We start from the raw sequence: 57,671 nt of genomic DNA, 5'->3' as shown, positions 1-57,671 counted from the left end.
GCTTTTTAGTGCGATTAAACAAGCTCAGGATTTAAAACACTTAAGCTGTTTTGTTGACAGTAATGGATATTTACCTCAAATGGGTTGGCAAAAAATAGTCAACGTAATGGATGGGGCAATGATTGATCTTAAAGCATGGGATAATCAAGTACATGAAGCATTAACTAGCAAGGGAAATTTAAGAGTTAAAAAATCAATTGAATATCTTGCAAAAATGAATAAATTATATGAAGTCAGATTTCTAATTATTCCTAAGCATACCGATTTACAACAAAACGCTGAACATTTAGCTAATTTTTTAAAGCAATTTGATGCAAATATAAAAATTAGAATCAATGCATTTCATAATCATGGTGTGAGAGGTGAAGCCAAAACATGGCAGAGCGCATCAAAACAACATATCGAAAATTTTGCTATGGAATTAAAACAATTTGGCCTGAAAAATATTGTTTTGCCAACTGTTTATTTATCATAATAGCGTTTTTTAATGAGTGTGTGCTTAATAAACCATTAACAGGCTTATTATAAAATTCCAAAATAATGTCTTAAATTTTTACCTCATGAGATTTTTGAAATAAAAATGAGCAGTTTGAAAACCTGCTCATTTGATTAACATCAAAATCAAATATTAAGATAAATCATTAATATCTGTTTAGATTTTAAAAAAATAGCTAATTGTATATCAACGTTAATATTTAACACATAAGGTATATGCTACATCTGGTTCAACAATAATATTACCTTCTACCATCCCCACACTGTAATATCTATAATTACCTAATACATCTTTTACCGATGATGGTTCACTGGTAAAATAGAAATCATAATTGATTAAACTTCTTAAATTTGGCGCACCAGACATCATATCTCGCCCAATATAATCAAGTGGGGAATAAAAGTAGGCTTTACCCCATTCTGGCAATAATCCTTCACCGATTGCTCTTCTATATCCATTATTTTTTACATAATAGTTATCATTAGTTGTTGGAACGGTAGCAAAACTAGAATTAGATAACTCAGCTCGTATAGGTAATCTATCATTATTATTTTGACAATATGTATTTGCGCTTTGCCAATTGCCCACCAAGTTATTTGTAAAATATAACCAATGTTTTATAGAGAAAGTGTAATAAAACTGTGCTAACGTTCGATTATTGGTAACTAATATTACAAATTTATCATCTTGAACTGGTACATTTTCGGTAAATTTAAATTCACTTTTAGAATCAGCGCTTGAATCACGAGAAGCACTAATTAGTGAATTATTCGGATTTTTAACCAAGGTATAACTATAATCTGAAATTGGATTTACCGGCACAATTCTAAAACGTGCATCCGGGAAACCATATGTTGGGAAGTAATTGCCGTTTTGATCTTTAGCGGAGGCCTTAAAACCTTTATGCATAGTAAATTGGTCTACGTTATAAGGAACATCAAGATCTATCGTATCAGCACCATAAGGAGCATAGTTATCCCCTTCATCCCATCCATTGTGCATAATCAGAGCCAATACACCAGGCCTAATATAACAGATACCATCATCAGCACTGACTTGAAATGTTTTAGAGACTTCTCTTGGTTCTGACTGATCAGGAGCACCGTACTGGGTTTTAGCAACAAATTGAATCGTTACTTTTACTGATGATTTTGCATTAGCCGTCGATGAATTACACACATCACTACCAAGTTGGGAAGTAGAATCAGAAGGAATTATGTTATTGTTTGAGTCCCGCCATTCAGTATTAATAGACTGAATGATAAAACTGCCGGTAGTAGCCACTTTGTCACCATCTACATCATTTATATCACTATCATTCAAACTTGAAGTATCTACCCCAAATGAATAAATACTTGGTGAAGTGTTGTAAGCAACAGAAATCTTATTATCAGTACCAGGCAAAACAATCACAGGATCAATACCATCAATATTTAATTTAAATTGAATTCCATTTAAGATTTTTGTATCAGCAGATTCTAGAATTTCAGGCGGATTACCGTGAATATATTGCGTAGTGGTTGCAGCAAATGATAATGCGGCTAGAGATGTATGGCAAAAAAGGCAAAAAAAAGAAATAGCTGTAATATTAAATATTAATTGCATCAAATAAAATTTTGGGGAAACAAACATTTTACTATTCATGCTAATTCCTCTACTCATAAACTTTCCTGCAAATTAGAATAAAGTTATTGATTTAAAGTTTTAATAAACTACAGAATTATCAAATGATTGATAAAAATTGTTACCTATTACAATTTCAAATTTTAAAAACGCGTATAAGCAATAAAAACCATTAGAAAGTTATTAAATTGCATCCATGTAACGGTATATTTTTATTTAATATCTAGAGCAAAAACGACTATGTCGCTATCAAAAAAGTGTAATATTCAAATGTTGTTAATAAACTAATTTAAGAATATCAAAATAAGAAATGCTATTAAAAAGATCAGCGCAAAGTAGTTTAACTTTTCTAACAGGCTGATTAAATAAGATAATTAATTGTATATGTTAAAAATAATCTACACAATTGTGCATAGTATATAATAATATATACAATATGGAATAGCTAAATATCAATTTATTGATATTTAATGGTTCTCAAATGAATATTTATTAAAATAATAATTCTAAATAAAGTGATTTAGCTCCTGATTTGATTTTTAATCACTGGATTTATCATCAATAATTTTATTAAAATATTTTGAAATTAGCGTTAAATAAAAAAGGAGGCATTAACCTCCCTTTAAAATATTACTGCATTTATTTTCCTTTTTTAAAAGCTGCAGCAAAAGCATTACCCATTGCACTATTTGTAATAGGCGCTGACTGTCCACTTTTAGAAGTGCCGGTTGATTTATTCGTTCGAGCTTTGGCCCCTTCTACTTTTGGCGTTGTTGGATCATCAAGTCGCATCGATAAAGCAATACGTTTGCGGGCAATATCCACTTCAATCACTTTAACTTTAACAATATCACCAGCTTTAACTACCGTTCGTGGATCTTCAACAAATTTATCAGATAATGCAGATATATGAACTAAACCATCTTGATGTACACCAATATCAACAAAAGCACCAAAATTGGTAACATTGGTTACCGCACCCTCCATAATCATGCCTATTTTTAAATCTTCCATTGTTTCGATGTCATCAGCAAACTGGGCAGTTTTAAATTCAGGCCTTGGATCACGTCCGGGTTTATCAAGTTCTTTAATAATATCAGTGACAGTTGGAACACCAAAATGGTCATCAACGTAATCAACCGCTTTTAATGATTTCAGGTAATTAGTATCACCTAAAATTTCTTTTAAAGATTTATGATTTTTCTCTAAAATTCGTTCGACAACCGGATAGGCTTCAGGGTGAACAGCCGATGCATCAAGTGGATTTTTACCCTCCATTATGCGCAAAAAACCAGCACATTGTTCAAACGCTTTAGGGCCTAAACGACTAACTTTTAACAACTGTTTGCGATCGGTAAATTGACCATTTTCATTACGCCAATCTACAATATTTTGGGCAATAACTTTATTCAATCCTGCAATACGGGCAAGTAACATCATTGATGCAGTGTTTAAATTTACCCCTACCGCATTTACTCCATCTTCAACCACCGCATCAAGTTTTTTAGCTAATTGGGTCTGACTAACATCATGCTGATATTGCCCCACCCCAATGGATTTTGGATCGATTTTTACTAGCTCAGCTAATGGATCTTGTAAACGACGAGCAATGGATACCGCACCACGAATTGATACATCCAGATCAGGGAACTCTTGAGCAGCAAGCTCTGATGCAGAATAAACAGAAGCCCCAGCTTCGCTAACAATAACTTTTTGCCCTTTTACTTCCGAATACTTTTTCTGAACATCAAGATAAAAACGTTCAGTTTCACGAGATGCCGTGCCATTACCAATTGCAACTAATTCCACTTGATGTTTGATGCAAAGTGCAGCAACAATCATTGCTGCTTTATCAGCTTGTCCTGTATGAGGATAAATCGTTTCGGTCGCAATAAGTTTACCTGTAGAATCCACAACAGCAATTTTTACACCTGTTCGTAAGCCTGGATCCATTCCCATGGTGACTTTCATACCTGCAGGTGCAGCCATCAACATATCGTGTAAATTTGCTGCAAATACGTTAATTGCTTCCTCTTCAGCACGTTCACGCAAAGTGGTCATAAGCTCGGTTTCCATGTGCATTAAAATCTTAATCCGCCATGTCCAATTAATAACTGCTTTACGCCATTTATCTGCAGGTTGATCATTAAAATGAATCCCTAAATGCTCTGTAATAATTTGCTCGCAATAGCTCTCTTTTGGCGTTTCTTCAAATTGCGGATCGGCATTGAGTGAAAGTTGTAAAAATCCTTCATTTCGTCCTCTAAACATCGCTAGAGCACGATGAGAAGGCACTTTTGAAATAAGTTCACTTTGTGCGAAGTAGTCTCTAAATTTAGCACCTTCTTCCTCTTTACCTGTAATAACTTGAGATACAAGATGCGCGTTATTCCAAAGATAATGGCGAACTTTAGCAAGTAAAGCGGCATCTTCAGCAAAACGCTCCATTAAAATATAACGGGCACCATCTAAGGCAGATTTAGTATCAGCAATGCCTTTATCTGCATTGATATATTTTTCAGCTTCAGTTTCTGGATTGAGATCGGGATTTTGCCATAAATCGTCAGCGAGAGATTCAAGCCCTGCCTCGATTGCTATTTGACCGCGGGTACGACGTTTTGGTTTATAAGGAAGATAAAGATCTTCTAATTCCGTTTTACTAAGCGTATCAGTAATTTTTTGGCTTAATTCTGGGGTTAATTTACCCTGTTCCTCAATTGATTTTAAAATTGTTTGTTTACGATCTTCTAGTTCTCGCAAATAACTTAAACGGCTATCTAAGGTACGTAATTGGGTATCATCCAGACCTCCGGTCACCTCTTTACGATATCGAGCAATAAAGGGAACGGTACTACCATCATCTAATAACTGAATGGCAGCTAAAACTTGTTCTGGTTTTACGGTTAATTCACCCGCTATAATATGGCTAATTTGATTATTTATCATGATATCTCTGTATATCTCGTCGATTAACGGAATTTATATTCATTATGCAAAAAGCTAATTATATAACAAGAGAGGGCTACTTGGCACTCGATCGTGAATTGAAATATTTATGGAAAGAAGAAAGGCCTCGCGTTACTCAAGCTGTTTCTGATGCTGCAGCCCTTGGCGACCGTAGTGAAAATGCGGAATATATTTATGGAAAAAGACGTCTTCGAGAGATTGATAGACGTGTTCGCTTTTTAACCAAACGTTTAGAAATATTAACGATTGTCGATCCTGACCCAAGACAAGAAGGAAAAGTATTTTTTGGGGCTTGGGTCAAATTGGAAGATGATTCAGGAAAATTACATATCTACCGTATTGTTGGTAGTGATGAATTCGATCCCAAAAAAAATTGGATATCGATTAATAGCCCTGTTGCCAGAGCTTTAATTGGTCATAAAATTGATGATGAAATAGCAGTCATCACACCAAACGGTAAAACGTTTTATTATATTATTGATATCAGTTACCAAGAATTTGTTTAGATATTATTTTAATAATTACCTTAATAATATCGAGTTAACTAAACAGCCTAATTGTTCATACGGCAAACAACCTGTCGGAATAAAAATGGAAGGTAACATTAAACAATTAAAATTTATCAACTACATAAAAAATATAATGGAAGAAAAACCTGATCTACTGATGAAAAAATTGAGAATTCATTAAATATAGCTAAAAATACCGCCCTACTAAAACTTGAGGAAGTCACATATCTTGAAGATGATACCCCATGCGAACATAATACCTCTTTTATAAAAGCAGAATATCATCCTATACAAAATATCATTGAACGACGATTGTAAGATTGCTTAGGAATGAATTTATGGCACTTAAATATATAAATCACTAATAATTAAATATATAATTTGAGCAAACTGATTAAATATTTGCTGATATGATTGCCGTTAAACAACTCTTTATCTATCCGATTAAATCAATGCAAGGTATTGCATTGACGCGTGCCAAGAGTATTGATGGTGGCTTTGAACATGACCGTATCTTAATGATAAGTGAACCCGATGGAACATTTATTACTGCCAGACAATATCCAGAGCTGTTGAAACTTAGAACGGTAATAACTGACAACCAAGTACAAGTGTCATTACCAACTAACGAATCAATCGTGATTAATCTCGATGAGTTTTCACAAAGTAATGAAGCGACCGAAGTTTGGGGAAATCACTTTACATCACATATTGCGCCAATTAAAGTTAATCAATTTTTTAGCCAATTTCTTCAAAAAGATGTGCAATTGCGTTGGATCGGCAATAAATTGAGTCGAAGAACTAAACGTTATCCAGATGTGCCTGTTAGTTTTGCTGATGGTTATCCTTATTTGTTGTTAAATCTTGCATCATTTAACTATCTTGAACAGCAGTGCCCTGAAAAATTAGATATTCGCCAATTTCGTGGCAATATTATTATTGATGGCGCACTCCCTTTTGCAGAGGATGGATGGAAAACCATTAAAATTGGTGAGTTAATATTTGATATCGTCAAACCTTGTACTCGTTGTGTATTAACCACGATCAATGTCAATTCAGCCAAAGCTTTACCTAATAATGAACCTTTAAAAACTTTAAGTTATTTTAGAACTAATTTGGATGGTAAAATTGATTTTGGTATGAATATGATTGCTCGAAATCATGGTACTGTATCGATTGGTGATAAAATTGAGGTACTTGAACGCCAACCAGCTAAAAACTATATTAAAAACTTTCCTACAGAATCAATAAAAGACTATCAACCTTGTACAATTACTTTTCAAGATAAAAAAATTAAAGGTAATAATCAACAAACAATTTTAGAACAACTTGAACAACATCATATTTCAATTCCTAACTCTTGTCGGGCTGGTGTGTGTGGTCGTTGCTCAGTATTATTAACAAAAGGGAATGTAAAACCTTTAACTCAATCAGCGATTAAACAAAATAAACATATTCTAGCCTGTAGTTGTGTTCCAAAAGGTGATATAACTATAGAATAGAAAAATAATAATTTTTATTATAAGACAAAGAATTTAATTTATTAAAATAATGGAATAAATATTAGGCTACATTGGATGTTAAAAAAATTATTTTTATTTATACTTCTCGGTTCCCTTTCTACATCTGTATTTTCTTTAGATCATTATAAAATGGTTTTTGACGATATAAAGGAAAAAAAAGAAGAGAAAGTCCTTAAAGAATTAGAAGAAGGCAATACAACAAATCTAACTTATCTTACTCAGCTAGGGATGAGTTATATTGAATTGGCTAATACACTTCACAACAAAAGTTGCAATAAAATTCATAACATTCATGATTTAGTATCAACTTGGAAAAACCAATTTATTTTGACTAATGATATCTATTATGGTGTGTATGGTGAAGAGGATGATCGTAATAATTACTTGTCTTATAGATGTAAAAACCTAGAAATTGACATAATAAACGTTTTCATAAAACCTAAATTAATAGATAAAGGATTATCATTAATTCGAATTGCAATAATGAATGGTGATTTAAACACCATTAAATTAGTAATGACTTTAGAAGATAGTAGAAAAAATCCTAATTACTATTATTTTCATGATTTTATTGAATATATGGAAAAAGAAAATAATCAAAAAGTAAATGGTTATGTATCTTTTTTAATTGGTCAAGCATATCTTACTGGTAAATCTATTGATAGAGCTTATGGTAGAGCACTTTGGAAATTTTCTGAAGCTAGAGATATTGGTGAACCATCTTTACCCTACTTTATTGCTCTTGCTAAAATTGAAGATCGAATTGATACTTTATTGAATTATGAATATCTGTTTGATGAAGAAATTTATAAAAAGAGAAACACTGAGGTTGATAAAAGTATCTTGGATGGTATGCAAGATAACGCATTTCGAGGGGATATTCCTTCCTTACTTTATTTGAGTGGCTACTATTTAAATGAAGTTAAAATGAACAAAGCTTTAATGTATTTTAAAAAGGCTTGCGCATTGTCTTCTTCTCCAGCATGTGAAATGTATAAGAACAATCTCAAATATTCATACCATAAAGAACTCTATCCGTTATTGGAAAAGTTCGATAAAGATAAACCTGATCCTAAAACCGCCACGAAAATCGCTGAATGGTTTGAAAAGCGTCATAAATATTTGACCGCCATTTATTTTTACACTTATGCTGCGGATAATGATCATAAATTATTTCTTCACATAGCTGACTTATATTATAAGACTAGACTTACTGATGATGAGCAAGATCAAAAAATCGTGGAAAATTATACTAAATATGTGAACTACGTTAAAGATCCGAAAATCATGGAGAAACTTTATTATAAGCATAGGGATAAGGATAAAAAAATTTATTGGTTGAATGAATCTGCAAAGGCTGGATTCCCTGATTCTCAAAAGACATTATCCAATATGTATATGGTCGGTTATCTTTTGCCCCAGGATTTTCATCAAGCAATTTATTGGTACAATAGATATTGCTTTGATATAGAAGAAGAATATCTATCGGCGACTTGTTCAACCTTAGATGAATTAAGAAAAAATCGACAATTACAACGTGATTTAGAAAATAATGATATGTATGCTCAATCCAGAGTCGGTTGGATGTTTACTCGACATTTTGACTTATGGGAAGCAGGAAGGGATTATTTACAAAAAGCAGCTGATCAAGGTATTAATGGAGGTGAAATAGATTTACAGCTAACGTCGGATAAAAATCCTTTTATGATGTATTAAACAATAAAAGATAAGTTTTAAAGGGTAAATGGGTAGTAGACTACCCATTTTAAACTATGTTAATTAAGAAATCGCTTTTAATTCTAACTGCTCATTATCCAAAGCTGTGGCGTTTTCTGTTTTTATGAACGACTGAGCTAAAGCTAATCTATCATTCATCACTTTAATCGCTTCTGAAAAATAGAAAGTTTTGTTCATAGCGATGAACGTAGGTTGTGCAATAATACAAAGCGATGCGTTTTCACCAGCTTCAACAACCAATAAACATACTCGTTGACCTGATTCTTGCAAGTTTACCTCCACAATATCAGCAACTTTTGGATTATACAGCATAGGTTGCTGAGAAAAATACCAACTCTTAGGCATTTGTGGTTTTAAAAAATTTGAAGCTACGATTGCATTGATTGATAATTCAATTTTTTGAGAGTCACTTAAAGCTAAAGATTGGCAACTATCATAAAATAGATAATAAGCCGTCGCGTCATCAACAGAAAACGAAAACTCATCAAATACATCTGGTATCAATATTTTGCTTGCATAATTACAACGAAATAACATTTCTGATGAAATTTCAAGCATTAAGCTGTCGTATTCATTATCAAAATACCAACGCCAGCTATCAGTTGGTCGAAAAGCCATTTTCATTGATATTTTATCCTTACAAATTGAACTAAATTTGAACAAAATATACCATAACTAATATAAAAAATAAATAAAAAGTTAAAATAAAAAATTTTTAATTATTTAATTTTTAAAAGTTTTATTAAAATTTTAGAAGGATCCGAATGATCTAAGTTGGATCCTTTTTTTGATCCTTGATCCTTTGTGATCAAATCGTAATTTTACAAAATATTAAATGCAGTTAAAGCTTGATGTTAAGATACTTTAGACATAAAAAAAGGTGCTTATTAGCACCTTTTTCATAACTGATTAAGATCAATTAACTTGCTACATTGATCCTTTTCATATCTGTCATATAGCTACGAAGTTTACGCCCAACGATCTCAATTGGATGGTGACGAATAGCTTCATTAACATCACGTAATTGTGCATTATCAACACTGCCTTCAGGTATAGCTTTACCTAAGTCACCTGCTTGTAACATTGGCATGAATTTCTCTTTTAATAATGGAACAGCTGCATTAGCAAATAGATAGTTACCATATTCAGCGGTATCAGAAATAACGACATTCATTTCATACAAACGTTTACGAGCAATTGTATTTGCAATAAGTGGTAACTCATGTAGTGATTCATAATAAGCTGATTCAGGTAAAATACCCGATTCAAGCATAGTTTCAAATGCAAGTTCAACCCCTGCTTTAACCATTGCTACCATAACAACACCTTGATCAAAATAAGCTTGTTCGTCAATCTTACCTTGATATTCGGCAGCTTTTTCGAATGCAGTTTCACCCGTTTCTTTACGCCATTTCAATAAGTTAACATCATCGTTAGCCCAATCTTTCATCATTGTTGATGAGAATTCGCCTGAAATAATATCATCCATATGTTTACGGTAAAGATCAGTCATGATCACTTTTAATTCTTTAGCTAATGCATTCGCACGTAATTTAGCAGGATTAGATAAACGATCCATCATTAACGTAATACCACCTTGTTTTAATGCTTCAGTGATCGTTTCCCAACCAAATTGTAATAATTTACAAGCATATGCAGGATCAACGCCATCTGCGACAAGTTTATCAAAGCAAAGTAATGATCCAGTTTGCAACATACCACATAAGATCGTTTGTTCACCCATAAGATCAGATTTAACTTCAGCAACAAAAGAAGACTGTAAAACACCCGCTCTATGACCACCTGTTGCAGCAGCCCATGCTTTAGCAATTGCTAAACCTTCGCCTTTAGGATCATTTTCAGGATGGACAGCGATCAGAGTTGGTACACCAAATCCACGTTTATACTCTTCACGAACTTCTGTTCCTGGACATTTTGGCGCAACCATCACTACTGTGATATCTGGACGAATTTTTTCGCCAACTTCAACGATGTTAAAACCGTGTGAATAACCTAATGCTGCACCCTTTTTCATCAATGGTTGAACAGCTTGTACTACAGCTGAATGTTGCTTATCTGGAGTTAAGTTGATAACTAAATCAGCGGTAGGAATTAATTCCTCATAAGTTCCAACTTTAAAGCCATTTTCTGTTGCTTTTTTCCATGATGCTCTTTTTTCTGTAATAGCTTCTTTACGTAAAGCGTAAGAAATATCTAAACCAGAATCGCGCATATTTAGCCCTTGGTTAAGACCTTGAGCACCACAACCAACGATCACAATCTTTTTGCCTTTTAAAAAATTAGCTTCTGATGCAAATTCATCACGAGCCATAAAACGGCACTGACCTAGTTGTTCTAATTTTTCGCGTAAATTTAATGTATTAAAATAGTTAGACATTATTCTCTCCATGAGTTGAATTATTTTTAATCAGAGCACTATAGCGTAAAATCATAATTGCGAAAATTGATATATTTAGAACATTATATTGCATAAATTGCAATAAACTTGCCAAGTTAAACACTTTCTTTTACTCTAAGTCCCCCCAAATTAATTAACCATTTATTTAATATGGATACTCGTTACAAGCAGGCTAATAAAGAAGCAAAGCTTTCATTGTTACTTACTCTTATCTATTTCGCTGCATGGGTAATTAGCGCTTATAGTTTAAAAGATCAAAAAGGTTTCATAGGTTTACCATTATGGTTTGAGCTGTCATGTATAATGGTACCATTTGGTTTTATCTTGTTATGTTATATTGTGGTAAAAAAACAATTCAAAAATATTCCATTAGAATAGGCCATTAAGCGTGCAATTAGATATTATTCTTCCTCTTATTATTTACCTTATATTTGTATTTGCGTTATCAATTTACGCTTATATAAAAAGAAAGAAAGTAAACCAATTTACTGACTATTTTATTGGTAATCGCACCATGGGCGGTTTTTTACTGGCGATGACCTTGGCTGCAACTTATATTAGTGCTAGTTCATTCATCGGTGGGCCAGGGGCTGCTTATAAATATGGACTTGGCTGGGTGCTTTTATCAATGATCCAAGTCCCTACTGTATTACTTTCACTGGGCATTTTAGGTAAAAAGTTTGCTATTTTAGCCCGTAAATACAATGCAATAACGCTTAGTGATATGCTCTATTCTCATTATAAAAGTAAAATGATTGTATGGTTTGCAAGTATCGCTTTAATTACTGCTTTTGTTGGTGCGATGACAGTACAATTTGTAGGAGGAGCCCGTTTATTAGAATCATCTGTCGGTATTCCTTATGACAATGGATTAATTATTTTTGGATTCGGCACAGTAATATATACGGCTTTTGGTGGTTTTAGAGCCAGCATTTTAAATGATGCTTTCCAAGGCTTAGTTATGATAATCGGTGCCATTTTACTTTTAGTCGCAATTATTTACGCTGGTGGTGGGATTACAAATATTATTGACCGTTTATATACAATCGATCCGGCTTTATTAACACCACAAGGACCAAATAATTTTATGGACTTCCCTTTTATGGCTTCTTTTTGGGTTTTAGTCTGCTTTGGTGTTGTTGGTTTACCACATACTGCTGTTCGTTGCATGGCCTATAAAGATAGTAAAGCGGTACACCAAGGTATTATTATTGGCACTATAGTTGTAACAATTATCATGTTAACTATGCATTTATCTGGAGCACTAGGTCGTGCGATAGTGAGTGATTTAACGATTCCGGATCAAATTGTACCCACATTAATTATAAAAGTTATGCCTCCTTTGGCTGCAGGAATCTTTTTGGCTGCACCACTTTCAGCTATAATGTCCACAATTAATGCCCAACTACTACAAGTATCATCGGTTATTATTAAAGATCTATTCCTAACGATAAGACCAAATACCAAATTTAGTGATAAAATACTAACTCGATTATCAGTTACCATTACCTATTTCTTTGGTGGATTATTGATATTAGCCGCATGGAAACCACCCGAAATGATCATCTGGCTTAATTTACTAGCATTTGGTGGGCTTGAAGCAGTATTTTTATGGCCATTAGTACTCGGATTATACTGGAAAAAAGCGAATGCAACAGGGGCTCTTTGCTCAATGTTAGCTGGTGCAATAAGCTATACTCTTCTCGCTGTTTATAACATTAAGATTTATGCTTTCCATCCAATCATACCATCGTTACTGATCGGATTAGTTGTATTTATTATTGCCAACTTATTTGGCCAAACAGGAAAAAACTATGCCTTGGATTCAACTCAGAATTAACACTACTAATGAATTAGCTGAACAAATCAGCGAGCAACTAGAAGAATCAGGTGCTGTATCAGTCACTTTTCAAGACACTTATGATAACCCTGTTTTTGAGCCGTTACCAGGTGAAACGAAACTTTGGGGAAACACCGACGTAGTTGGACTTTATGACACTCAAATAGATATTGATGAATTAAAAGCGATACTAAATCTCAACCAATATTCTTATAAAATAGAACAGCTAGAAGATAAAGATTGGGAAAGAGAGTGGATGGATAACTTTCATCCAATGCAGTTTGGTAAAAGATTATGGATATGCCCTAGCTGGCGAGACATTCCTGATCCTAATGCAGTCAAAGTAATGTTAGATCCTGGTCTAGCATTTGGAACGGGGACCCACCCGACAACAGCATTATGTTTAACTTGGTTAGATAGTCTAGATCTAAACAACAAGATAGTGATTGATTATGGTTGCGGTTCAGGTATTTTAGCCATTGCTGCATTAAAATTAGGTGCTAAGCGAGTCATTGGAGTAGATATTGATCCTCAAGCGATCCAAGCAAGTCGTGACAATGCTGAGCGAAATAATGTTAGTGAAAAAATTGAACTATATTTAGCAAAAGATCTTCCTAATAATTTACAAGCAGATGTTGTTGTCGCAAACATATTAGCTGGCCCTTTAAAAGAACTTGAACCACAGATCAATAACCTTGTAAAAACTAATGGAAAACTAGGATTATCAGGTATTTTAGCCACTCAATCTCAAAGTGTATATGAAGCATATCAGACTCATTTTGAACTTGATCCTATTATTGAGCAAGAAGAGTGGTGCCGAATTACTGGTAAAAAAAAGTAAAAATGTGACATTACCCCCTTTTAACTTAGAGGAAAAATGCGTAATATAGCCGACCTTAATTTGCTTAGCATTGGCAAGGTCACATTAAAAAACAATTTAATTGCGGCCCCTATGGCAGGAATAAGCGATAAACCATTTAGAAATTTATGTCATCGCTTTGGTGCAGGAATGACTATTTCTGAAATGTTTTTAGCTAATTCAGATGTTTGGCATACTGACAAATCAGCATTAAGAATGATTTCAACTGATGATGTAGGTATACGTGCAGTCCAAATTGTTGGCTCAGATCCAGATGAAATGGCTAGAGCTGCTGAATTTAATGTCAAACATGGTGCTCAATTAATTGATATTAATATGGGATGCCCTGCTAAAAAAGTAAATAAAAAATTAGCTGGTTCTGCATTAATGCAGCATCCAGATCTAATAAAAAATATTTTGCAAAAAGTTGTTGGCTCAGTTGATGTGCCAGTAACACTAAAAACTCGGACTGGATGGGATAAAAATAATAGAAATTGCATTGAAATCGCACAAATTGCGCAGGATTGTGGCATAAAGGCTATTACTATTCATGGGCGAAGTCGTGCATGCTTATTCAATGGAGAAGTCGAATATGACTCCATAAAAGCAGTGAAAGAAAAGGTAACGATTCCGGTAATTGCAAATGGTGATATTTGTACACCAGAACAAGCAAAAGATGTTTTCAAATATACGCAAGCTGATGGTATAATGATCGGCCGAGCGGCACAGGGGCGACCTTGGATATTTGAAGAAATTGCATTCTATTTAGCACACGGACAGTTAAAAAAAAATAAAACAATTGATGAAGTCGAACAAATTGTATTAACACACCTTGAAGATCTTTATCAATTTTATGGAGAATACAAAGGATTAAGGATTGCCAGAAAGCATGTAAATTGGTATACCAAGAGTTATGCTGATAGTGATCAATTCAGGCGCTTATTTAGTGTACTTAGCAATACAAGTGAGCAAGTAAAAACACTAAAAGCATTTTTTAGTCAAATTAGAAACAAATAAAAGAGTTAAAAATACTATGTCAGAACAACGCGTTACAGCTGCAGCACTTAAATTTACAACTGTAAACTCTCAAGACCAAATAACACAAAAGCCTTTACGAGATTCGGTAAAACAAGCTTTAAAAAACTATTTATCACAATTAAATGGTGAAGATCCTACTGATCTATACGAATTAGTGTTAGCTGAAGTTGAACACCCATTCCTTGATATGGTTATGCAATATACTCGTGGCAATCAAACTCGAGCAGCAAATATGCTTGGTATCAACCGTGGTACTTTACGCAAAAAATTAAAACAATATGGAATGAGTTAGTAAAAATTTTAAACCATATTATTTAATAGATTAAAAGCGCTGCTTGATAGGGCGCTTTTTTTATTTTTTACTAACTAAAAATTTATTCAAGCCTAAGAGCACTAAACAAGTGTTGCACAAAGCTTATATAGCGATTTTTTAATTATCAATACAATTTAACGTTATATACCTATAAGAACTATTCTTTTCAAACTTTCAGCAATAAATAAGAGCAATGTTGTATATCCACATACTCAACTTTTATTGAAATGACTCTAATAAAAACTTTATTATTAACAGCAGAAAAGGAATAAAGAGATTGATAATGAACTTTAGCTAAAAGTTTGTTAAAATAGCTCGATTTTTAAATTATTTAATCTGGAGAATTTTATGGCAGGTCATAGTAAATGGGCCAATACCAAACATCGCAAAGCAGCTCAAGATGCTAAGCGCGGTAAAATCTTTACCAAAATTATTCGCGAACTTGTAACAGCAGCAAAACTTGGTGGTGGCGATCCAGCGTCTAACCCTCGTCTACGAGCTGCTATGGACAAAGCATTATCTAACAACATGACTCGAGATACCATGAACAGAGCAATTGCTCGTGGTGTTGGTGGTGAAGATGATACTAATATGGAAACTATCATCTATGAAGGTTATGGACCAGCAGGTACGGCAGTAATGGTAGAATGCTTAAGTGATAATCGTAACCGCACGGTATCAGAAGTTCGTCATGCTTTTACTAAAACTGGTGGAAACCTAGGTACTGATGGTTCTGTATCTTACTTATTCACCAAAAAAGGCGTTATCTCATATCCAACTGGAACTGACGAAGATCAAGTCATGGATGCTGCGCTTGAAGCTGGTGCTGATGATGTTGTGACATATGACGATGGTGCTATTGATGTATTTACAACACCTGAATCATTCGGTGAAGTTAAAGATGCACTAGATGCAGCAGGCTTAGTCGCTGAATCCGCTGAAGTTTCAATGATTCCAGCCACTAAAGTTGATTTGGATATAGAGTCTGCACCAAAACTACTACGTCTTATTGACATGCTTGAAGATTGTGATGATGTTCAAGAAGTTTATCATAACGGAGAAGTGTCAGACGAAGTTGCAGCAGCGCTCTAATGACTATCATTCTGGGGATTGACCCAGGTTCTCGTTTGACGGGTTACGGTGTAATTCGCCAAACGGGACGACAACTAACCTATCTTGGCAGTGGTTGTATCCGTACTGCAGTTGATGACTTACCAACGCGTTTAAAACGTGTCTACGCCGGAGTAAGCGAAATCATCCTCCAATTTCAACCAGACATGTTTGCTATTGAACAAGTGTTTATGGCTCATAATGCCGATTCCGCACTAAAATTAGGTCAAGCACGAGGTTCTGCCATTGTTGCAGCGGTTAATAATGATTTACCCGTTTTTGAATATGCCGCACGATTAGTTAAGCAAAGCGTAGTTGGAACAGGAGCAGCGGATAAAAAGCAAGTACAGCACATGGTTAAGTTATTACTTAAACTACCTGCAAGCCCTCAAGCAGATGCCGCTGATGCGCTCGCAATCGCGATTACCCATGCGCATATGACCCAACACTTAGTTAAATCACATCGATAAAGTCCAATCTTTAAAAAAATCACCTCAATATCTGTTTTATATCACTCAAAAACCCCGCTCCTCAACGCAAAATTTAACTGAATACAAACTTAATTATCGTTTAAAAGATTAATCCAAAAAGCACATAAAAAAAGCACCAAGACTATTGGTGCTTTTTAAATCTAACCTATTGGTTATTTATTTTCAGTGTTGCCTGTAAAGTTAGTTGGCAATACGACTTTATTCTTATGTTTAGTAAATAATTTAGTTACAAATAAGAAGAATAGCGGAACATAGAATATCGCCAAGAATGTTGCTGTCAACATACCGCCGATTACTCCTGTACCTACCGCATTCTGGCTTACAGAACCAGCACCACTACTTGTTGCTAATGGATACACACCAAGAATGAAAGCAAACGAAGTCATTAAGATTGGACGTAAACGTAGACGACAAGCTTCTAACGTTGCATCGATTAATGATTTACCTTCTTTTTCAAGTGCATCTTTAGCAAATTCCACAATCAAAATAGCATTCTTAGCCGATAAGCCCATCGTAGTTAAAAGACCAACAATAAAGTAAATATCGTTATCAAGACCTCTAAACATCGTCGCATATACGGTACCGATAATACCTAGTGGGATCACAAATAGGATCGAAATAGGTACTGTCCAGCTTTCATATAAAGCTGCTAACGACAAGAACACCACAATGATTGAAATATAATAAAGTGTTGTAGTTTGAGAGCCTGTTTGACGTTCTTGATAAGAAATATCTGTCCAGTCAAACGAGAAGCCCTTAGGTAAGTTTTTAGATAATTCTTCCATAGTCGCCATAGCCTGACCAGAACTCAACCCAGGGGCTGCCGAACCACTAATACCCATTGCCGCTACACCATCATAACGAACAAGTGATGGTGAACCATAACTTTTCGTTGTGGTTGCAAATGCATCATAAGGAACCATTTCACCTTTTTGATTTTTCACATGCCAGAAACTAAAATCATCAGGAAGCATTCGATAAGCCGCATCAGATTGTAAATAAACCTTTTTAACACGGTTATTATAAACAAAGTCATCAATATAAGCTGAACCTAATGCAGTTGAAAGCACGGTATTAACACTACTTACCGCAACACCAAGTGCTTGAGCCGTTTCGAAATCCACATTAATTTTATATTGTGGAACATCTAACATACTACCAGGGCGAACTTGTTGTAAGTTAGGATTTTGAGAGGCTTGTCTCAATAGTTGGAAAAATGCGCCCATCAATGCATCATGCCCAAGGCCAGAGGTATCTTTTAACATATATGAGAAACCATTAGCCATACCAAGTGACGGTACTGCTGGTACATTGGTAATAATGACACGACCTTCAGTTATTGTTGAAGCAAACCCCCAACCACTACCAACTAAGGCATCAACTTTTTGGTCTGGGCGAGTACGCTCATCCCAATCTTTTAATCGAATAAAGCCAAGCCCCATATTTTGACCACGACCAACCATACTAAAACCAGCAACGGTAAAGATTTCCTTCACTGAGTCAGCCTTTTTCTCCATATAGAAATTAGAGGTTTTATTCAACACACCCATGGTTTGTTCTAATGTAGAACCGGGTGGTAATTCAACCATGACAATTAATACCCCCTGATCTTCATTTGGTAAGAAGCCAGTTGGTAAGCGATTAAAGCCAAATATTAAAGCAACAACAATTAACGCATAGCAAATAAATGAAACGAGAGGATATCGAATAAATTTAATTACACCTTTTTCATAGGCATGTAAACTTTTGTTATATACATTATTAAATTTATTGAAGAACCATTTAGTACCAATTGAAAACCAGCTAAATGGAGGCACACTTTCTAATTTTTCGCCAATCGTAGCTTTCTTAATTTTGCTTTTTGACGGTGCTTTTAAAATTTGAGCACAAAGTGCTGGCGTTAACACAATTGCCATCACCACTGATAATGACATTGACGTTACAATAGTGATTGAAAATTGACGATAAATCCCCCCTGCTGCACCACCATAAAATGCCATTGGTACGAATACCGCTGAAAGTACCACGGCAATACCAACTAAAGCAGAAGTAATTTGTTCCATCGATTTAACGGTTGCATCATAAGGTGAAAGTCCTTCATCATGCATAATACGTTCAACGTTCTCAATAACCACAATGGCATCATCGACCAGAAGACCGATGGCCAGTACCATAGCAAACATGGATAACGTATTAATGGTAAATCCACAGATATATAGAACCGCAAACGTACCTAACAATACTACCGGTACGGTGATGGTTGGAATAAGTGTAGAACGCAGATTTTGTAAAAACACATACATCACGATAACAACCAAAATGATTGCTTCGATTAAGGTATGTACTACGTTGTTGATCGATAATTTAACAAATGGTGTTGTATCATAAGGATACGCAAATTTAATATCCTCAGGAAAAATATGAGATAACTCTTCAATTTTTTTGTCAACTTTCTCAGATGTATCAAGTTGGTTAGCACCTGTTGCTAAATAAATACCTAAACCAGCTGATGGTTTACCATCATAACGAGAAAGGAAATTATAATCAGCTGCACCAATTTCAACTTTAGCTACATCTTTTAATAAAACATTTGAACCATCTGTATTAACACGAAGTAAAATATTTTGAAATTGCTCCGGTGTTTTTAAACGTGATTGAGCAGTAATGGTAGCATTAAGTTCTTGCCCTTCAGTGGCTGGTAAAGCACCTAATTGCCCTGCAGTAACCTGTGCATTTTGCGCTTGGATAGCACCAATAATTTCTTCAATCGACAGATTAAAATAATTAAGTTTATTTGGATCTAACCAAATACGCATTGCATATTCAGAACCAAATAATTGCGTATCACCTACCCCTTGTACACGACGAATCTGATCTTGTACAGTTGAATAAATAAAGTCAGCTATATCTGCTTGTGTTTTTTGAGGATTGGTTGAGTAAAAGCCGATAACTTTTAAGAAGTTGGTGTTATTTTTAGCAACCGAAACCCCATTTTTTTGAACACTTTCTGGTAGACGAGATTTAATACTTTCTACCTTATTTAATACCTGTACCTGAGCAAAATCAGGGCTAGTACCTGGTGCAAAAGTTAACGTAGTTTGTACCACACCTTGAGCACTACTGGTTGATTTCATATAAATCAAATTATCCAAACCAGTTAAGTTTTGCTCAATTAACTGCGTCACTGTATTTTCAATTGTTTGTGCATCAGCACCTGGATAAACAGCAGAAACCGTAACAGCAGGTGGTGCAATATCAGGATACTGTTCAACAGCAAGTAACTTAATACACAAAGCACCGCCCAGCATCATCATGATAGCAATTACCCATGCAAAAACAGGTCTATCAATAAAAAACTTAGCCATAATTAAATCTACCTTATTTTACGCTGTTTTTGATGAGACTATCTAACTGCTCTTGAGTGAGTTCAGCCGGCTTACCAACTGCAACCGCATTCATAGCTGCTCCTGTTTCAACCCCAGTTAAATTAAGCAGGCCTGTTGTAATTACTTCTTCACCGATATTAATTCCACTAGTTACCACCCAATAGCCACCTACACCAGTATAAATTTTAATATCTTGGCGATACTCAACTGCACCATCTGGTTTTAAAATCTTAGCCGTATATTGGCCTTTTTGGTTACTAGTAATACCTTGTTGAGGCACTAACACTGCATTTTTAATTGTACCTAATGTCATTTGTGGTTTGACAAACATACCTGGTAAAATTTTACCTTCACTATTTGAAAATTGTGAACGCAGTGTAACAGTACCTGTAGTCTCATTAACTGTCATATCTGAAAATTTAATGCTACCTGATAATGCGTATTTAGAACCATCATTAAAAAACAGATCAACGTTATCGCCTTTAGCGGGTTCATAAACAATGTTTTCATCTTGAAGATATTTATTATAGCGAGTAGCCGCTTCAGTCATATCAACATAAATTGGATCAAGTTGTTGAACTAAAGCAAGTGGAGCAGCTTGCCCAGCAGATACCAACGCACCTTCTGTCACACTTGATTTACCAATGTAACCATCAATTGGTGAGTAAACTTTAGTATAATCTAAATTAACTTTCGCAGCGTGTTCTGCTGCTTGAGCCACTAAAACACTTGCTTCAGCTTGTTTAGCATCAGCAGCAGCTTTATCATATTCTTGTTGGCTGATGGATTTAGTATTTAATAGTCCTGCATAACGCTTTAAAGTAAGTTGCGCGATATTAGCATTAGCTTTCGCACTTTCTACACTTGCCACAGCACTATCATAATTAGCTTGATAAATAGCGGGATCGATTTGATAAAGTGATTGCCCAGCTTTAACATTCGAACTTTCTTCAAATTCACGATTTAACACAATTCCGCTAACTTGTGGTCGAATTTCAGCTATTTGCGATGCAACAACTCGTCCCGGTAAACTAATTTTAAGGGTATAATCTAAAGGTTGGACTTTAAAAACAGTTACCTTAGGTAATTGACCATTAGCTGATTGGGATTGATTATTGTCACAACCAGTCAATAACAATAGACCAGATAATGCCAGCGTAAGTAATAGCTTATTAAATCTCATATAAAAAAGACCTCGGTAACTTAATAATTATTTTTTAATAAAAACAATGAAATCATTCAAAAGTGATCGGTGATTTTACAAAAAATATGCATTGATTGTAAGTATCTTAACACCTTAATAGCACAGAGTTCTAAAAATTTACTAAATTTAACCATATCAAAGCAATAATATTAAAAAAATTGGGATTGATATTATGATTATTCGGAGAAATAAAGTAATATATGCGAATTGATTTTTAGTGCTGTAATAAGTAAGTATGGATTTAGCTTACGAATAAAAAGTAAAAAAATTTAATTGTGGTATTTTTTAATCCTTTTTTTTCAATTATATTATTGAATAATTTAAATCTATATTTAATTTAATTCTGAGATGGGTATTATGGATAATTTACGTACTGTTCTAATTGTTATTGCGTCCTTAGTCATTATTGCATTATTGATTCATGGGCTCTGGATCAATAAAAAAGAACGTTCTTCTTTATTTAAATCAGGCAAAAAAGATAAATTCACACCAAATACTCAACAATTTGAAGACATCTACGGCGAAGAAGACGATGTAATATTACTCACGCCTAAAAATAAACAGGATGAAAGTAATAAGCCAGTTGAGTCAGTAGTAGTTGAAGAAGAGAACGTTAAAGAAACCGAGAAAGAAGAAGAGGAAGAGCATTTACCTCTTCAAGAAGATCTATTTTCAAATAATAATGACGAAGAAATTGACGATAAGGCTGATAACGAGCCTACAATCAACTTTCAACAAGAAATTTTTGCTGAAGAGCCAGTAACACCAAAGGTTAAAGAAGTTCAAAAAACGGCTCAACCAGTATCAGAAGAACAAAGCAATCAAAAACTAGATGTCGGTGAAGACAACCAAACTGAAATTATTGTCTTAAACGTAACCGGTATAAATGGCAAATCATTACAAGGTGATGTACTGTTAGCTAGCATAATGCAATCAGGATTCCAATTTGGTGATATGCAAATTTTCCATCGCCATGTTGACCCTGCCGGCAATGGCCCAATTTTATTTAGTTTAGCTAACATGATTAGCCCAGGTTATTTAGATCCTGAAACCATGCACGAATTTACCACACCGGGTGTATCAATATTTATGGTTGCGCCAACTCATGGTAACAATCAACAAAACTTCAAACTTATGTTACAAACCGCGCAACGTATAGCTGACGATGTCAATGGTGTAGTACTTGATGATGAACATCACATGATGACACCACAAAAGATTGATAGTTATAAAGAACGCATTAAAAAAGCTTGTAACGAAATTTAATCACAAGAACTCTTTTTTTAAAACTATTTCACTAATGAAAATTAGTGAAATAGCTAGTTTATGTGGGTTTACAAACTATATTTATCAATACCTATTGTACTAAATTTAGTTACGTACTATTTTATTGCTAATTCTAAAACTGTAGTTTTAATTTAAGAGTTTAAAATCATGCCAAATATAACTGAAAATTCAGTAAATCTTTCTGAATCTCTTCAAGAGGTAACAGAAGAGATAACTGCTTTACGCAATCTGATAAGACATCATGAATATTGTTATTATGTGCTTGATGCACCAGAAATTCCCGACGTAGAATATGATAAATTAATAAAACAACTCCAAAATTTAGAACACAATCACCCTGAACTCATCACATCCGACTCACCAACACAACGTGTAGGAGGCACACCTCTGTCACAATTTGCCTCGGTAAAACATGAATTACCGATGCTATCACTTGATAATGTATTTGATGAATTAAGTTTTAATGCCTTTAATAAAAGGGTAAAAGATCGCTTACATCTTACTAGTAGCCAATCAGTTGAATACTGCTGTGAGTTAAAACTTGACGGGTTAGCGGTAAGTTTATTATACGAAAATGGACGATTCGTTCGAGCAGCAACACGTGGCGATGGCACTACTGGTGAAGATATAACTTCAAATGTAAAAACCATAAGAACTATTCCACTGGTATTAAAAGGTGAAAACATACCTACTCGATTAGAGGTACGTGGCGAAGTCTTTATGACACACAAAGGTTTTGCCAAATTAAATGCAGATGCGGAAAAACGCAAGGAAAGAACATTCGCAAATCCTCGGAATGCCGCCGCAGGTTCATTAAGGCAATTAGATCCTAAAATCACCGCCAAAAGACCGCTTTCTTTTTTCTGTTATGGAGTTGGCATTAATGAGGGCGCAACTCTACCTGATAACCACTATGACCGTCTAATGCAATTTAAAGCTTGGGGTTTACCTGTTAGCGACAAAGTCCAGATTCGCCAAGGTGTCCAAGAAGCACTTGCCTACTTTCATGAAATTGGTGAGGAAAGAATGTCACTTGATTTTGATATTGACGGTGTAGTTATCAAAGTCAACAGTATTGCACAACAACAAGAGCTTGGTTTTGTTGCGCGTGCACCTCGTTGGGCCACAGCATTCAAATTTCCAGCGCAAGAAGAAGTAACACAGCTTAAAAAAGTCGACTTCCAAGTTGGTCGTACCGGTGCCATAACACCAGTAGCAAGACTAGAGCCGGTATCGGTAGCAGGGGTTATCGTCAGTAATGCAACACTCCACAACAGTGATGAAATTGAACGTTTAGGTATTCGAGAAGGTGATTATGTCACTGTACGCCGTGCAGGTGATGTGATTCCACAAATTGTTTCAGTCATCCAAGATCGGCGACCAGCTGACACCAAAGAAATCATCTTCCCAACCCACTGCCCTATTTGTGGCTCCCTTATTGTTCGCGATGAAGGTGAAGCAATCTCTCGTTGTGCCGGTGGATTGATTTGCCCAGCACAGCGCAAAGAAGCTCTAAAACACTTCGTATCTCGCCGGGCAATGAACGTTGATGGACTCGGGGATAGAATAATCGAACAATTAGTAGATAAAGATTATGTCAAAACACCGGCTGATCTTTACAAGCTAACCTTACCAATTTTATGTTCATTAGACAAAGTTGGGCAAAAATTAGCCAGCAACCTAATTAACGCATTAAATCAATCTAAAGACACGACCTTAAATCGATTTATATTCGCCTTGAGCATACCAAATGTTGGTGAAGTCACAGCTGAAAATTTAGTTAACCAATTTGGTAATTTAACGGCGATCGAAAACGCTTCATTAGAGCAACTACAAACTGTAAGTGATGTTGGTGAAGTGATCGCTGAAAGTATTATCGACTTTTTTCAAGAACCCCATAATCGTGATGTCATTGACCAACTAACCAGTCCGGAAATCGGTATACATTGGCCTGATGTCGAAGTACAACCATTAACAATTGACTCACCATTCTCGGGCAAAACCATTGTATTAACCGGAACATTATCACAATTAACCCGTGACGAAGCAAAAGACAAACTAAAAAAACACGGTGCTAAAGTTACTGGTAGTGTTTCTAAAAAAACCGACTTAGTGATTGCGGGTGAATCAGCAGGTTCAAAGCTTACTAAAGCAGAAGAGCTAGGAATAAAAGTCATTGATGAACAAGAAATGTTAGATTTATTAAATCAATGAATAAAAAAGGTGGAATAAATCGAGCTAATTAATCAAAATAGCTTGATTATAAACTAAGGAGAACATTATGCCTTTATTAGACAGTTTTAAAGTCGATCATACTAAAATGAAAGCACCTTTTGTGCGAATAGCTAAAACCATGGCAACCCCTAAAGGTGATGACATAACTGTATTTGATCTTCGCTTTACCATTCCTAATAAAGCACTATTATCTGAAAAAGGGATTCATACATTAGAACACCTATTTGCTGGCTTTATGCGCGACCATTTAAACAGTGATAATGTCGAAATTATAGATATATCCCCAATGGGATGCCGTACTGGTTTTTATATGAGCTTAATTGGTAAACCTAACGAATCGTTGGTAGTTGATGCTTGGTTAAAATCCATGCATGATGTGCTAAATGTAAAATCACAATCAGAAATTCCAGAATTAAACGAATATCAATGTGGAACCTACACAATGCACTCATTAGATGAAGCAAAAGCGATTGCTGAAAAAATCATACAATCCGGTATTGGTATTTGCCATAATCAAGACATCGCATTAACTGATGCAAAACTTGCTACCATTAATCATTAGGAGATATTTATGCCAAATGTCGTTATCGATTTCTTAGAAGGACGCACCATCGAACAAAAACGTGAAATGGCTAAACGAGTAACAGATGCAATTGTCGAAACACTCAACTGCAAACCTGAAGCAGTACAAATTATCATGCACGAAATCTCTAAAGACCAAATTGCCAACGGTGGAGTGCTTCGTTGTGATAAAGATTAATTAAACGATTAATCGCCCCAAAAAATCAACCTCAATATTAAATATTGAGGTTAAACAATTTAAAATATTAAAAACTAATGACGATGTAAATGCAACAAATGCCCTAACTTATTGGCTTTGGTTGCTAAATAATGCTCATTATTTGGGTTCTCTCCTACTTCTAAAGGAACGCGCTCGGTAACCTCTATCCCTGCTTGTTCAAGCACTTTAATCTTTTCAGGGTTATTCGTTAACAGACGAATTTTTGACACCCCTAACAGCGTCAACATATCGGCACATAAAGTAAAATCACGCTCATCTGCCGCAAACCCTAATTGCTCATTTGCTTCAACCGTGTCTAAACCTTGATCTTGAAGGGCATAGGCTCTGATCTTATTTAATAACCCAATATTACGCCCTTCTTGGCGATGATAAATTAAAATCCCTTTACCTTCTTTAGCGATTTGTTTTAAGGCGGCTTCTAACTGAAAACCACAATCACAACGCAAACTAAATAACGCATCACCGGTTAAACACTCTGAATGAACGCGCGTCAAAATTGACGTTTCATCATTGATATCACCAAACACTAATGCCACATGATCCTTACCTGTTGCAATCTCTTCAAAACCAACAATGGTAAAACATCCCCATGGTGTTGGCAGTTTGGCTTGTGCAACATGTTTTAATTGCATTATTATCTCCAAATTTAGTAAACACATAGATAAGATTTTTTAAAAACAAATCGTTCTTCCATGTTAAAATAAATCAAATTTTATGCTTAATTGAGTTTTTAAATGGGGTTAGTAATAAAAAAAACAATAGCGGCATTAGTCTTATTTCTAATTATACCGTTATCTGTAATAGTCGTAAATTGGCATTGGCAACCGTCAGCACTTAATAATTCATCTGAATATTTTTTTTGGATAACCGAAACAGCAAGTTATCCTTGGGCAATAATCACATCAGGACTATTTTTTCTACTGTTCTGTCTACTATTGGCCAATAAAAAAAATATCTTAGTTATATTGTTAATTTTAGTCAGCGCAATGTTAGGTGGACAAATCATTAAAAGTTTAATCAAACAACAAACAGCTGAATCAAGACCATATGTTCTATGGTTAGCTAAAGAGTATCATTTTAGCGACAAACAATTTTATTCCCAAACAAGAGCTGAACGAAAAGCCAACATTGAACAACTACTAACTAATACAACTACAATACCATCTTGGTTGTCAAAACATTGGCAACAAGAAACAGGCTATGCTTTTCCATCTGGACATACATTATTTGCAGCAACATGGGCTTTTTTAGCAATAACATTACTTAGTTTTAGACGACATTTTATAATTGTGACCGCCATCGTAGTCTGGTCAACACTGATTGAAACAAGTCGGCTATTATTGGGTATGCATTCGGCTTATGACCTTATATTAGGCGTTGTTCTTGCTTGGTTAATTGCATTAATAAGCTGTTTTTATGCTAGAAAATGGAATATAGTAGTCAGATGATTTTATAAACAAATTTAAAATTTTAGTTATTTAGAGATTTTTAATAAAATAAAAAGGTTAAAATTATGAAATTAGTAATATCAATTTTATTGATAATTCTTATTTTCGCCATATCGATAACAATAGGTTCAGCTAATAATCAATTAGTCACCTTCAACTATTTAATTGCTAAAACAGAAGTTAGGTTATCGGTATTACTTGCTATTTTATTTGGTTCAGGCTTTTTAGTTGGTTGGATATTAACTGGAATTTACTTCCTAAAATCAAAATTCCAACACTCATCAACAAAACGTAAACTAAATAAATTACAGAAAAAATATGATGAAAATACACATCAAAATTTAACCAAATTAGAAAAATAGGTAATTATGTTTGAATTGTTATTTCTATTACTCCCCATAGCCGCCGGATACGGCTGGTACATGGGAGATAGAAATGCCAAACAAAAATATTTAAATGAATCTAACCGACTATCTAGAGAATATGTAGATGGTCTAAACTTTCTTTTGTCAAACCAAAAAGATAAGGCGGTTGACCTCTTCCTTGACATGTTAAAAGAAGATGAAGGCACACTTGAAGCCCATCTTACCTTAGGTAACTTATTCCGTTCACGAGGCGAAGTAGACCGCGCAATACGTATTCACCAAGCATTAATGGAAAGCGCCTCATTAACCTTTGAACAAAGACTATTAGCTATTCAACAGCTTGGTCGAGATTACATGGTGGCAGGTTTTTACGATCGCGCAGAAGAGATGTTTTTACAGCTAATCGATGAAGAAGACTTTCAGCAACATGCCCTACAACAACTGCTAGTCATATATCAATCAACTAGCGAATGGAATAACGCAATTAACGCTGCTACCAGACTGGTCAAACTTGGTAATGTAAAATACAAAATCGAAATAGCCCAATTTTATTGTGAGCTTGCTGCCATCGCTATTGCTAATAATGATTTGGATCAAGCTTACACCTTACTAAAAAAATCAGCGGCTGCGGACGCTAATTGTGCACGAACATCATTAATGCTTGGGCGAGTATTTATGGCGCAAGATAAAGCTGAACAAGCAATCGAGTCATTCCAACAAATATTAAATCAAGATAAAGCATTAATCGGTGAAGCGTTACCATTATTAAAAGCATGTTACGCAAAACTTAATCAACCTCAGTTATTTAAACAATTCCTCGAAATTTGTGTCAAACAAGATACTGGCAATGTTGCCGAATTGATGCTAGCCGACATTGTTGAAAAAGACAATGGACTCGATGCAGCGCAATATTACCTTTATCGTGAATTATTAAAACACCCAAATCTAAAAGGATTCTATCGCTTAATGGATTACCATGTTGCCGATGCTGAACAAGGAAAAGCTAAAGAGAGCTTATTACTACTTCGCAACATGGTTGGTGAGCAAATAAAATCAGTACCCAATTACCGTTGCCAAAAATGTGGATTTAAGGTTAACACCCTCTATTGGCTATGTCCGAGCTGTCGCTCATGGTCAACCATAAAACCAGTTCGAGATTTCGAACATCATTCAGATAATTAAAAAGAGTAAAATATGTTTCTAATTGATTCGCACTGTCATCTAGACAGTTTGGACTATACAAACAAATCGATTGATAGCGTATTGCAAGAAGCACAAAACAACGAGGTGAAACATTGCCTAAGCGTGGCAACCACACTTTCAGGCTATGAATCGATGAAAACAATGCTCATGCCATACCAAAAACAGTGCTCATTTTCATGTGGAATTCACCCACTCAATTTGGATGATGAGCCCTACGATGCCGAACGTTTTGCTCGCCTTGCTCAAGAAGACAACGTTATCGCTTTAGGTGAAACAGGTTTGGATTATTACTACCAACAAGATAATATTGAATTGCAACAAGCCAACTTTATTGAACATATAAAATTAGGCAAGCAACTAAAAAAACCGATCATTGTTCACACTCGTAACGCCAAGCAAGACACACTAAAACTCCTAAAAGAAGAGCAAGCTTATTCCGGTGTACTGCATTGTTTTACTGAAGATATTGATACAGCCAAAGCTTTATTAGATATTGGCTTTTATATCTCATTTTCCGGCATCATTACCTTCAAAAATGCCGAACCGTTACGAGAAGTAGCAAGATATGTTCCATTAGATCGCATATTGATTGAAACTGATTCGCCTTATTTAGCCCCCGTTCCTTATCGAGGAAAAGAAAACCAACCCGCTTATGTTCGGGAAGTGGCTAATTACTTGGCGGCATTAAAAGGCGTATCTCTAGAAACAATTGCAAAACAAACAACCACTAACTTTTGTCAATTATTTAATTTACAAGGGGCATTCAATGAGTAACACATTAACTATCGATTGGGATGATTTTTTAACCAATTATTGGCAAAAAAAGCCGGTCATCTTGCGTGATGCTTTTAGCAACTTTATCGACCCAATCACCCCAGAAGAACTAGCTGGCCTTGCCATGGAAGAAGAAATTGAAAGCCGAATCGTTACCAACAAAAACGGCATATGGGACGCCGCCTACGGTCCATTTATCGATTATAGTCACCTAGGTCAAGACCATTGGAGCCTCCTTGTACAAGCAGTTGACCATTGGCATGAACAAGCAGCTACACTCGTTGAACCATTCAAATGTATTCCTCAATGGCAATTTGAAGACCTAATGATCTCCTATGCCACACAAGGTGCAGGCGTTGGACCTCATATTGATAATTATGATGTCTTTATTATCCAAGGCAAAGGTTGCCGTCGTTGGCAGGTTGGTGATCGTAATCCTAATTACAAACAGTTCAGTGCTCACAAAGCGCTACTGCATGTAGAAGATTATGAGCCAATTATTGATGAAGAAATCACTGCGGGTGATATTTTATATATTCCAATTGGCTTTCCACATAATGGGGTATCAATTGGAGAATCGCTCAGCTACTCCGTAGGATTTAGAACTCAAACGTCACAAGAACTACTCAGTGGTTTTGCTGATTATGTGATTGATAACTTACCCAATGGCATCTTCTATCAAGACCCAGACTTAAAATTACCAAATGATCCTTATCGAATCCAACCTTATGAATTAGAAAAACTACAAGGACAAATGATCGACCTTATCAAAAACCCAGACTTATTCAATGACTGGTTTGGTAAACACATCACTATTCCTATGCATGATCTCAACATCATCCCAGTTGATCCCTCATATGAGCTAGATGAATTTGAAGAAATCCTAAAATCTGGCGCTGAACTCTATCGTGTACCAAGTATACGTATTGTAAAAATAGAGGATACGGCTTATATCAACGGTAAAAAAATACCACTACCCATGGAAACCATCGACCTATTATGTGAAACCGATGTACTTTACTACGAACAATTACAAGATGAACAAACCCTACATGTCATGTTGAAATTTGTTAATCTTGGTTACTGGTATTTTGACGAAGAATAAATTTCGCTCAAAAACTATTGACTGAAAAAGTCATCGAAAAAACCACAAAATGGTGAAATTATCAGCTAATTTGTCTCAAAAATTAGATATTTATCAGAATTAGTCGAATAATTTCGCCAAAATAGAAATAAACAGAATAAAACCCACGAATTTCGGCTTTTCATTTGGATTTTTATCATTTTTAAGTATATACTTGCCCCCGTTTTGAATTCCCGCCTTCATTTAATAATAAATGCTTATCCATTATAAATAACTTGAGGTAAACATGAACACTAACGTAAACCAGGCCGAGCACGCTGAAAGTGAACAAACTACCCCCTATCAAAAACGAACCCTATTTGCATCAACAGTAGGTTATGCATTAGATGGCTTAGATATGATGATTTTAGGTGTATGTTTTAGCCTAATTGCCGTCACCTTCAACCTAACTAATGCTGACCTTGGCACCTTGACGTCAGGCACATTATTAGGGGCCGTATTAGGCGGAATCTTTTTTGGAATTCTTGCTGATAAATATGGACGAGTCAGAGTATTTTCATGGACAATCCTAATCTTCTCATTATTCACCGGTCTTTGTGCTATCTCACCTAATTATGAATGCTTCCTCATTTTTCGTTTTCTAAGTGGACTGGGTCTAGGTGGTGAATTTGGTATCGGCATGACGCTAGTTTCGGAAAGCTGGCCAAAGCACAAGCGCTCAAGGGCAACCTCAATTGTCGCACTAGGCTTCCAAGCCGGTATCATCCTTGCAACACTAACTGTCAATTTTATTGGTGAAGCACACGGATGGCGCTGGGCATTTGCGATGGGAGTATTACCAGCGCTATTTGTTGCTTGGACGCGTAAAGGACTTAAAGAGCCTGAAATCTGGCAAAATCTAAAAGACCAAAATAAAAACAAAATTGCCATAGGCAAACTATTTAAAAACCCGAGAATCACCGCAACAACTATCGGATTAACCATTGCCTGTGCAGTACAAAATTTTGGCTTTTATGGCATAATGGTTTGGATGCCAAACATGATCGCGTCTGAATATCACTTACCTTTCAAAAATACCATGTTTTGGACTATCTCAACCACGATTGGCATGTCATTAGGGATCTTAATTTTTGGTTGGTTATGTGACAAATTTGGACGCCGACCTTCATATATCGTATTTTTATTGATTTCCGCCGTATCAATCTGGTTCTACTTCCAACAAAAAGAGGTTGCCATTTTAATTCTATTTGGCTCAGTGATTGGCTTTTTTGTGAACGGCATGATGGGTGGATATGGTGCATTACTAGCTGAACACTACACGACTGATGCGCGCTCAAGTGCTGAAAACATTATTTTTAACGTCGGTCGTGGGATTGCTGGCGTATCGCAAGTACTGATTGCTTACTTAGCAACTATCTACTCAATCAGCTATGCATTAGCATTGCTGTCAGGTGCTTACCTATTATCTGCAGCAGCCTTTATATTCTTAATTCCAGAAACCAAAGGCAAAGTATTAGAATAGCGAGATAAAAAAAGGGCTTAAAAAGCCCTTTCTAAATCATGTTTACCTCAAATTAATTGATATGCATACCACCAGTAACACCATAAACTTCACCAGTGGTATAGCTTGACTCTTCCGATGCCAAATGCACATAAACACCAGCAAGTTCAACAGGTTGTCCTGCACGTTGTAATGGAGTCTGTTTACCAAATTCAGGAATCGCCTCGCTTGGCTGACCACCACAAATTTGTAATGGCGTCCAAACCGGACCTGGCGCCACACTATTTACTCGAATACCTTTACTACCTAATTGAGCAGATAAGCCACGAGTAAATGCAATAATCGCTGTCTTGGTTGAAGCATAATCCAACAAATTGCCACTTGGTTGATAAGCTTGCACAGAAGAAGTGGTAATAATCGTCGAGCCAGATTTTAAATAACCTAATGCCGCTTTAGTTACCCAAAATAGTGAAAACACATTAATTTCAAACGTTTTTTTGATTTGCTCAGTAGACAAATGCATAATATCTTCTACCGCAGTTTGCTTACCAGCCACCAAGGTTAAATTATCAAGTCCACCTAATTTTTTATGCGCTTCTTCAACTAATTTTTTACAAAATGACTCATCGCTTAAATCACCAGGGATAAGCACAGCCTTTCGACCCGCAGACTCAATGATTTTAGCCACATCTTCGGCATCTTTTTGTTCTGCTGGTAAATAATTAATTGCAACATCAGCACCTTCTCTTGCATACGCAATAGCTGCTGCGCGTCCAATACCTGAATCACCACCGGTCACCAACATTTTTAGACCTTCTAAACGTTGATGACCTTGATAACTTTCCTCACCACAATCAGGAACTGGTTTCATCTCATATTGCAAACCAGGAGGATTTTGTTTTTGTTTAGGAAATTTATCATGAAAATATTTTGGATTATGCTTACTCATATAATATTCTCCTAAGTTAAACATGCATTTAAATTCAAATTTAACATAATAGAATCAATTAATAATCACAAAATCCTATTGTCGAGTATATTTTATATCTTTAAAATACTTAATTAATTCAATTAATTATACTGTGAAAAATAAAAATCATTGATAACGAGAAAAATAACTTACTTGGATGGTTTAGCGAGGACAAAAACAACAAATGCTAAAACCATTATGGGTGAAAAATTAAACACCAAACACAGTGTAACAAATAAATATACATTAAGCTAGTAATGCAGAATTAATGATAGCTATTTTTTGAAAGAACAATCAGTCGTAACATCCACAATAAGAATCCTTTTACCATCAATGTAATACGTATATTTAGCCCCCTCATTAAAATATTTCTTCATTTTACGTATTTGAGGTGAATCGGAACAATAAGATTCAACAATTGCCTTTTTAACCAATTCCCTATTATCGGGTAAAAGAAATTCGTCTGGAGTGATCCCATTAATTTCATATTGATAAACGACAACATTACCTTCAGCGTTAACATCGGATAAAGTTGTGTATTCATCTAAAGTGATGGGTAAGATTTTTTTAACTACGCTGATGGCTGCCTCTCTATAATAATCGGACTCATCAGTCCTATTATCGAAATCTAGGTCCTTTTTATCAGGATATTCATCGATGAGTTGTATTAATCTCTGGGTTTTTTCAGTACCAATAGTGTCCACAAGCTTATCAATCCCATCATTGCTATACTGTGAATACTCAAAACATAATTGCAGCAATAAAAAAATAATTTTTATCATTCATCCACTCATCCATAACCAATAGAAGCTATTGCCGATTACCTTTTGTCTGACAATCGGCTGGCGTTAATTCAACCACAACAATCTCTTTATTATCAATAAAATAATGATAGTATGCCCCATCCGGGAACGCCGTTTTCAATTGTTGCATATCCTCCGTATTTTCACAATAAGCAGTAAAAAGTGCTTGGCGAATCGTATCGAGCGTACTGGGTAACAACATCGTATGCTCTGGCGTATTTTTAACATCATATTGATAATTGATGATATTACGATCCTTATCCTTCTCAACGCCAACCAAAGTCGTTAACTCATCAACCTCAATGGGTAAGGCTTTTTTCATAGGCTCAATCATCGAATTTTGTATTGCTGCAAGGGAATCATTTTCAACTGGGGTATTTTTTTTAGCATTATCACAACTTAACAGCAAAAAACTCATCACAAAAAACGCTAGCAATTTAAATATTTTCATAATGATATCTCACATAACGGAATAAATAATAATTATGAATAAAGAGTTAAAAAATGCTCAAAGCAATTTGGGAAAGATGAACAATAGTTATACACCAACCTTCATTAAAAAGCCAAAACAATCCTATTTAAATCATCAAAAACCCCGCTCCTCAACTTTTTTTAACGAACATATAAATGAATTGATGATGCTTTTAAAAAAACAACAAAAAAATTGTTGCACTTTTTTTTAAAACGAGTATTTTGGATAAATATTTTTAAAGAATTAACGAAATAATTACAAATGAACTTTTCACTCATCGTCGTCCTCATTAACATTAGCGTGGTCATTATTCCAACGCGGGGGCGTCTTTTGAGTTAAATATATGGTCATCATATTTCAAAACCCCCGCCCCAAAAAGCGGGGGTTTTTTTTTAGACATGGCATAAGAAAAAGCAAAAAGTGAGGAATGAATGTTAGGAACACAGTGGATTGTAAAAACCTTAAAAGAAAAAGGCATTACTACCGTTTTTGGATATCCTGGTGGTCAAATTATGCCTCTATACGATGCGCTTTATGATGGCGGAATTGAACACGTACTTTGCCGTCACGAACAAGGCGCAGCCATGGCAGCCATTGGCTATGCCCGAGCAACAGGTAAAATTGGCGTTTGTATTGCCACATCGGGGCCTGGTGCAACCAACATTATTACTGGACTTGCTGATGCACTAATTGATTCGGTACCCGTAATTGCAATAACAGGACAAGTTCCAACTTCACTTATCGGCACTGATGCTTTTCAAGAGGTTGACGTTTTAGGATTATCCCTTGCATGTACCAAACATAGCTATTTAATTGATGATGCCACCCAGTTGCCAAATACCTTACAAGAGGCCTTCAACTTAGCCAATTCGGGCAGGCCAGGACCAATATTAATTGACATCCCGAAAGATATCCAGCTTGCCGACCATGATTACCAAACCTATTTAACGCCAACATCCATAAAAACGCCTTCTGATAATGCTCAACTCAATCCAATATCACCTGACGAGATAAAACAAGCCAAACAAATGATCTGCCAAGCCAAAAAACCGATGCTCTATATTGGTGGTGGTGTTGGGCTTTCTGGTGCTATTAACGAACTACGCGAATTTATGACGTTAACCCAAATTCCTAGCGTATCGACTTTAAAAGGGCTTGGCGTTGCTGACCTTAACAATCCTTATTACTTAGGACTTATTGGGATGCACGGCGCCAAAGCGGCTAACTTAGCCGTACAAGAGTGTGACTTACTGATCGCTTTAGGGGTTAGATTTGACGACCGCGTTACTGGCAAACTTAACGAATTTGCTAAACATGCAAAAGTGATCCATGTCGATATTGATCAGTCAGAAATCAACAAACTACGCCAAACCCATTTAGGCTTACAAGGTGATATTAAACACATATTACCGATGCTTAACCAAACGGTCTCAATTGATGACTGGCATAACAAAATAAAACAACTGAAAGCCCAGCATCCAACACGTTATGATCATCCGGGTGACGCCATTTATGCGCCAGCACTGCTCAAACGCATTTCTGAACGCAAACCAGCTAACACCGTCATCACCACCGACGTAGGTCAGCACCAAATGTGGACAGCGCAACACATGTCCTTTACCCACCCACAAAACTTTATTACCTCAAGTGGGCTTGGCACTATGGGCTTTGGATTACCAGCGGCAGTTGGCGCACAAATGTCTAGACCAAACGACATGGTAATTTGCGTATCGGGTGACGGCTCATTCATGATGAATGTACAAGAATTAACAACGATTAAACGCAAAAAATTACCCGTCAAAATCGTTCTCATCGATAACCAACGCCTAGGCATGGTAAGACAATGGCAAGAGCTATTTTTTAATGAAAGATATAGCGAAACCAACTTATCAGATAACCCCGACTTTTTAATGCTAGCCAAAGCCTTTGACATACCAGGGCAAACCATCAGCAAAAAATCGGAAATCGAAGGCGCACTCGATAACCTATTCAATTCGAAAGGTGCTTATCTACTGCACGTATGTATCGATGAGCTTGAAAACGTATGGCCACTGGTACCACCAGGCGCAGCCAACGAAAACATGTTAGATAAAAGTAACAAGGAGTAAGTGATGACTCAAAAAGCGACACATCAATTTACCATAACTGCCAATGATAAATTGGGTTCACTTGAACGCATTTTACGCGTTGTTCGCCACCGTGGAGGCCATATCGAACAGATGCAAATGCAATCAATTGACAATCAATTATTCACCTTGACACTGACATTGACAACCGAACGAACGCTATCGTCACTGCAAAACCAAATTACCAAATTGGAGGATGTAATAACGGTAGCGTAGTAAAGAACAAATAGATTCTTTTGTAAAAAAGACAAATTAAATTAATAAACTATAGCAGTTAAACAAAGTTATGTATAATGCACAAATTAATAAAAGCAAAATACATGCTTAATAAAAGTAAATTTAAGAGGAAAACAAAAAATGGGTACTACAGCAAAATCTGATTATATTTGGCTAAATGGCGAAATGGTTCCATGGGCTGATGCAAAAATACACGTAATGTCACACGCCCTACACTATGGAACTTCAGTATTTGAAGGTGTTCGTTGTTATGAAACTAACAACGGTCCAGCAATTTTTCGCCATAAAGAACACGCACAACGCTTACTAAACTCAGCCAAAATTTATCGTTTTCCTGTCCCTTATTCTCTTGAAGAGATCATGGAAGCCACTCGCCAAGTCATCAAAAAAAATAACCTAAAAAGTGCCTACATTCGCCCATTAGTCTTTATTGGTGATGTTGGTATGGGCGTTATTCCGCCTGCTGGTTACAAAACTGATGTTATGATTGCAGCATTCCCATGGGGAGCCTACCTTGGTGAAGATGCGTTAGAACAAGGTATTGACGCAATGGTATCATCATGGAACCGTTTTGCACCAAACACTATCCCAGCAGCAGCTAAAGCGGGTGGTAACTACTTATCATCACTTCTTATCGGATCAGAAGCCCGAGCTAATGGCTTCCAAGAAGGCATCGCATTAGACGTAAACGGTCAGCTTTCTGAAGGTTCTGGGGAAAACTTATTTATCGTCAAAGATGGCATATTATTTACCCCATTACTATCATCATCAGCACTACCAGGTATTACCCGTGATGCAATCATCAAACTTGCACATGATCTAGGCATTGAAGTACGTGAACAAACTCTATCACGTGAATCACTCTATCTAGCTGATGAAGTATTTATGACCGGTACCGCTGCCGAAATCACACCAGTACGTAGTGTTGACCGAATCCAAGTTGGTATTGGTCGTTGTGGCCCAATCACGAAGAAAATCCAACAAACCTTCTTCGGATTATTTAATGGCAAAACTGAAGACAAATACGGTTGGTTAGATCCAATTAAATAAAATAAATACACCGCAGCAAAAACTGCGGTGTCGTCATTATTTAACGATTTATTAATCATAGAAATACGTACCGAAAGAAATCGGTCGCTTGCATAAAAAAATTGGGAGCAACAAATGCCTAGATATCGTTCAGCAACCTCGGTTGAAGGTCGCAACATGGCGGGCGCCCGCGCTTTATGGCGTGCAACAGGCGTAAAAAATGAAGACTTTGGTAAACCCATTATCGCGGTGGTTAACTCATTCACACAATTTGTACCGGGTCATGTTCACTTAAAAGATATTGGCCAACTGGTAGCAAAAGAAATTGAAGCGTGTGGTGGCATTGCCAAAGAATTTAACACAATTGCTGTCGATGACGGTATCGCCATGGGGCATGGCGGTATGCTTTACTCACTACCCTCACGAGAACTGATTGCCGATTCCGTTGAATACATGGTTAACGCCCATTGCGCCGATGCCATGATCTGCATATCAAACTGTGACAAAATCACCCCCGGCATGTTAATGGCGTCACTACGTCTAAACATCCCAACTATATTTGTATCAGGCGGACCGATGGAAGCGGGTAAAACCAAACTATCTGACAAAATCATCAAACTCGACTTGGTTGATGCCATGATCCAAAGTGCCAATCCAAATGTTAGTGATGCTGATAGTGAAGCAATTGAACAATCGGCTTGTCCAACTTGCGGATCATGCTCAGGCATGTTTACTGCTAACTCAATGAACTGCTTAACCGAAGCATTAGGTTTATCATTGCCGGGGAATGGTTCACTGGTTGCGACACACAAACAGCGTGAAAAACTCTTCTTAAATGCCGCTAAACGCATTGTTAAAATCACCAAACGTTATTACGAACAGGATGATGATTCGTACTTACCACGATCAATAGCCACTAAAGCGGCCTACGAAAATGCCATGTCGCTCGATATTGCCATGGGGGGGTCAACCAATACCGTATTGCACTTACTTGCCACTGCACAAGAAGGTGAAATCGACTTCACCATGTCAGACATTGACCGACTATCTCGCAAAGTCCCTCACCTATGTAAAGTAGCGCCAAGTACCGCCATTTATCATATGGAAGATGTACACCGCGCGGGTGGGGTTGTCTCAATATTATCAGAGTTAGACAAAGCCGGATTACTTAACCGCAATGTCCACAACGTGCTTGGTCTAAGCTTACAAGAAACGTTTGCAAAATACGACATCACCCAAACCACTGACGAAGAAGTCAAAAAAATGTATCGCAGTGGTCCGGCAGGTATTCGCACTACCAAAGCTTTCTCACAAGATTGTTACTGGGATACGCTTGATGACGATCGCCAAAACGGCTGTATCCGCGACAAAGCTCATGCCTACAGCCAAGATGGCGGACTAGCAACCCTATACGGTAACGTAGCCGAAGATGGCGCAATCGTCAAAACAGCAAGTGTTGCTGCTGAAAACTTAGTCTTCCGTGGCCCAGCTAAAGTCTATGAAAGCCAAGAAGATGCGGTTGATGCAATCTTAGGTGGACGAGTCGTTGAAGGTGATGTAGTCGTCATCATCTATGAAGGACCAAAAGGTGGACCAGGGATGCAAGAGATGCTCTACCCAACCAGCTACCTAAAATCAATGGGCCTTGGCAAAGCTTGTGCATTAATTACCGATGGTCGATTCTCTGGTGGTTCATCAGGCTTATCCATTGGTCACATATCGCCAGAAGCTGCCAACGGTGGCGTGATTGGTTTAGTTCGAGATGGTGATATTGTTGATATCGACATCCCAAATCGAAAATTAAACATCCTCGTACCTGAAGATGAATTAGAACGTCGTCGCGTAGCTGAACTCACTCGCGGTGATAAAGCCTTTACACCTCATAACCGTAACCGTTATGTCTCATACGCACTAAAAGCTTATGCAAGCTTAGCAACCAGTGCTGACAAAGGTGCGGTACGTGATAAAAGTAAACTAGGTGGTTAACGTGAATAATAACAAACTAACCGGCGCTGATTATCTAAAAGCCACACTATGTAGTGCGGTATACGATGTCGCTCAAGTGACACCGCTAGAATATATGGAAAAAATCTCCTCTCGCCTAAAAAACCAAGTGTTTGTTAAGCGAGAAGATCGCCAACTCGTTCACAGTTTCAAAATACGGGGCGCGCAAGCCATGATTGCCAGCCTAACGCCGGAAGAACGTAAATGTGGCGTAATTGCTGCATCAGCCGGCAATCATGCACAAGGTGTCGCATTTTCAGCTACAAAATTAGGCATCAATTCCCTCATTGTCATGCCATTAACCACAGCAGATATTAAAGTCGAAGCGGTAAAAGGATTTGGTGGAGAAGTGCTACTTTATGGAGCCAACTTTGATGAAGCCAAAGCCAAAGCGATGGAATTAGCCAAAGAACAAAACCGTATATTTATTCCCCCTTTCGACCATCCCCTTGTCATAGCAGGGCAAGGCAGTATCGCCATGGAACTACTGCAACAAAATGCCAAACTTGACCGCATTTTTGTCCCTGTTGGGGGTGGAGGGCTTGCAGCCGGTATTGCCGTATTAATCAAACAAATCATGCCATCAATTAAAGTCATTGCGGTTGAACCTGAAGACGATGCTTGCCTAAAAGCAGCACTCATTGCCGGTCATCCCGTTGACCTTGATCGCGTGGGCTTATTTGCTGAAGGCGTCGCGGTTAAACGAATTGGTGACGAAACATTTAGACTTTGCCAACAATATATCGACGACATAATCACTGTCGATAGTGACGAAATTTGTGCCGCCGTTAAAGATCTATTTGACGATGTGCGCGCCATTGCTGAACCGTCTGGCGCGGTGGCGTTAGCGGGAATGAAAAAATATGTTGAACAAAACAACATCTGTGGCGAAAACTTAGCCCATATTCTATCCGGCGCTAACTTAAACTTCCACAATCTACGCTATGTATCAGAACGTTGCGAGCTAGGCGAAAAACGCGAAGTCCTGTTAGCGGTCACGATTCCAGAACAAAAAGGCAGCTTCCTCAAATTCTGTCAACTGCTCGGTGGTCGTGCTGTGACCGAATTCAACTACCGTTATCATGACGACAAATCAGCTTGCGTGTTTGTTGGCGTTAAAATTGCCAAAAGCAACGAAAAAGACGAAATCATGCAAGAACTGACCGCAGCAGGTTATCAAGTTGTTGATCTAACCGATGACGAAATGGCAAAACTGCATGTCCGTTACATGATTGGTGGCAAACCGTGCCAACCGATTAATGAACAAGTCTACAGCTTTGAATTCCCTGAATCACAAGGCGCACTACTCAAATTCTTACAAACCTTGGGTACCAATTGGAATATCTCAATGTTCCATTACCGTAGCCACGGCACCGATTATGGTCGCGTGCTAGCCGCCTTTGAAATCGACAACGCCAGCCATAGCACCTTTACCAAACATTTAACTGAATTGGATTACGGATTCCATAACGAAACAGAAAATCCTTCACTTAAACTATTCTTAACCGGTAAATAATTCAACCGCCCCAATCAGGGGCGGATTTTGTCTCAACACATTATAGATTAACGATTAACTAATTATTAACCATGCTATTTTATTATTGATAAAAAGATTGGATTAATTTTAGTCAGATCAATGACTGAAAAACCCCGCTCCTCAACTTTTTTCTTCAAAACGTCTAGAAATTAATCCTCATATCAGGTAGTTCAAGCATCTCTACAAAATCGTATTTCATCATTAACCATATGACTAAACTACACTTTTTAACGCTATAGTTCCTTCCCCTATTCCCTCTTTCAAGAAATTAAAAAGGCTAAGGCGAGACACAGAGCATGGGACTAGAACTCTTAATGGAAAAACGTGTTATCGAACCATTTCTCGGGCTAACGGCAAATTTACGGTTCTGAGTAGGAGTTATTGATGATTTACGGCCTTTTAAAGGAGGCATTATTCCATCACTAGTCCAGTAGTAACTGAGGTCAAAAAAACCGATGTTATTATATGAGTGCGTTGAGCCCCACTCACTAAACAATCCTGCACCAATTATACGCTGAAAGTAATTATTAGGTGATGAAGGTATTGCGCCGACGGCACCTTTACACTCACTACGAGAATTTATCCCATTACAAGAAGCATTAGTTAAATCTTTAACCGTAGCTAAACGTAAATGCTGGTCACTACAGATAGATGATGCTTTATCATAAGTATAAGCTTGATTAGAAGGATAAAACCACTGCTTTAATACAAAACCATATTTAATGACAGCTTTACCACTATTATCGCGACCGACTAACTCGAATGTTTGTGGCAAAGTAGGCGGCTTAATTACAGGAATCTCAACAGCAAAATTGCTAGAATTCCGTCCGAATTTAGTTAAAACCGGCCCAGTTAAAGTGACGCGTACGCCTGTCGCTGTAGAACTAGTCATAGTAGCAGTGATGCCATCATGCGAGACAGGAGCCCAAGATAAAGCCTGATTACTACCAGCAATGTCTAAGTCAAAATACAAATTGTTAGCGCCAGTAGTTGGAAAATTTAAACCATAAGATGACGGCGTAATTGATTGAAGTAAAAAACCTTTAGCAGGGTTCCAAATAGAAGCAGGACCAGATACGTGATTAAAATAATGATATTCATTCTCAATAATTAAATATATTAAGTTAGGCCTAGCAAAACAAACCACAGCCCCTGCTTGTGGATTGATATAATAAGTAACATTACTTGCGCTGAAAATACGACTACTTGGAACGCCATAACGAGTACTTAATGTGCCGTCAGTGCTAGCTAATTTAACCTGATAAGGCGCCTTGCAAATATCTGGAACAGTATGACGCGTGACGGGTTGATTATTTTTATCAACGATAGATAAACTTAAACTACCAGTAGCTGTAACGTCAGTATCGCCATCATCATCTCCCCAATAATTATAAGGTGGGCCGATAAGAGAGCTTAAAGCGACTGAATTAGTATAAGTAGGAACCAACATATCAATATCAGCAAAACTTTGACCCGCAACAGGCAACACGATTGGCGTTGTAACGGAAGTATTAGTTGAAGGCGTGTATTTAACACCATTAGATAACGTAATCCCAAGCAGAGCATTAGTATCAACCACACGAGTACGACCACCATCAAAGGTTAAATAAGGCGCGCTACCTTGAATCGGATTTTTTGTAGTCTGTGAAGTTAATGCGAAGCTAGAAAAAGGATGTAAAATAACCGAACCTAAAAGGATCCACCAAGATAATTTAAAAGAATAAGAGGATCGAAAAATGGATCGCGTGATAATTCGCAGAATTCTGCATAATTGCGTGGAAAAATAAGTTTCGGTGTAAAATAAACGTTGGAAGCTAAATTTAGACGAATTTAAAAGATAGGTTGGCCATGTTGCCTGTTGCCTGTTGGAAATTATAAAACATTTGCGACAATCCTGTCAAGTAATTTTATGATTTTATTTATGATTTTATATTTTTCTATCAAATTTTAGCTTCTTAGCTAAAACCGTGTAAAAAGTATAGTGATTGGAAAAACACGATGCAACACTTTTTTTCGCTCGGTTTCGTTAACTTTTGTAAATAGGATCTAAAAAGGATCTAAATGATAATTGATTAACTGTTGTTTTAATTAAATATATCACCATTGCAAATCTTTAAATAAATAATTAAAGATCCTCGAAAATTTAATTTTAGGGCTTAGAATTAGAAATTTAGTAAGTTTGATCATTTAAAAGTTTTTAAGTGAAATTTAAAACCTCAAAAACCCCGCTCCTCAACTTTTTTGCTTCAAAAAACGCAAATTAACCTACCTCAGTCGAGGTATGCGAATCTACGCTATAAAATCGCTTTTTATAGGACAATCCCGTTGACTCTTTGAATCAGCTACCCTTATTGACGCTATTTTTACTATCCCAAAAGCTCCAGCCATAGGGATTTAGAAGTATGGACTAAGGGTAGGTACAAATTCCATAGATGCTATGGATAGTGTCGATCCTATCGATACTACCACTACCTGAGGCCACGTAAAACTGACCAAGAGTATTGAGGATATCTAAGTCAGTCGTCAAGTCATTAGCCCAGTACCCATAAAGGTAAAACCCAGCTCCCGAGTAGTAATCCATTGCGCCCCACTCCGTAAAGAGACCAGCACCGATTTGACGCTGGTATAAATTATTAGGTGACGACGGTGTAGCACCGACTGAATCTTTACACCAAGAACCGTGATTAGTCCCACGGCAAGATGCATTGGTTAGATCACTAATTTTAGTCGGTCGATAACCAATACTCTTACACCAAGATAATGTATCTAAATAAGTGCTAATACTTTGATGGATAAACCACTGCTTTAACTCAAATCCATACTTGACGACAGGGTTACCACTACTATCGCGACCGACTAACTCAAATGTTTGGGGCAAAGTAGGCTTAGAAATAAGACCAGGGTTGCTAGAATTCCATTGTGATTCAGTTGCAACAGGACCGGTTAAGGTTACGCGTACACTTGTAGCTGTAGAATTGGTCATGGTAGCGGTTATACCACCATGAGAAACCGGTGACCAAGACAACGGCTTATTACTACCTTCAATGAGTAAATCAAAGTACAAACCATGAGCACCAGTAGTAGGGAAGTTTAAGTTGTAAGATGATTGAGTGAGAAAACCTTTATCAGGATTCCACACTGAAGCCGGACCGCGGTAGTCGTGAGAAAGACCTTTCTCATTAAGTTTACCTAATCTTAAATTAGGCCTAGCGAAACATACTGCTGATGATTCGTTAGGAGTTATATAATATGTCACATTACTGGCACTGAAATTACAACTAGTAGACTCGCCATTATTAATCGAACCAGCTGCAGTGCTTAATTTAACCTGATAAGGTGCCTTGCAAATATCTAACACGGTATTGCGTGATACCGCTTGGTTATCTTTATCGACGATAGATACATTTAAAGTGATGTTCACATCATCCCCCGAATGAGTATATGTCGAACCGATAATGGTACTTAATGCAACTGAATTAGTTGGGGCTAACAGACTAATATCGGTAAGACTCCGACCAGGCAGCTTGATTGGGTTGTTAATTGATGAGTTATTGGTTGAAGGCGTGTATCGTGTCCCATCTGATAAAGATATTTCGAGCAGGTTGTCGATATCAACGGTACAGGTACGATTACCATTGAAGGTTAAATACGGCTGGCTATCGTTAATAACATTTGTCTGTTTAGGTTTTAGTGCATGGCTGTAAAAAGAGGAAGAAAATAACAGCGCAAAAAAAATCTGCTGGAATAAATTGGATCGACAAAATAAGCGCGCAAAAGTGATCTGAATGGTGCTTAAGTACGAGAAAAAATAAGCTTTCTTGAAAAATAAATATTTTGAGCTTTGCTTTGACGAATTTAAGTTATCGGTTACCAGTTGAAAATTATCACACATTTTCGACCACCCTATCAATTGTCCTTTAAATTTATTGATATTATTTATCGATTTAATTTTAGTCGTCTAAATAAAACAATGTAAAAAGTATAATGACTAAAAAGATTAAGGACAATATATTTTTTTAACAACCAGTCATCGTAAAGAAAAGCGTTTACAAAAAATAACACGCGATTGATACTAGTTTTTTTGTGAATTTAAGGAATGGAATATTCGGACTTCAAAAAAACCGTTCCTCAAATTTTGGAGGGGAAAACTGCCTACTCGGCATAAATCCTAACGAAAAAACTTCGTGCTCTTCAATCGACTTTCTAAACTGCCTACTCGGCATAAATCGTTTCCGGTAATCCGTCACGGTGGGGGCGTGTTTTCTAAACTGCCTACTCGGCATAAATCTGATGCGCTGGCGTAACATAAGATTTTCAAGTTTTCTAAACTGCCTACTCGGCATAAATCAACAAGTCCAATTAGGAACAGGTTTTAAATCATTTCTAAACTGCCTACTCGGCATAAATCTCATACCCCCAACCAAAAGTAACCGACATATATTTCTAAACTGCCTACTCGGCATAAATCCAAATAGTGAGGATTGTTTGATTGCTGTTAGATTTCTAAACTGCCTACTCGGCATAAATCGCTATAGCAATGAATTACAAAGATTTTTTACTTTTCTAAACTGCCTACTCGGCATAAATCCTCTCCACGCAGATCTGGCAAACGTCCCCATGTTTCTAAACTGCCTACTCGGCATAAATCCTTCCCAGCGTTTTTGGTTTAGATAGGTAGTTTTTCTAAACTGCCTACTCGGCATAAATCTAGAACACTACATACTATAAACATTATTTGCACAAAGGCAAAAGACATTTTGGGGATTAAAAACCCTTTTTTTTATAGATTTACAATTCTATGATTTTTAATGATTTTATTTTTTAATCGAAAAAAGGGTTATTAAGTTATTTATTTTAGAATTAAAAACCCCGCTCCTCAACTTTTTGGGGCTATAAAAAACGCAAAAAATCTTTTTATTTTGTTTAAACCATCGAGGCGAAATATTCAATCACACTAACATGCTTTATGTGATAAAAATATGCGTTAAATTTACACTAACAACCTGATTTTTTTAATAATAAAATTTATTATTTTTTGATATTAAAATATGCAAATTTCAGTTGCAAAATAGTCAAAAAAATTTTTCTTGCCCCTATTGTTTTTCTCAATTATTGAGAGCATATTAATTGCATATTTATCAGACAAGTTTTTGCCTTGTTGATGGATGATGATAAATAATTAAGGAGTTCATCTTTTACCCCCGTCGTTTTCTACCATTACTCATTAAACAACGTCAAATTAAACTGAGAAATTTAATCAATAGTAAGATTAATATTAAGTATAAGGATTATTCATGATAAAGATAAATGGTGCTAAAAAATTTTATTTATGGCTTGTTGCCACAATTTTATTAATCAGCGGGCTGTTTTTGACCATTAACGGTGTGCGACTTGTTGCCGTTGGTGGTAGTTGGTATTTTTTATTAATGGGGTTGGTGCAAATCGTTTCCTCATTTCTTTTATTTAAGCAAAACACTAAAGGTGCATGGCTTTATGCTTTAGCTTATGCCTTAACAATTGTTTGGGCATTATATGAAGTTGGTTTGCAGTTCTGGCCGTTATTTTCTCGTTTAATGGTATTTGGTGGTTTTGCAATGCTTATTGCATTTGCTTATCCAACATTAAAGAAACATGAAACAGGCGATAATAAAGCTGGCAAAGGTGGGTATGCTGTCGGTATTTTTATTTTTGTTGCGCTTTGTGTTTCGCTCGGATTTATGTTCCAGGAACATAATGTGGTTAAAAATGCAGTACCTTTAGCCAACAATCAATTGAAACCTACAGACAATCTGCTTGATTGGAGACAATATGCGAATACCACTAAAGGGACGCGTTTTTCCGGAGCGGATCAAATTAACAAAGAGAATGTAAAAGATCTTCAAGTCGCATGGACTTATCGTACCGGTTATGTGCCTTATAACAGCGGTTCAGGTCCGGAAGATCAAAATACGCCATTACAAATTGGCCAAAATGTTTATCTCTGCACCCCAACAAATATTGTGATTGCTTTAGATGCAGATTCAGGTCAACAAAAATGGCGCTATGATCCTAAAGCATCAACTCCAAACTGGGAGCGTTGTCGAGGCTTAGCTTATTATGAAGATAGTTTAGATAATGTTAGCAATAGTAATGCGACTTGTTCAGCTAGAATCATTATGAACACTATTGATGCCCGTTTAATGGCAATCGATGCCAATACCGGTAAATTATGTGAAGATTTTGGTGATAAAGGTGTTGTGGATCTTAAGAAAAATATGGGTGATATTCCGCCAGGCTATTATGAACCGACTGCTGCACCGTTAGTAGCCAAAGATGTTATTGTTGTTGGTGGACGGGTTGCCGATAACTTTTCAATCAATGAACCTGGCGGGGTAGTTCGAGCTTTTGATGTTCATTCTGGTAATTTGGTTTGGGCGTGGGATCCAGGTAATCCAAATATCACCGATGTACCACCTGCAAATGAAACTTATACTCGCGGTACCGTTAATGTTTGGGCAACAACAGCTTACGATCCAGAGCTTGATCTTGTTTATGCTCCAACCGGTAATGCAACCCCAGACTTTTTTGGTGGTGGCCGAACTCATTATGATGATGATTTTAATTCGTCTATTGTGGCTTTAGAACGTAAAACCGGACAAATTCGTTGGACATTTAGAACGGCTCATCATGATTTATGGGATTATGATTTACCTTCCCAACCATTACTTTATGATATTCCAAATGAAAATGGTGGCGTGACAAAAGTCATTGTACAAACCACAAAATCCGGTCAAATTTTTATGCTTGATCGCGTAACGGGTAAACCTGTTGCAGAAGTCCAAGAAAAACCTGTTCCGCAAGGTAATGTTCCGGGTGAATATTATTCTCCGACTCAACCATTTTCAGTGGGGATGCCTTCAATTGGTAATGAAACCTTAACTGAGTTCGATATGTGGGGAGCAACACCATATGATCAGCTTCTTTGTCGTATTGACTTTGTTGGTTCTGAATATCATGGTCTGTTCACTCCGCCGGGTATGACTAAAACGTTACAATATCCAGGATCGTTGGGTGGTATGAACTGGGGTAGCGTGGCAGTTGATCCTCAAAAGAATTTAATGTTTGTTAATGATATGCGTATTGGCTTGAAAAATTGGATGATTCCTCAAGATCAAATTCCGAAAAATTCAAGCGGGATTGAGATGGGTATTGTTCCACAAAAAGGAACACCATTTGGTGCAATGCGTTTAAGATTTACCTCACCTCTTGGCGTTCCATGCCAAAAACCACCGTATGGTACAATGACAGCTATTGATCTTAAATCACGTCAAGTAGTTTGGCAAAAACCTTTAGGCACTGTTATGGATACGGGTATTTTAGGTATACCTATGCATTTACCTGCTCCAATCGGTATGCCGACCATTGGTGGACCAATGGCGACTAAGTCAGGTTTATTATTCTTTGCTGCTACGCAAGATTTTTACCTAAGAGCCTTTGATTCGGTTACAGGTGAAGAAGTTTGGAAAGCGAGATTACCGGTGGGTAGTCAAGGTACTCCAATAACCTATATCTCACCAAAAACAGGTAAACAATATATTGTGATTTCCGCTAGTGGCGCAAGACAATCTCCTGTGCGTGGCGATTATGTTATTGCTTATGCATTGCCAGATAAAAAATAGTTTTTGGCAAAATAGATAAAATAAGCTTAATCTAGAAATGCCATTATATCGTTTAGTGTTAACGATATAATGGCAAATAAAATACAATCTAGTCAGTTTAATTTAACTATTCTATTCAACTAAACCTGATACCTTTCTTAAATTCATTGGCGAAATTGCTGCTATCACAACACCACTTTCCATTATTTCTATAATTTCCAATAATTATCCCATTACTGAATGCTTTAGTCTCAACAATCAGATAAATCTGGATTTTTGGTTAATAGTAATGCCATAATTTATCTACATGATTAAATAGTTATGAAGATGTAACATTACAGAAAGAAAAACTTATTTCATGAGATATACTGACTGCAAAAATTGTAACTATATAGTAATAAAAGGGATTTTATAGGAAAATGAAAAAAATAGTTTCTACTTTATGTTTAGCGATATTTTTTACTCTGTTTAACACTCATGTAGTGTTTGCCAATGATAACTCATTTAATCATAGAAAGCATTTTGATTCCTTCGATGACTTCTATCAAAGTTTACCTGTTTTATCTATGCCTATTGATAACAATAATACCGTCAATGGAATATATGTTGATAGCAAATTTTTTCATTTCGATGATGATGATTATAGCTATTATGATGAACCAATTATTGAAGTCGACAAATATTATACGCTAAAAAATCTAAAAGCTATTGGTCGCTTTGAAATGGGTGATATCAAATTTATACTCTATGATTTTACTTTTGATGGTATAGGCGAAGGTTTCAACGAAAATAACAAATTAATTAATGCTTTTGACAAAAATGGAAAATATCTAGATGAATTAATGGTAGCAGGAAAAGATAGACATGAAGATCACATATTTTACTTTTCATCCATGATTAAAGATCAGCTATTTCATATTAAACTAGACTCTGTTTATGATGTAGAAGATAAAACAACGATTGATTTAACTTATCAGTTTCGTGACAATCAGTTTTGGTTAAAAAAACCTCCTGTAAACTGTCAAACTGTAAATTTACAGCAATATTTGAATAAACTTACCGAGCAAGAGTTTGCCGATATTGATGATATCGTGGCATTTAGTGATTATATTGACTGTTATCCTATATCCGATAATTTGCAAACATATAAACAAATCGCTGAATATATTAATAATGCTAGAAGTTATTTTCTTAGTTCTGCTGAATTAAAAAAATTGCATGAAACAATTCGTATTATTGAGGAGTAGGTATGTGTTTACCTACTTTTTAATATCATTCCAACGCTTATCAACTAGATATTTTCAGTCAAAAAAGATGGGATTTATGTCATAAAATTCGCTCAATAAAATATGACTTACCGCTTTACAAAGAGCCTGAATATATCTATCCATGGTGTAACGAGCTCATATTGAAAACACCAAGTTATTCATCATAGCAGCAAGAAGTATGGTTAACACAATGAACCTTGTGCATTTATGTAGGATTGGCCGAAATTATCCCATTGCTAAATGCTTTAGTCTCGATCAATAAGATAAATCTGGATTTTTGGTCAAAACTAATGCCATAATTTATCTACATGATTAAATAGTTATGAAGATGTATCATGGCAGAAAGAAAACCTTATTTCATGAGATATACTGACTGCAAAAATTGTAACTATATAGTAATAAAAGGGATTTTATAGGAAAATGAAAAAAATAGTTTCTACTTTATGTTTAGCGATATTTTTTACTCTGTTTAACACTCATGTAGTGTTTGCCGATGATCACTCATTTAATCATAGAAAGCATTTTGATTCCTTCGATGACTTCTATCAAAGTTTACCTGTTTTATCTATGCCTATTGATAGCAATAATACCGTCAATGGAATATATGTTGATAGCAAATTTTTTCATTTCGACGATGATGATGATTATAGCTATTATGATAAGCCTATTGTTGAAACCGACAACTATTTTACGCTGAAAAATCTAAAAGCTATTGGTCGCTTTGAAATGGGTGATATCAAATTTATACTCTATGATTTTACTTTTGATAGTATAGGCGAAGGTTTCAACGAAGATATCAAGTTAATTAATGCTTTTGACAAAAATGGAAAATATCTAGATGAATTAATGGTAGCGGGAAAAACTGGACATGAAGATCACATATTTTACTTTTCATCCACGATTAAAGATCAACTATTTCATATTAAACTAGACGCTGTTTATGAACTCGGCTATGTAGCGGAGGTAAAAGACGATATCTATCAATATAAAAAAGCTATTGATTTAACTTATCAGTTTCATGACAATCAGTTTTGGTTACAAGCCTCTCCGGTAAACTGTCAAACTAAAAATTTAAAGCAATATTTGAATAAACTTACCAAGCAACAGTTTGCCGATATTGATGATATCGTGTCATTTAGTCATTATATTGACTGTTATCCTATATCCGATAATTTACAAACATATAAACAAATAGCTGATTATATTAAAAATTCTATTAATTATTTTCTAAGTACTGCTGAATTGAAAAAATTGCAGGAAACAATTCGTATTATTGAGGAGTAAGAACGTCATTATCCAAAGATGGCGCACTGACTGGTTATCTCTTTGAGTGTGTTCAATGTGGTAAGAAAAGATTGCATATTAATTGCAACAATGACTATACACCATTTTTATGACGTTAATTTACCCAATCATCAAAAATCAAATTGTACAAGAAGCCGATTTATTAATCGGCCTTAAATAGAATCAGATAAAATGCTTATCGCTATTGGCTGATAAAAGTATGACATAAGTTTTAACTTTAAAAAGATTAATTAATATGTTGAATATAACCTTTCACAATATTAATGCTTGTATCAAATAGCTGTTTTTCCTTATCGTTAAAATCAAGTTGTATCACTTTTTTAATACCATGCTGATCTAAAATTGCCGGTACCCCTATAGCGACATCTTTATACCCATATTCACCATCTAAAATACAACTTAATGCTAATGCTCGATGGCTGTTGGTGAAGATGTGTTGGCAAATTTCAGCAATCGTGCTGGCAATGCCGTATTCGGTGCAGTGTTTGTATTTGACGATTTCAAAGCCTTTATTTTTAGCTTTAGTACCAATGTCCGCAAAATTAATTTTATTTTTTTCAAGTTGATTAAGATTTATGCCATAAATTGAAGAGTGTGACCATACTGGAAATTGTGAATCGCCATGTTCTCCCACAATAAAGGCATCAATACTTTGTGGTCCGATATCCATTTGTTCGCCGAGTAATCGTCGCAGGCGAACTGTATCGAGCCAAACACCTGTACCAATGACGCGATGACGAGGTAAACCAGATAGTTTCCAGACTTGATAAGTAATTGCATCACACGGGTTTGTGGCAATTAGGAATATGCCTTTGAATCCGCTTTTCATCATGTTGGGAATAAGATTAGCCATGATTTTAGATGTGCCTGACAGCTCTTCTGCCCTGCTTTTTTGTGCCAGCCCTGAGGTGACAGTAATAATGGCTATATCGATATCAGCACAGTCCGTCGATTCACGTAAACTGACTTTTATCATGTTTTGGCGATAAGCGGCGGCATCAAGTAGATCTTGTGCGTGACCGTAGGCTAAGTCTTTATTAAGGTCGACTAGTGCGATCTCTTCACAAAATCCACGATTGACTAATGTATAAGCGGTGGTTGAACCGACATTTCCTACACCAATAATCATTACTTTACGTAGTTTCATATTTAGCCTCGTTATTTATAAGTTGTCATTCTACTTTTTTGATGGAGTGCGATATCATCTCCAGTTTAACACTACATTATCTATCGTTCTAATAGATGTATCTGGCTACGCTTTTTTTGTATTTTTGTTTAATATTGAGTAATAAAAAATTTGACTTTTATTTTATTAATGATAATAATTCTCATTAACATTTAAAATATCATTTTTGCATTTTTAAAGTAATAGGGAGTGATCTAGAAAAGGATTTCGTACATTTCTGATCGTTTATCTACAGCTTATTTTCTGTACTTGATTGAGTTCGAACAGATAGTATACAATAAGGATTAATCAATGAAATTCAATTTTTTTAAAAGCCGTAAGACATTATTAAATGCGATTTTAGCATCGCTACTGGTTTTGACGGGTCTGACCAATTCATCATCAGCTGATGAGAAAAAATTTAAAGTTGTTACCACATTTACTGTTATACAAGATATTGCCCAAAACGTGGCTGGTGATGCCGCAGTTGTGGAGTCAATCACTAAAGTTGGCGCCGAAATTCATGAATACGATCCTACACCACAAGATATTAATAAAGCACTGTCTGCCGATTTGGTGTTGTGGAATGGTTTAAACTTAGAACTTTGGTTTGAGCGCTTTTTTGAAGATATTAAAGATGTGCCTTCAGTTGTCGTAACAGAAGGCATTGAGCCAATGCCGATTCAAGAAGGTAGCTATAAAGGTAATCCAAATCCTCATGCTTGGATGTCACCAACACTTGCTTTAACTTATGTCGAAAATATTCGTGCGGCTTTGGTTAAATATGATCCGAAAAACGCCGAAATATATAATAAGAATGCCGCAGAATATGTGGCAAAAATTAAGGCGCTTGATGCCCCACTTCGTGAGCGTTTAGCTAAGATCCCTGAATCACAGCGTTGGTTAGTGACCAGTGAAGGCGCTTTTAGTTATTTAGCACGTGATTATAATCTTAAAGAGGCGTATCTCTGGCCGATTAATGCCGAGCAACAAGGTACACCTAAACAAGTTAAGCATCTTATTGATTTAGTGCGTGCTAATAATATACCTGTTTTATTTAGTGAGAGTACGATTTCTGATAAACCTGCTAAGCAGGTAAGTAAAGAAACTGGCGCTACTTATGGTGGTGTGTTGTATGTTGATTCACTTTCTACTAAAGATGGCCCTGTTCCTACTTATATCGATTTATTAAAAGTGACGGTTGAAACAATCGCTAAAGGATTCGAAAAATAATGACTCAAATTTGCTTAAATGTTGATGATATTACCGTGACCTATAATAATGGTCATACAGCAATTCATGATGCGAGTTTTCGTTTGAATGGTGGCACTATCTGTGCACTTGTCGGCGTTAATGGTAGTGGGAAATCGACACTATTTAAAAGCATTATGGGGATGATAAAACCCACTAAAGGACAAGTGACGTTTAATGATATTTCGGTAAAACAAGCATTAAAGCAAAATATTATTGCCTATGTTCCTCAAACTGAAGAAGTCGATTGGGATTTTCCGGTTTTGGTATCGGATGTGGTGATGATGGGGCGTTATGGTCATATGTCTTTTTTACGAATACCAAGTAAGGAAGATAAAAGACAAGTCGATCTGGCACTAGAACGAGTCAATATGTTGGATTTTAAGCATCGCCAGATTGGTCAACTTTCTGGCGGTCAAAAAAAACGTGTCTTTTTAGCTAGAGCTTTGGCTCAACAAGGTAAGGTGTTATTGTTAGACGAGCCATTTACGGGCGTTGATGTGAAAACCGAAAATGCCATTATCGATCTGCTTAAAGATCTTCGTGATGAAGGCCATTTGATTTTAGTTTCTACCCACAATTTAGGTAGTGTGCCAGAGTTTTGTGATCAGGTAGTGTTGATTAATCAAACCGTGTTGGCTTTTGGTGAAACTAAAACAACATTTACCCCACAAAATTTGATGATGACATTTGGTGGCGCACTACGTTATTTAAGCTTGTCTGGTGAGCAATTACACCAAGATGAAGATCCTCGTAAAATGTCTATTTTAACTGATGATGAGCGGGCAGCTATATTTTATGGTGAAGGCAATGATGACTCGGCTCACAAAGATTTTCTAGTCGAACCAACTGTTATTGAAACTAAAGGGCAACACTAAATGGAACTGCTTCTTGAACCTTTTACTTATGGCTTTATGTTAAAAGCCATTTGGGTAAGTAGTATTGTTGGTGCAGCTTGCGCATTTTTGTCGGCGTTTTTGATGTTAAAAGGCTGGTCTTTAATGGGCGATGCCCTTTCGCATTCAGTAGTGCCCGGTGTGGCAGGTGCTTATGCGCTTGGCTTACCTTATTCAGTGGGCGCTTTTTTTACCGGTTTGTTAGCAGCTTTATCAATAACAATTGTACGTGCTTTCACTCGTTTAAAAGAAGATGCTATTATTGGTTTTATCTTTTCGACCTTTTTTGCTATTGGTCTTTTAATCATTTCACTAAATCCAACTTCTGTTAATGTGCAAACTATTATTTTTGGTAATATTTTGGGAATTGATGATAGTGATATGTGGCAAGTGCAAATTATTATTTTAGTTTCACTGATTTTGCTACTGTTTTTTTGGAAGGATCTGTTAGTGGTCTTTTTTGATGAAACTCATGCTCGTTCAATTGGCTTAAAACCATTACAGTTAAAGATTCTTTTTTTTACTATTTTAAGTGCCTGTACTGTTGCTGCACTGCAAACGGTCGGTGCAATCTTGGTCATAGCGATGGTAGTAACCCCTGGCGCGACAGCTTACTTACTTACCGATAGATTTTCACGGTTGTTAATTATTTCAGTTATCATCGGTGCGCTGACGAGTGCAATTGGCGCTTGGATCAGTTATTTCCTTAATGGTGAAACAGGTGGTGTGATTGTGACATTACAAACTTTAGTCTTTTTGGCAGCATTTTTATTTGCACCAAGACAAGGGTTGATTTCACGCCGAATCAGCCAAGCAAGACAAGGAGGTTCAGTATGATATGGGAACTTATCTATCATCCTCTTACAATTCCTTTTGTTCAACGTGCTATTCTAGCGGCCCTCGCTACCGGTATTGTTTGTGCCCTGCTGTCATGTTTTTTAGTGTTAAAAGGCTGGTCGTTGATGGGCGATGCTATTTCTCACGCGGTATTACCCGGTATTGTACTTGCTTATTTAGCTGGGATCCCTTTAATAATTGGTGCATTTGCGTCGGGGTTATTTTGTTCGGTTGCTACTGGTTACATTAAAGATAACAGTCGAATAAAGGAAGATACTGTGATGGGCATCGTTTTTTCGGGAATGTTTGCTTTTGGTTTAGTGCTGTTTTCTAAAGTGGAAACGTCGCAACATTTGAATCATATTTTATTTGGTAGTGTGTTGGGAACAAGCTATCAAGAACTCATCCAAATTATTACTATTGCAAGCATTGTTTCGATTTTAGTTATCATTAAACGCCGTGATTTAATGCTGTATTGTTTTGATCCCGTACAAGCAAGAGTAGTTGGTTTGCCAGTTAAATTATTACATTACGGTTTATTAAGTATTTTAGCATTGACTATTGTTGGATCACTTAAAGCTGCAGGTGTTATTTTGGTGATTGCGATGTTAATTGCGCCGGGCATAACCGCATTTTTATTGACTAAACGTTTTGAAAAGATGTTAGTGATTGCAGTAATTGTATCGGTATTTTCAACGGTAACTGGTACTTTAATCAGTTTTCATATAGATGCGTCAACCAGTGCTTGTATTGTGATTTTACAAGCAGTGATTTTTACTCTTACCCAGTTTTATCGGATCTACGCTAATAAAAAAATAAGGCGTTAATTGAAGTATTGTTTTTCACATTTACGATACTTCAATTATTCGTCATCCAAATATTTACCCGCATCAGCGTAATTATCAAACCTTGAGAATTGACCTTGGAAAGTTAAGCGTACTTTACCAATTGGACCATTTCGCTGTTTACCTAAGATGATTTCTGCAATACCTTTATGTTCTGATGCTTCGTTATATACTTCGTCACGATAGATGAACATAATTACATCGGCATCTTGTTCGATAGATCCTGATTCACGTAAGTCGGAGTTAACTGGTCGTTTATCGGCGCGTTGTTCTAAGCTTCGGTTTAGCTGTGAAAGAGCAACAACCGGAATTTGTAACTCTTTGGCTAATGCTTTTAATGAGCGTGAGATCTCGGCGATTTCAAGCGTTCGGTTTTCTGATATGTTTGGTACTCGCATCAGCTGTAAGTAATCGACCATGATCATACTTAATCCTTTATGTTCACGGTAAATTCGTCTTGCTCGTGAGCGTAGCTCCATAGGGGTTAATCCTGATGAGTCATCAATGTAGATGTTTTTCTTTTCCAGCAGTAATCCCATGGTGCTCGATATTCTTGCCCAATCATCATCTTGTAGTTGGCCTGTACGAATACGAGTCTGATCAACACGTGATAACGAGGCCAGCATACGCATCATAATCTGTTCGGATGGCATTTCTAAACTAAAGATTAGTACCGGCTTATCTTGCATCATAGCAGCGTTTTCACAAAGGTTCATCGCAAATGTGGTTTTACCCATTGATGGACGAGCTGCAATAATAATTAAGTCTGAACGCTGTAATCCTGCGGTTTTTTTATCTAAATCAAGGAAGCCGGTTGAGACCCCTGTCACGCCATCATGTGGACGCTGGAATAACTCTTCAATTTTTGCGACGGTAGCTTCTAGCACATCGGTAATATTTTTCGGTCCTTCACCCTGCTTAGTACGGCTTTCGGCAATTTGGAAGATTTTGCTTTCAGCTAAGTCTAAAATTTCGGTACTGTCTCGGCCTTCAGTTGAGTAACAGTTATCAGCAATTTCATTTGAAGCACTAATCAGTTCCCGCAATATCGCTTGCTGGCGGATAATATCGGTAT

At 36.4% G+C, this 57,671-nt stretch carries 48 protein-coding genes and 1 CRISPR repeat array (2 of these 49 cut by a window edge); of the genes, 34 read left to right on the top strand and 14 right to left on the bottom strand.

Features of this window, described 5'->3' with window-relative positions; genetic code table 11:
• A protein-coding gene (locus tag J3U18_RS04765) for a YjjW family glycine radical enzyme activase (RefSeq protein WP_065563171.1) crosses the window boundary here: on the top strand, nucleotides 1-475 show its 3' portion. 395 nt of this gene lie to the left of the window's left edge; the window shows 475 of its 870 coding nt (coding positions 396-870); its start codon lies beyond the left edge, outside the window; the stop codon is at nucleotides 473-475.
• Between the two features lie 213 nt (nucleotides 476-688).
• Here J3U18_RS04765 and J3U18_RS04760 read toward each other — a convergent pair whose 3' ends face one another.
• Both J3U18_RS04760 and J3U18_RS04755 read right to left on the bottom strand, forming a co-directional pair.
• Nucleotides 689-2,140, bottom strand: coding sequence for a hypothetical protein (locus J3U18_RS04760; protein WP_065563172.1), 1,452 nt, complete (start codon nucleotides 2,138-2,140; stop codon nucleotides 689-691).
• A 618-nt stretch (nucleotides 2,141-2,758) separates the two neighbouring features.
• Nucleotides 2,759-5,065 (bottom strand): Tex family protein, encoded by a 2,307-nt coding sequence (locus J3U18_RS04755; RefSeq protein WP_267353078.1) that lies wholly within the window; start codon nucleotides 5,063-5,065, stop codon nucleotides 2,759-2,761.
• A gap of 44 nt (nucleotides 5,066-5,109) precedes the next feature.
• On the opposite strand from J3U18_RS04755, the gene greB reads away from it, so the two are divergent.
• The 4 genes from greB to J3U18_RS04740 all read left to right on the top strand — a co-directional run bounded on the left by greB (nucleotide 5,110) and on the right by J3U18_RS04740 (nucleotide 8,834).
• A complete protein-coding gene (greB, locus tag J3U18_RS04750) occupies nucleotides 5,110-5,592 on the top strand; it encodes a transcription elongation factor GreB (protein ID WP_065563174.1) in 483 nt (160 codons plus the stop codon).
• Nucleotides 5,593-5,760: 168 nt separating this feature from the next.
• Nucleotides 5,761-5,913 (top strand): hypothetical protein, encoded by a 153-nt coding sequence (locus J3U18_RS11895; protein WP_416380385.1) that lies wholly within the window; start codon nucleotides 5,761-5,763, stop codon nucleotides 5,911-5,913.
• Nucleotides 5,914-6,005: 92 nt separating this feature from the next.
• Nucleotides 6,006-7,097 carry a YcbX family protein gene (locus J3U18_RS04745; protein ID WP_267353077.1) on the top strand — a complete coding sequence of 364 codons (1,092 nt, stop codon included), beginning with the start codon at nucleotides 6,006-6,008 and terminating at the stop codon, nucleotides 7,095-7,097.
• 75 nt (nucleotides 7,098-7,172) lie between these two features.
• Nucleotides 7,173-8,834: a tetratricopeptide repeat protein gene (locus tag J3U18_RS04740; protein WP_267353076.1), complete on the top strand. Its 1,662-nt coding sequence runs from the start codon at nucleotides 7,173-7,175 to the stop codon at nucleotides 8,832-8,834.
• Nucleotides 8,835-8,897: 63 nt separating this feature from the next.
• Here the strand turns inward: J3U18_RS04740 and J3U18_RS04735 are convergent, their stop codons facing one another.
• Complete coding sequence (locus J3U18_RS04735; RefSeq protein ID WP_267353075.1) at nucleotides 8,898-9,479, bottom strand: cell division protein ZapC; 582 nt, start codon at nucleotides 9,477-9,479, stop codon at nucleotides 8,898-8,900.
• A 295-nt stretch (nucleotides 9,480-9,774) separates the two neighbouring features.
• Nucleotides 9,775-11,253 carry a ketol-acid reductoisomerase gene (gene ilvC, locus J3U18_RS04730; RefSeq protein ID WP_267338967.1) on the bottom strand — a complete coding sequence of 493 codons (1,479 nt, stop codon included), beginning with the start codon at nucleotides 11,251-11,253 and terminating at the stop codon, nucleotides 9,775-9,777.
• A gap of 171 nt (nucleotides 11,254-11,424) precedes the next feature.
• Between ilvC and J3U18_RS04725 the strand changes: the two genes are divergently transcribed.
• The 7 genes from J3U18_RS04725 to ruvC all read left to right on the top strand — a co-directional run bounded on the left by J3U18_RS04725 (nucleotide 11,425) and on the right by ruvC (nucleotide 16,904).
• The gene (locus J3U18_RS04725) at nucleotides 11,425-11,652 is read left to right on the top strand and encodes a YhdT family protein (RefSeq protein ID WP_065563416.1); all 228 of its coding nucleotides are present in this window, start codon (nucleotides 11,425-11,427) and stop codon (nucleotides 11,650-11,652) included.
• 10 nt (nucleotides 11,653-11,662) lie between these two features.
• Complete coding sequence (gene panF, locus J3U18_RS04720) at nucleotides 11,663-13,114, top strand: sodium/pantothenate symporter (protein ID WP_267353074.1); 1,452 nt, start codon at nucleotides 11,663-11,665, stop codon at nucleotides 13,112-13,114.
• On the top strand, nucleotides 13,089-13,955 hold the full coding sequence (gene prmA / locus J3U18_RS04715; RefSeq protein ID WP_267353073.1) for a 50S ribosomal protein L11 methyltransferase: 867 nt from the start codon (nucleotides 13,089-13,091) through the stop codon (nucleotides 13,953-13,955). The genes panF and prmA overlap by 26 nt, the downstream gene beginning before the upstream one ends.
• A 36-nt stretch (nucleotides 13,956-13,991) precedes the next feature.
• Nucleotides 13,992-14,990 carry a tRNA dihydrouridine synthase DusB gene (gene dusB, locus J3U18_RS04710; protein ID WP_065563413.1) on the top strand — a complete coding sequence of 333 codons (999 nt, stop codon included), beginning with the start codon at nucleotides 13,992-13,994 and terminating at the stop codon, nucleotides 14,988-14,990.
• Nucleotides 14,991-15,006: 16 nt separating this feature from the next.
• Complete coding sequence (gene fis, locus J3U18_RS04705) at nucleotides 15,007-15,303, top strand: DNA-binding transcriptional regulator Fis (RefSeq protein WP_034883623.1); 297 nt, start codon at nucleotides 15,007-15,009, stop codon at nucleotides 15,301-15,303.
• 369 nt (nucleotides 15,304-15,672) lie between these two features.
• Nucleotides 15,673-16,416: a YebC/PmpR family DNA-binding transcriptional regulator gene (locus tag J3U18_RS04700; protein ID WP_065563412.1), complete on the top strand. Its 744-nt coding sequence runs from the start codon at nucleotides 15,673-15,675 to the stop codon at nucleotides 16,414-16,416.
• Nucleotides 16,416-16,904, top strand: coding sequence for a crossover junction endodeoxyribonuclease RuvC (gene ruvC, locus J3U18_RS04695; RefSeq protein ID WP_065563411.1), 489 nt, complete (start codon nucleotides 16,416-16,418; stop codon nucleotides 16,902-16,904). Before J3U18_RS04700 ends, ruvC begins: the two co-directional genes overlap by 1 nt.
• Nucleotides 16,905-17,077: 173 nt before the next feature.
• Here the strand turns inward: ruvC and J3U18_RS04690 are convergent, their stop codons facing one another.
• Together J3U18_RS04690 and J3U18_RS04685 are read right to left on the bottom strand one after the other, a co-directional pair.
• On the bottom strand, nucleotides 17,078-20,290 hold the full coding sequence (locus J3U18_RS04690; protein ID WP_267353072.1) for an efflux RND transporter permease subunit: 3,213 nt from the start codon (nucleotides 20,288-20,290) through the stop codon (nucleotides 17,078-17,080).
• 13 nt (nucleotides 20,291-20,303) lie between these two features.
• Complete coding sequence (locus J3U18_RS04685) at nucleotides 20,304-21,494, bottom strand: efflux RND transporter periplasmic adaptor subunit (RefSeq protein ID WP_065563409.1); 1,191 nt, start codon at nucleotides 21,492-21,494, stop codon at nucleotides 20,304-20,306.
• A gap of 378 nt (nucleotides 21,495-21,872) precedes the next feature.
• Here J3U18_RS04685 and zipA point away from each other — a divergent pair, with 378 nt between their 5' ends.
• From zipA to J3U18_RS04665, 4 genes are all read left to right on the top strand, one after another.
• Nucleotides 21,873-22,781 carry a cell division protein ZipA gene (gene zipA / locus J3U18_RS04680; protein WP_218058462.1) on the top strand — a complete coding sequence of 303 codons (909 nt, stop codon included), beginning with the start codon at nucleotides 21,873-21,875 and terminating at the stop codon, nucleotides 22,779-22,781.
• A gap of 168 nt (nucleotides 22,782-22,949) precedes the next feature.
• Nucleotides 22,950-25,016, top strand: a complete 2,067-nt coding sequence (gene ligA, locus J3U18_RS04675) for an NAD-dependent DNA ligase LigA (protein WP_267353071.1) — start codon at nucleotides 22,950-22,952, stop codon at nucleotides 25,014-25,016.
• Nucleotides 25,017-25,083: 67 nt separating this feature from the next.
• Nucleotides 25,084-25,599 (top strand): S-ribosylhomocysteine lyase, encoded by a 516-nt coding sequence (gene luxS, locus J3U18_RS04670; protein WP_267353070.1) that lies wholly within the window; start codon nucleotides 25,084-25,086, stop codon nucleotides 25,597-25,599.
• A 9-nt stretch (nucleotides 25,600-25,608) separates the two neighbouring features.
• A complete protein-coding gene (locus tag J3U18_RS04665; protein ID WP_267353069.1) occupies nucleotides 25,609-25,797 on the top strand; it encodes a 2-hydroxymuconate tautomerase in 189 nt (62 codons plus the stop codon).
• Between the two features lie 74 nt (nucleotides 25,798-25,871).
• Here the strand turns inward: J3U18_RS04665 and ribA are convergent, their stop codons facing one another.
• The gene (gene ribA, locus J3U18_RS04660) at nucleotides 25,872-26,471 is read right to left on the bottom strand and encodes a GTP cyclohydrolase II (protein WP_267353068.1); all 600 of its coding nucleotides are present in this window, start codon (nucleotides 26,469-26,471) and stop codon (nucleotides 25,872-25,874) included.
• Nucleotides 26,472-26,573: 102 nt separating this feature from the next.
• Here ribA and J3U18_RS04655 point away from each other — a divergent pair, with 102 nt between their 5' ends.
• The 6 genes from J3U18_RS04655 to J3U18_RS04630 all read left to right on the top strand — a co-directional run bounded on the left by J3U18_RS04655 (nucleotide 26,574) and on the right by J3U18_RS04630 (nucleotide 32,235).
• Nucleotides 26,574-27,287 (top strand): phosphatase PAP2 family protein, encoded by a 714-nt coding sequence (locus tag J3U18_RS04655; RefSeq protein WP_065563405.1) that lies wholly within the window; start codon nucleotides 26,574-26,576, stop codon nucleotides 27,285-27,287.
• Between the two features lie 65 nt (nucleotides 27,288-27,352).
• The gene (locus J3U18_RS04650) at nucleotides 27,353-27,649 is read left to right on the top strand and encodes a LapA family protein (RefSeq protein ID WP_065563404.1); all 297 of its coding nucleotides are present in this window, start codon (nucleotides 27,353-27,355) and stop codon (nucleotides 27,647-27,649) included.
• A 6-nt stretch (nucleotides 27,650-27,655) separates the two neighbouring features.
• Nucleotides 27,656-28,834: a lipopolysaccharide assembly protein LapB gene (gene lapB, locus J3U18_RS04645; RefSeq protein WP_267353067.1), complete on the top strand. Its 1,179-nt coding sequence runs from the start codon at nucleotides 27,656-27,658 to the stop codon at nucleotides 28,832-28,834.
• A 12-nt stretch (nucleotides 28,835-28,846) separates the two neighbouring features.
• Entirely contained in the window at nucleotides 28,847-29,629 is a 783-nt protein-coding gene (locus J3U18_RS04640) for a YchF/TatD family DNA exonuclease (RefSeq protein ID WP_065733782.1), read from the top strand.
• Entirely contained in the window at nucleotides 29,622-30,734 is a 1,113-nt protein-coding gene (locus J3U18_RS04635; RefSeq protein WP_267353066.1) for a cupin domain-containing protein, read from the top strand. Before J3U18_RS04640 ends, J3U18_RS04635 begins: the two co-directional genes overlap by 8 nt.
• Nucleotides 30,735-30,999: 265 nt before the next feature.
• On the top strand, nucleotides 31,000-32,235 hold the full coding sequence (locus J3U18_RS04630; RefSeq protein ID WP_267353065.1) for an MFS transporter: 1,236 nt from the start codon (nucleotides 31,000-31,002) through the stop codon (nucleotides 32,233-32,235).
• 52 nt (nucleotides 32,236-32,287) lie between these two features.
• Here the strand turns inward: J3U18_RS04630 and J3U18_RS04625 are convergent, their stop codons facing one another.
• From J3U18_RS04625 to J3U18_RS04615, 3 genes are all read right to left on the bottom strand, one after another.
• On the bottom strand, nucleotides 32,288-33,163 hold the full coding sequence (locus tag J3U18_RS04625) for an SDR family oxidoreductase (RefSeq protein ID WP_220225784.1): 876 nt from the start codon (nucleotides 33,161-33,163) through the stop codon (nucleotides 32,288-32,290).
• A gap of 296 nt (nucleotides 33,164-33,459) precedes the next feature.
• Entirely contained in the window at nucleotides 33,460-33,966 is a 507-nt protein-coding gene (locus J3U18_RS04620; RefSeq protein ID WP_267353064.1) for a hypothetical protein, read from the bottom strand.
• Nucleotides 33,967-33,994: 28 nt separating this feature from the next.
• Nucleotides 33,995-34,438, bottom strand: coding sequence for a hypothetical protein (locus J3U18_RS04615; RefSeq protein ID WP_267353063.1), 444 nt, complete (start codon nucleotides 34,436-34,438; stop codon nucleotides 33,995-33,997).
• A 452-nt stretch (nucleotides 34,439-34,890) separates the two neighbouring features.
• Here J3U18_RS04615 and ilvG point away from each other — a divergent pair, with 452 nt between their 5' ends.
• The 5 genes from ilvG (at nucleotide 34,891) to ilvA (ending at nucleotide 41,371) form a co-directional block, all read left to right on the top strand.
• Complete coding sequence (gene ilvG / locus J3U18_RS04610; protein WP_267353062.1) at nucleotides 34,891-36,567, top strand: acetolactate synthase 2 catalytic subunit; 1,677 nt, start codon at nucleotides 34,891-34,893, stop codon at nucleotides 36,565-36,567.
• Nucleotides 36,568-36,570: 3 nt separating this feature from the next.
• A complete protein-coding gene (gene ilvM / locus J3U18_RS04605) occupies nucleotides 36,571-36,801 on the top strand; it encodes an acetolactate synthase 2 small subunit (protein ID WP_267353061.1) in 231 nt (76 codons plus the stop codon).
• A 141-nt stretch (nucleotides 36,802-36,942) separates the two neighbouring features.
• The gene (locus J3U18_RS04600) at nucleotides 36,943-37,872 is read left to right on the top strand and encodes a branched-chain amino acid transaminase (RefSeq protein WP_065563394.1); all 930 of its coding nucleotides are present in this window, start codon (nucleotides 36,943-36,945) and stop codon (nucleotides 37,870-37,872) included.
• 114 nt (nucleotides 37,873-37,986) lie between these two features.
• On the top strand, nucleotides 37,987-39,837 hold the full coding sequence (gene ilvD, locus J3U18_RS04595; protein ID WP_267353060.1) for a dihydroxy-acid dehydratase: 1,851 nt from the start codon (nucleotides 37,987-37,989) through the stop codon (nucleotides 39,835-39,837).
• 1 nt (nucleotide 39,838) lies between these two features.
• Nucleotides 39,839-41,371 (top strand): threonine ammonia-lyase, biosynthetic, encoded by a 1,533-nt coding sequence (gene ilvA / locus J3U18_RS04590; protein ID WP_255561373.1) that lies wholly within the window; start codon nucleotides 39,839-39,841, stop codon nucleotides 41,369-41,371.
• 298 nt (nucleotides 41,372-41,669) lie between these two features.
• Here the strand turns inward: ilvA and J3U18_RS04585 are convergent, their stop codons facing one another.
• Both J3U18_RS04585 and J3U18_RS04580 read right to left on the bottom strand, forming a co-directional pair.
• A complete protein-coding gene (locus J3U18_RS04585) occupies nucleotides 41,670-42,971 on the bottom strand; it encodes a hypothetical protein (protein ID WP_267353059.1) in 1,302 nt (433 codons plus the stop codon).
• An 828-nt stretch (nucleotides 42,972-43,799) separates the two neighbouring features.
• A complete protein-coding gene (locus tag J3U18_RS04580) occupies nucleotides 43,800-45,284 on the bottom strand; it encodes a hypothetical protein (RefSeq protein WP_267353058.1) in 1,485 nt (494 codons plus the stop codon).
• Nucleotides 45,285-45,532: 248 nt separating this feature from the next.
• A CRISPR array of direct repeats spans nucleotides 45,533-46,100; the repeat unit is 28 nt; unit sequence TTTCTAAACTGCCTACTCGGCATAAATC.
• Nucleotides 46,101-46,686: 586 nt separating this feature from the next.
• On the opposite strand from J3U18_RS04580, the gene J3U18_RS04575 reads away from it, so the two are divergent.
• The 3 genes from J3U18_RS04575 to J3U18_RS04565 all read left to right on the top strand — a co-directional run bounded on the left by J3U18_RS04575 (nucleotide 46,687) and on the right by J3U18_RS04565 (nucleotide 51,581).
• Nucleotides 46,687-49,050: a membrane-bound PQQ-dependent dehydrogenase, glucose/quinate/shikimate family gene (locus tag J3U18_RS04575; protein WP_267353057.1), complete on the top strand. Its 2,364-nt coding sequence runs from the start codon at nucleotides 46,687-46,689 to the stop codon at nucleotides 49,048-49,050.
• A 398-nt stretch (nucleotides 49,051-49,448) separates the two neighbouring features.
• Nucleotides 49,449-50,276 (top strand): hypothetical protein, encoded by an 828-nt coding sequence (locus tag J3U18_RS04570; protein ID WP_267353056.1) that lies wholly within the window; start codon nucleotides 49,449-49,451, stop codon nucleotides 50,274-50,276.
• Nucleotides 50,277-50,717: 441 nt separating this feature from the next.
• Nucleotides 50,718-51,581: a hypothetical protein gene (locus tag J3U18_RS04565; protein WP_267353055.1), complete on the top strand. Its 864-nt coding sequence runs from the start codon at nucleotides 50,718-50,720 to the stop codon at nucleotides 51,579-51,581.
• Nucleotides 51,582-51,828: 247 nt separating this feature from the next.
• Here J3U18_RS04565 and J3U18_RS04560 read toward each other — a convergent pair whose 3' ends face one another.
• Nucleotides 51,829-52,749, bottom strand: coding sequence for an L-lactate dehydrogenase (locus J3U18_RS04560; RefSeq protein ID WP_267353054.1), 921 nt, complete (start codon nucleotides 52,747-52,749; stop codon nucleotides 51,829-51,831).
• A 330-nt stretch (nucleotides 52,750-53,079) separates the two neighbouring features.
• Here J3U18_RS04560 and J3U18_RS04555 point away from each other — a divergent pair, with 330 nt between their 5' ends.
• Genes J3U18_RS04555 through J3U18_RS04540 form a run of 4 tightly spaced genes read left to right on the top strand, consistent with a single transcriptional unit; the run spans nucleotide 53,080 to nucleotide 56,578 of the window.
• Nucleotides 53,080-54,000: a metal ABC transporter substrate-binding protein gene (locus tag J3U18_RS04555; protein WP_065563387.1), complete on the top strand. Its 921-nt coding sequence runs from the start codon at nucleotides 53,080-53,082 to the stop codon at nucleotides 53,998-54,000.
• On the top strand, nucleotides 54,000-54,896 hold the full coding sequence (locus J3U18_RS04550; protein WP_081303320.1) for a manganese/iron ABC transporter ATP-binding protein: 897 nt from the start codon (nucleotides 54,000-54,002) through the stop codon (nucleotides 54,894-54,896). The genes J3U18_RS04555 and J3U18_RS04550 overlap by 1 nt, the downstream gene beginning before the upstream one ends.
• A complete protein-coding gene (locus J3U18_RS04545; RefSeq protein WP_220225774.1) occupies nucleotides 54,897-55,751 on the top strand; it encodes a metal ABC transporter permease in 855 nt (284 codons plus the stop codon). It abuts the gene before it with no gap.
• Entirely contained in the window at nucleotides 55,748-56,578 is an 831-nt protein-coding gene (locus J3U18_RS04540) for a metal ABC transporter permease (RefSeq protein WP_324169788.1), read from the top strand. Before J3U18_RS04545 ends, J3U18_RS04540 begins: the two co-directional genes overlap by 4 nt.
• A 35-nt stretch (nucleotides 56,579-56,613) precedes the next feature.
• Here the strand turns inward: J3U18_RS04540 and dnaB are convergent, their stop codons facing one another.
• Nucleotides 56,614-57,671 carry the 3' portion of a replicative DNA helicase gene (gene dnaB, locus J3U18_RS04535; protein WP_267362479.1) on the bottom strand. 370 nt of this gene lie beyond the right edge of the window, so 1,058 of the gene's 1,428 nt are visible here — the last part of the coding sequence; its start codon lies off the right edge, out of view; its stop codon occupies nucleotides 56,614-56,616.

It is taken from the genome of Gilliamella sp. B3482 (assembly GCF_026536805.1).
In the GTDB taxonomy this organism is placed as follows: Bacteria; Pseudomonadota; Gammaproteobacteria; order Enterobacterales; family Orbaceae; genus Gilliamella; species Gilliamella apicola_E.
Note: the sequence above shows the minus strand (reverse complement) of the source record. Positions and strands in the feature narration are given on the sequence as shown.

Bases quoted from the DNA above. Each gene is read 5' to 3' on its own strand.
- J3U18_RS04560 (WP_267353054.1), bottom strand. From the start codon at position 52,749: ATGAAACTACGTAAAGTAATGATTATTGGTGTAGGAAATGTCGGTTCA.
- J3U18_RS04575 (WP_267353057.1), top strand. From the start codon at position 46,687: ATGATAAAGATAAATGGTGCTAAAAAATTTTATTTATGGCTTGTTGCC.
- J3U18_RS04615 (WP_267353063.1), bottom strand. From the start codon at position 34,438: ATGAAAATATTTAAATTGCTAGCGTTTTTTGTGATGAGTTTTTTGCTG.
- J3U18_RS04570 (WP_267353056.1), top strand. From the start codon at position 49,449: ATGAAAAAAATAGTTTCTACTTTATGTTTAGCGATATTTTTTACTCTG.
- J3U18_RS04655 (WP_065563405.1), top strand. From the start codon at position 26,574: ATGGGGTTAGTAATAAAAAAAACAATAGCGGCATTAGTCTTATTTCTA.
- prmA (WP_267353073.1), top strand. From the start codon at position 13,089: ATGCCTTGGATTCAACTCAGAATTAACACTACTAATGAATTAGCTGAA.
- ruvC (WP_065563411.1), top strand. From the start codon at position 16,416: ATGACTATCATTCTGGGGATTGACCCAGGTTCTCGTTTGACGGGTTAC.
- fis (WP_034883623.1), top strand. From the start codon at position 15,007: ATGTCAGAACAACGCGTTACAGCTGCAGCACTTAAATTTACAACTGTA.
- J3U18_RS04650 (WP_065563404.1), top strand. From the start codon at position 27,353: ATGAAATTAGTAATATCAATTTTATTGATAATTCTTATTTTCGCCATA.
- ilvD (WP_267353060.1), top strand. From the start codon at position 37,987: ATGCCTAGATATCGTTCAGCAACCTCGGTTGAAGGTCGCAACATGGCG.
- J3U18_RS04625 (WP_220225784.1), bottom strand. From the start codon at position 33,163: ATGAGTAAGCATAATCCAAAATATTTTCATGATAAATTTCCTAAACAA.
- J3U18_RS04690 (WP_267353072.1), bottom strand. From the start codon at position 20,290: ATGGCTAAGTTTTTTATTGATAGACCTGTTTTTGCATGGGTAATTGCT.
- J3U18_RS04630 (WP_267353065.1), top strand. From the start codon at position 31,000: ATGAACACTAACGTAAACCAGGCCGAGCACGCTGAAAGTGAACAAACT.
- J3U18_RS04635 (WP_267353066.1), top strand. From the start codon at position 29,622: ATGAGTAACACATTAACTATCGATTGGGATGATTTTTTAACCAATTAT.
- J3U18_RS04745 (WP_267353077.1), top strand. From the start codon at position 6,006: ATGATTGCCGTTAAACAACTCTTTATCTATCCGATTAAATCAATGCAA.
- J3U18_RS04665 (WP_267353069.1), top strand. From the start codon at position 25,609: ATGCCAAATGTCGTTATCGATTTCTTAGAAGGACGCACCATCGAACAA.
- J3U18_RS04600 (WP_065563394.1), top strand. From the start codon at position 36,943: ATGGGTACTACAGCAAAATCTGATTATATTTGGCTAAATGGCGAAATG.
- ilvM (WP_267353061.1), top strand. From the start codon at position 36,571: ATGACTCAAAAAGCGACACATCAATTTACCATAACTGCCAATGATAAA.
- J3U18_RS04685 (WP_065563409.1), bottom strand. From the start codon at position 21,494: ATGAGATTTAATAAGCTATTACTTACGCTGGCATTATCTGGTCTATTG.
- zipA (WP_218058462.1), top strand. From the start codon at position 21,873: ATGGATAATTTACGTACTGTTCTAATTGTTATTGCGTCCTTAGTCATT.
- ligA (WP_267353071.1), top strand. From the start codon at position 22,950: ATGCCAAATATAACTGAAAATTCAGTAAATCTTTCTGAATCTCTTCAA.
- luxS (WP_267353070.1), top strand. From the start codon at position 25,084: ATGCCTTTATTAGACAGTTTTAAAGTCGATCATACTAAAATGAAAGCA.
- J3U18_RS04760 (WP_065563172.1), bottom strand. From the start codon at position 2,140: ATGAATAGTAAAATGTTTGTTTCCCCAAAATTTTATTTGATGCAATTA.
- J3U18_RS04735 (WP_267353075.1), bottom strand. From the start codon at position 9,479: ATGAAAATGGCTTTTCGACCAACTGATAGCTGGCGTTGGTATTTTGAT.
- J3U18_RS04580 (WP_267353058.1), bottom strand. From the start codon at position 45,284: ATGTGTGATAATTTTCAACTGGTAACCGATAACTTAAATTCGTCAAAG.
- J3U18_RS04700 (WP_065563412.1), top strand. From the start codon at position 15,673: ATGGCAGGTCATAGTAAATGGGCCAATACCAAACATCGCAAAGCAGCT.
- J3U18_RS04640 (WP_065733782.1), top strand. From the start codon at position 28,847: ATGTTTCTAATTGATTCGCACTGTCATCTAGACAGTTTGGACTATACA.
- ribA (WP_267353068.1), bottom strand. From the start codon at position 26,471: ATGCAATTAAAACATGTTGCACAAGCCAAACTGCCAACACCATGGGGA.
- J3U18_RS04725 (WP_065563416.1), top strand. From the start codon at position 11,425: ATGGATACTCGTTACAAGCAGGCTAATAAAGAAGCAAAGCTTTCATTG.
- J3U18_RS04755 (WP_267353078.1), bottom strand. From the start codon at position 5,065: ATGATAAATAATCAAATTAGCCATATTATAGCGGGTGAATTAACCGTA.
- ilvC (WP_267338967.1), bottom strand. From the start codon at position 11,253: ATGTCTAACTATTTTAATACATTAAATTTACGCGAAAAATTAGAACAA.
- J3U18_RS04740 (WP_267353076.1), top strand. From the start codon at position 7,173: ATGTTAAAAAAATTATTTTTATTTATACTTCTCGGTTCCCTTTCTACA.
- greB (WP_065563174.1), top strand. From the start codon at position 5,110: ATGCAAAAAGCTAATTATATAACAAGAGAGGGCTACTTGGCACTCGAT.
- J3U18_RS04565 (WP_267353055.1), top strand. From the start codon at position 50,718: ATGAAAAAAATAGTTTCTACTTTATGTTTAGCGATATTTTTTACTCTG.
- J3U18_RS04545 (WP_220225774.1), top strand. From the start codon at position 54,897: ATGGAACTGCTTCTTGAACCTTTTACTTATGGCTTTATGTTAAAAGCC.
- J3U18_RS04540 (WP_324169788.1), top strand. From the start codon at position 55,748: ATGATATGGGAACTTATCTATCATCCTCTTACAATTCCTTTTGTTCAA.
- lapB (WP_267353067.1), top strand. From the start codon at position 27,656: ATGTTTGAATTGTTATTTCTATTACTCCCCATAGCCGCCGGATACGGC.
- J3U18_RS04555 (WP_065563387.1), top strand. From the start codon at position 53,080: ATGAAATTCAATTTTTTTAAAAGCCGTAAGACATTATTAAATGCGATT.
- dusB (WP_065563413.1), top strand. From the start codon at position 13,992: ATGCGTAATATAGCCGACCTTAATTTGCTTAGCATTGGCAAGGTCACA.
- J3U18_RS04550 (WP_081303320.1), top strand. From the start codon at position 54,000: ATGACTCAAATTTGCTTAAATGTTGATGATATTACCGTGACCTATAAT.
- J3U18_RS04620 (WP_267353064.1), bottom strand. From the start codon at position 33,966: ATGATAAAAATTATTTTTTTATTGCTGCAATTATGTTTTGAGTATTCA.
- ilvG (WP_267353062.1), top strand. From the start codon at position 34,891: ATGTTAGGAACACAGTGGATTGTAAAAACCTTAAAAGAAAAAGGCATT.